This is a genomic window from Lentzea sp. NPDC102401, from assembly GCF_044765805.1.
Lineage (GTDB): Bacteria > Actinomycetota > Actinomycetes > Mycobacteriales > Pseudonocardiaceae > Lentzea > Lentzea sokolovensis.
Window position 1 is genome coordinate 55737 of sequence record NZ_JBIWKS010000001.1, and the last position, 56154, is coordinate 111890.

Genomic DNA, 56154 nt, shown 5'->3' on the forward strand with positions numbered 1-56154 from the left:
CACCGAACTGCTGGACCTGCGCAGCCGCCTGGCCGCCACCCGGTGGCCGGACCGCGAGACGGTTCCGGACGCGAGCCAGGGTCCGCAGTTGGACCGCGTCCGCGCTCTGTGCCACCACTGGGCCACCGGCTACGACTGGCGGCGCACCGAGAAGGTCATCAACGACCTCGGCTCGTCCCGCACCGTCATCGACGGGATCGACGTCCACTTCCTGCACGTCCGGTCGGCCGAGCCGGACGCCGTCCCGCTGCTGCTGTGCCACGGCTGGCCCGGCTCGGTCCTGGAGTTCCGGCACCTGGTGGGCCCGCTGACCGATCCGGTGGCACACGGCGGCGACGCGCGCGACGCGTTCCACGTGGTGATCCCCTCCATGCCGGGCTTCGGGTTCTCCGGCAAGCCCACGACGACCGGCTGGAACACCTCCCGCGTCGCCGACGCGTGGATCACCCTCATGCGGCGCCTGGGCCACGACACCTGGTTCGCCCAGGGCGGCGACTGGGGTTCGGCCGTCGTCGAGCAGATCGCCCGCAAGGCACCCGACAGGTGCCTGGGCGTGCACTTCAACCTGCCGCTGGTGTTCCCCACCGAGCAGGAGATGAGCGCCGCGACCGCGGAGGAACAACGGATGATCGCGCGCGCTCAGCGCTACCAGGACGAACTGAGCGCGTACGCGCGGGAACAGGCCACCCGGCCGCAGACGATCGGCTACTCGCTCTCGGACTCCCCCGCCGGACTCGCCGCCTGGATCTACACGCTCTTCCAGGACGTCACCGACAACGGCGGCAACCCCGAAGAGGTCATCGACCGCGACGAGATCCTCGACGACGTCATGCTCTACTGGCTCCCCAACGCCGCGGCGTCCTCCGCCCGCCTCTACTGGGAGGAAAACCGGGCCGGCACCGCGCCCAGGACCGCGGGGCGACCGAACCCCGTCCCCGCCGGGTTCAGCATCTTCCCCGGCGAGGCCGTGCAGGCCTCCCGGCGCTGGGTCGAGCGGCGCTACGAGACGGTGGTGCACTACGACCAGCTCGAGCGAGGCGGCCACTTCGCCGCCCTGGAGCAGCCGGACGTCCTCACCGACCAGATCCGGACGACCTTTCGGGGACTGCGGGCGTCGTGACCGCAGGAACCACGACACGGCGTTCGGGATCTCGGTGCGCCGGTCGGCCAGTGTGCCGTGACTGGTCAGCTTCGTTTTGTCGATCAACTGAGCGCGGCACGCCGACGTAGGCGCACCGGTGGTTTCAGGGGTGGTGCAGTGGTGAACGCCTGCCAGACCGCCTGTCCTCGGATCTCGATCGTGGCCGCTGGTCGCCGAAGTGACGAGATGGTGATCTCGTTGGCCGCCAAGGGATTGACCGCCGCGAGATCTCCGCGCATCTCGCCGGAGGTCTGTGGCGCCGAGGTCTCGCGGCAGACCATCTCCACCATCACCGACAAGGTGATCGCAGGGCATGGTCGCGCTCGCGGTCACCTGCGAGGGCCGTCTTCGCGATCCCATCGGGACACAGGCACATCCGCTTCCCCGCGTGGACTACAGCAGACCCTATGTACGCGCGTGACGACGTCGCTTCATGGTCAACAGTGACGTCACGTGGTTGCTTGTGTCGTTGGCATCGAGGCCCGCGCTGGGCTTGCTACACGACTCCGACCCGTCACTCAGTACGGTGCCGGGCACTCCGCACTCACCGCCGTCCTCCGCCTCGGTGAGGACGCCCAACTCAGCGGCCTTCCTCACCAGCACTGCCGGGTTTCGGAACGATGATCGACGTCGGCGGTGTTCTGTTGGTGGATGCAGTGATCGCCGGCATCACGAAGTGCCCTTTGCTCGGTTCGGGCTTTCGCGACACCGGCGGTCAAGGTCGGCTCCGAGTTGGATCACAGCTGCTGGTCGCTACGATCAACCAGGGGAGTCCGAGAACTGGCGGACGGGGACGAGATGAAGCGGAAGCCGCTGGTGGCAGCGCTGGTCATGGTATTCGTTCTCATCGCTGTGGTCGGTGCAGTGGTGTGGGTCAGGCAGGCGAGCCAGCCGACGGGTGACCCCACCACACCGGAAACCTTCCAACGGGTGAGCGTACGTCCGCTTGAAACCACGATCCAGCTGACCAGGTAGCCAGCCGAGCATCTCGACCCGGAACTCGTCTTCGTCGAGGATCCGGTCCCACTCGTACCAGTTCGTCAGCTGGACGGCGCCCTCCCCGTTCTGCTTGCCGTCCCAGCCGCGCGGACTGGCCGCTTTGCACTGCCGTGTGGGTTCGACGCGGTTGTCGGTGATCTTCTGGGCGTCCCGCAGGCTTGCGCCGTCGATCTGCCGCATCTACACAGTCTCACCAACGGTCTCGAGATCGACCGATCCGCAGTGGACGGTGCCGTCACCAAGAGGATCATGAGACAGACGCACGGACGCGCGGGACTCAACCTTCTCCGCCACCGCATCCTTCTGCCCTGACGGCCACTCCACGTCACCACCGACTACGAGCCAGAGCCGTTCGTTTGACAGATCCAGTTCTGGCACCTCACACGAACGCGGCGGCTACTGAAGAGCGGGCCCGATCCACCGGCGGACCAGAGCCCGCAGCTGGTCATCGGTGAGCGCCGGCATCGAGGGATGCTGCAGGAACGACAGGAAGAGCCGCATCAGGATCTCGGCGAGCCCCTGGAGCTCGTCGTCGGTCGCGATCCCGGCACCGGCCCAGTCCACCGGCACGTCGCGGAGGATGCGCGCGCCGAGCGCGAAGGACTCGGGAGAGGTCACCGCGACGGTGAAGAAGTCGGATTCGCCTGCCTGCAGGAGCAAGCCCAGGTACGGCTCCCGCGGAACCTCCAGGACGCCGAACACCACGGACTCCACGGCCACCTCGGCCGGGCTGCCGAACGAGGCGAGGTGCCGTGCCATCCGTGCGGCGAAGTCCTCGACGCCTGCCAGGGCGACGGCGCTGAGGATGTCCGCGAGGCGTGGGAAGTAGCGGTAGACGGTCTGCCGCGTCACGCCCGCCTCGGCGGCGACCACGGACATGCTGGTCTTGGCGAGCCCGACGCGGTCCACACAAGCCATCGCCGCCTTGACGATCCGGCGGCGTGCCTCGTCCTCGGTGCCGGGCGGGTTGCCCTGCCAGCCGTGGTATCCCATGCGCACCATCATCCCCGAGAGCGTTGGCTCAGACGGTGGAAGGTGCTTTCCGGTGCACTCGACGCAGCGCCGCGAGCAACAGACCGGCCCCGATGAAACAGGCGAGCGCGTAGAACGCGCCTGCGATCGGTGGGCCGTCAGGAAGTGCGCTGATCCAGAACACCGCCATCCCGCCCAGGTAGACGGCTGGGTAGATCCGGACGAAGGCGGACAGCGGTTCACCAGGCCCCCGCGACCTCAGCTGCGACAGGACGATCCAGCCACCGGCCAGCCACACCAGGGCCAGTTCGGCGCCGAGAACCCAGGCCTGGGCGGTGGTGTTGCCGCTGAAGAAGCTCGACGGAATGCCCGCGATCGCCATGGTCGGTGGTGTGAGGACGCCGGCGAGCAGAACGCGCGGCACCAACGACCGCCCGCGGTGCTCGCCGGTCAGGCGTACGACCAGATAGGTCATGGCCCCCAACGAAACGGACGCGAACAGCAGCATGCTCGTCATCGGCACCGCCGCCAGCGCGGGGTGGTTGACGATGCGGTTGTCCGGGTTCCAGGCCCACCACTTCAGCTGCGGTCCGATGTGGTCGAACACCTCGTAGAACACCTGGCAGGTGAAGGCGACGGCGACCGACCCCACGAGTGCGCCGCGGCGCCGGAAGATGCCCAGCGACCGCACCAGCTCGTAGGCGAGCTGACTGATCACCGGGTAGAACGCGATGATGTAGAGCGGCAGCCTGTCCCACATGAACTGCACGGTGAACTGGTTGTGGGCGAAGATGAAACCGTAGATCTCGTTGAGTCCGAACCACTCCGGGAAGTACAGCGGTGGTTCGATCACCGCGAGGTACACCAGCGACGTCCACCACAGCGCCAGGTTGATCGGATCGCCGTGGCGGTAGCGGCGCAACGCGTGCACCAGAGCGAAAACGGCGCCGCCGATGATGAGCAGTTCGAGCAGCGGCATCGTCCAGTGCGCGAGATCCCACGGAAACCGCACCGAGATCACGGGTGACACGTCGTGGCAGTCGAAGCCGAGGCCGCGGGTGACGGCTTCCGCCTCCGGCCCGCACACGGCGCTCATCGCGTGGCGACCGTTGCCGCGGCACCGTCCGGCGAGTAGTCCGTGGCCGGCGGCTCCGCCTGGGGATCGAACCCGAAGGGAATCCGCTGCCGTCCCAGCGCGGTCCGGATCCGGTAGCGCACGAGTGCCGCGATCACCCGCGGGTTCCGCATCATCTCGCCCAGCGACTCGTCCATGTTGAACACCTTCGCGAAGTGCTCGTCGACCACCTCGTACTCACGCGCCGCACCGACGATGAGACTGAAGGCTGGGCCGGACATGGCCGCGAGAACGCGACGCCACCACTCCGGCACCTTCTCGGTGCCCACCGCGCACTCGTAGCCCTGGTCTCTCGCCATGGCCAGCGACCAGGGCACGGTGAGCGATTTGCGTTGCGCCACGAGGAACCTGGTGTAGAACTCCGCGTCGAGGCGTTGCGTGCGAGACAGGTGCTCGCGCAGCAACAGTGCAGACATCGACGCAGAACTGATTCCCTGTGCGTAGAACGGGTTGAACGCGCAGATCGAGTCGCCGACGAACACCAGACCGGGTGTGCTCAAACGGTCGTAGCGCCGCCACTTGTTGCCGGTCGACCGGGTCAGGTGCACCTCCGAGGTGGGTGAACACCGGTCCATCGCGGCCGCGAACAACGGCGTCCGCACCCGGCGCGCCGACTCGACGAACGCCTCGGTGGTGCGGGGCATGTCGATGCCCCACGAGCCCATGCAGGCGATGACGCGGTTCCCCTCGATGGGAAAGAAGTTCACCAGGAACTCGTGCTCGGCGGGGTGCTCCCCCTTGTCCGGGGTGGGCATGATCACCAGGTGCTGCCACCACCACGACGCCGGTCGCTCGGCCGGTGAGGGCAGCTCGTACCAGCGCGAGGTGTAGGTGACCTTGGCGTCGAGCGTGCGCACCTCGGGCTCGGGCCATCCGGCGGCCACGAGCCAGCCGCTGACCGAGGACCCGCGCCCCATCGCGTCCACCACGAGGTCGGCGTCGAGGTGCTCCTCGCCGGCGGACGTGGACAGGCCGACCCCGGTGACCACCCCGTCCCGCGTGGTGAGGCCGTGCACCGAGACGCCCTCGCGAATGGTCGTGTTGGGCAGAACTCGAACCGCGTCGCGCAACACGCGTTCGATGAGGATCCGCGATCCGTAGATCATCGTCATCGCCCCGCGCTTGCGCGCCGACCAGCCCTCCCCGTCGAGGTAGGCGGCGTCCAGAGACGGCATCAGGTGCAACCCGCCGGCGGCGATGAGGTCGTCCTCGAATCCGGGGAACAGCGCCCCGATCGCGCGCCGTCCCGAGTTCAGCAGGAAGTGCGGGTGCTTGCTCTGCGGCACGCCGCGCCGGTGCTCCGCGGCGGCCGGGAGCTCGTCCCGTTCCAGCACCACCACCTGGTCGAAGTAGGGGGCGAGCGCCCCGGCGGCGCACAGCCCAGCGGTGCTGCCACCCAGTACGACGGCGGTTCTGCCCAGCGTCACGCGGACCACCTCTCGTCATTCATACAATCAGGACTCGAATGTATGAATGACGAGAGGTGGCGTCAATCCGGCTTACGGGCTACGGCCTGTCCGCGACATCGATCCGCTCGTCGAGATCCTTGCGGCGCCGCGGACACGCTGTCACCAGGGCACAGTTGTTCCGTCCCAGGAGAAGAACCCTCCGGTGGGACCGTCGTCGGGCAGCAGGGCGAGGCGAACGGCCCCCGCCGCGGCCTCGGCAGGGTCACCACCGGACGCGACGGCCCGGGGGTTGAGGTCGGTGGCCCGCAGGCCGGGGGCGAGCGCGTTGACCTTGAAGCCCTCGGCGGCCAGCGTCTGGGCGTAGAAGACCGTGAGGGCGTTGAGCGCGGCCTTGGACGCGCGGTAGGCCGCCGCGCCGCCGTTGCCGTGGGGGAACTGGGGGTTGGGGTTCGTGCTCCAGGTCAGCGACGAGGTGCCGCTGGAGACGTTGACGACCCGCGGGTGCCCGGAGCGGCGCAGGACGGGCAGGAAGGCGTTGGTCACCGCCACGACCCCGACCACGTTGGTCTCGAAGGTGCGCCGGAGGTCGTCGAGGCCGGTCTCGGCGGGTGTGGCGAGGGAGATGCCGATCCCGGCGTTGTTGACCAGCACGTCCAGGTGGTCCACCCGAGCCGCGGCCTGGGCGATGCTGCCGGGATCCGTCACGTCGAGGACGAGGAGGCGGGCCGCGGGTCCGAGTTCGCCGACGGTCTGCTGCCCGCGCTCCGGGTCGCGCGAGCCCACGTGGACGGTGAAGCCCTCGGCGACGAGCAGGCGGGCGATGTGCTTGCCGATACCCTTGTTGGCGCCGGTGACCAGTGCGGTGCGGTTGTCCATGCCGGTCAGTGCACCCCGGTGACGGGCGGCCTGCCAGGGATAACCTGTACCAGTCAGCGAGGTGCGGAGGTGTCATGGCGCGGCAGGAACTGGCCCGCTTCCTGAGGGACCGCCGGGCGGCGCTGCGCCCGCACGAGGTCGGGCTGCCCCTGGCGGGCACCGACCGCCGGACGCCGGGACTGCGGCGCGAGGAGGTCGCGGACCTCGCCCACATGTCCGCCGACTACTACACGCGGCTGGAACAGGCGCGAGGTCCACGCCCGTCGGCCAGGATCCTGGAGTCGCTGTCCCACGCCCTGTTGCTCACCGACGCCGAACGCAGCCATCTGTTCGGGCTCGCGGGGTCCAGCGCGCCGCCCGGACGGAGCGCCGTGCGCAGAGTCCGTCCGCACGTGGCCCGCATGCTGGAGCGGTTGCCGGGAACCGGCGCCATCGTCACCGACGCGTCGTACGGTGTCGTCGCCTGGAACCCGCTGACCGCGGCGCTGCTCGGCGACCTCCGCGGCGGCAGTGCGAACCTGGCCCGACGGCGGTTCCTCGGACAGCGACCAGCCCACGAGAGCTCCAGCGCCGAGGAGTTCGGGCACGTCGTCGTCGCCCGGCTCAGGCGGGCCGCCGACCGCTACCCCCACGACCCGCGACTGACGGCACTGCTGGCCGATCTGCACGCGGGCAGCGAGGAGTTCCGGCACATCTGGCAGAAACGTCCGGTGCACGCTCCCGGCCATCGCACGAAGACCATCCAGCACCCGGAGGCCGGCGCGCTGCGGTTGAACTGCGACGTTCTCCTCGTGCCGGAAGACGACCAGGAGGTCGTGCTGATCACGGCCGACGCCGGGTCGCCCTCCGCACGAGCCCTGGACCGGCTGGCGGCTCACTCGTAGCGGTGAACATTCCTCAACACCAGCGGCTTTCACGCTATTCACGTTGTTGCACAAAAGGTTTGCTCGCTTCTTCCACTGTGGACGTTGCGCAGTGAGCCCTGCCAACCGAAGGAAGTCCATTGTGGTGGGACGCCCTGGGATGAGCCACCCCGTCCGGTCGTAGAGGAACGAGCGGCGGATGACGGCACCGCCGGACGACAACGTCATGCCTCGGTGTGTCCCGGTTCCCGCGCGACTCGACGTTTCGGGGAGGGTCGAAACGTCTCAGCGAAGTTGACGCTGTTCGCACACCGCTGGCAGGGTCGATCCCCGAGGGCGTCTTCGCGCGGCTGGGGGTGAACGGCCGGAAACAGTCCACTGACGATTGCTGTCGATGAGCTGCTTCTCCTACGTGGCCCGGCAGGTGGATTCCGCACGAACGCCCTGGGTTGTTCGAACCACGGGGAATCCCACTCTGTCGTAGCAGAGATCGAGAGGAAGTATTTTGAGGTTGAGAATCAGAGTTTTCGCGCTCGTCACCTTCGCTCTGTCCGTGGTCTTGGTCGGTGCCACGCCGGCGTCCGCCGCCACTGCCCGGACCGTGGAACTCGCCGCGCCGGCCGGAAGCGGCCTCCCGCCCTACGTCGCCGTCATCAAGCAGGTCACCGCGAAGCGGCTCGCCTCCAGCTGGCGCGAAGGCTGCCCCGTCGGACCCGATCAGCTGCGGCTGATCAGCCTGAACTTCGTCGGCTTCGACGGCGCGGTGCACCGCGGCGAACTGGTCGTCAACGCCGATCTCGCCACCGAGGTCGCCCGCGTCTTCGCCGACCTGTACTTCGACCGGTTCCCCATCCAGCGGATGGAGACCATCGAGAAGTACGACTCCGACGACGACGCGTCGATGGCGGCCAACAACACCTCGGCGTTCAACTGCCGCCCGATCACCGGCGGCACCGCCTGGTCCAACCACTCCTACGGACGCGCCATCGACATCAACACCGTGCAGAACCCCTACATCTCCCGCAGCGGCACGGTCTACCCGCCCAACGGCGCACCCTACGTCGACCGCACCCAGAACGCGCCCGGCATGATCCACGCCGGCGACGCCACCGAGCAGGCCTTCACCACACGCGGCTGGACCTGGGGCGGCTTCTGGAACACCCCGATCGACTACCAGCACTTCGAAAAGCCCTGACACCAGCCCGAAAAGCCGTCAGCGCCGTCGCACCGAGCAACGCGAACAGCGCCCGGGACCGCCGCCGGATGCAGTGGCGGCGATCCCAGGCGCCACGACGGCGTCCAGGACCGGCCCTCGGCACGTTCGGGGTCGACGCGATAACCGGTGGACCGTCGCGTGTGCCCCATCTAGCCTTCCGTCGAACCGCATGCCTTCCGTCCGAAGAGGTGCATTCCATGAATGTCCGGGTAGCCCGGCCGTCGACGGCCGACACAGCGCTGACCACTGTGAACTACCCCTCGGACGTGAGGAATCCCCGAAGTGGATCTACCCCGTAGCTTCACCATTCGCGAGAGCAGCCACCGCATCCACAACCCGCTCACCAGCCAGAAACTGGCCGTCCTGGGCGAGGCGCTGAACCCAGCACCCGGCACTCGGATGCTGGACCTGGCCTGTGGCTCGGGCGAGCTGCTGTGCACCTGGGCGCGCGATCACCACATCACCGGAACCGGCGTCGACATCAGCACCGTGTTCCTGGCCAAGGCGCGGGCACGAGCGATCGAACTCGAGGTCGCCGAACAGGTCACTTTCACCCATGGTGACGCGTCGAACCACGTCGCCGACGACCCGGTCGACATCGGGTCGTGTGTCGGTGCGACCTGGATCGGAGGTGGCGTCGCCGGCACCGTGGACCTGCTCCGGCGCAGCCTGCGCCCCGGCGGCATGATGTTGATCGGCGAACCGTACTGGCGCAGGGAACCCCAGGACAAGGCCACCGTCGAAGGCTGTCACGCCACCAGCGAGGACGACTTCCGCGTTCTCCCAGAACTGCTGGAACAGTTCGGGGAGCTGGGTTGTGACGTCGTGGAGATGGTCCTGGCCGACCAGGACAGCTGGGACCGCTACGTCGCGGCTCAGTGGCTCAACACCCGCCGCTGGCTCGACGCACATCCCGACGACGAACTGGCCGAGCAGATGCGCGCGGAACTCACCACCGATCCGGCACACCACGCCCGCTACCAACGCGAATACCTCGGCTGGGGTGTCTTCGCTCTGATGAACCGCTGACACCAGCGGCCGAGTGAGTCCCGGTGACCCGCCACCGGGACTCACTCACATCGGCAGGTGCGTCTACCACGTCGAGCATCGGAAGATCGGCGCCGTCGTGAGGAGCCTGGACCGCGACGCCGAGCTGCCCGCGTTCATCCAAAGCCTTTACACGGCAAGGGAACTCGCCATGGAACGGATGCAGGCGGAGGCGACTGCGTTGGAGGATTCGACGTCCTCGCACTCCGTCCATCCTCCGATCGGAGGATGGACGGGTCCACCGCGCTCACGGTGATCCACACCCGCGCGGCCGATCCGGCACATTCTCGCGCGCGGCAGGCTTTCGGCATGGCCTTACCCGACGTCGTCCGCACTTCCCGTCCGGCACGCATCTCCTACCTCGACAACCTCCGCGTCTTCCTGACGCTCCTGGTGGTCGCGCACCACTGCGCGGCGCCCTACAGCAACCTCGACCTCTGGCCCAACCGGCAGGAGCCCGTCTCGGCGGTCGCGGCGGTGCCGTTGGACCTGCTGCTACTGGTCAACCAGACGTTCTTCATGGGGTTCTTCTTCCTGCTGTCCGGGTACTTCGCCCCCGGCGCGGTGGACAGGAGGGGGCAGCGCGCGTTCGCGGTCGAGCGGTTGAAACGCCTCGGGATCCCCTTCTTCGCGTTCATCCTGTTGCTGCGTCCGTTCTTCGTCCTCCCGGCCTACTTCGACCTGCCGCCCGCGACCAGACCGTCCTTTGTGGTCTACTACCTCACCACCTGGGAGGTCGGGCCCGCGTGGTTCCTCGAGATTCTGCTGATCTTCTCGCTCGTGTACGCGTTGGCACGGCACCTGCGCGGGATCGCGGAGCCGGTGCGGCTGGAACCCTTGCGGCGAAGGGATCTGCTCGGCTTCACGCTCGTGCTCGGCTTGGTCACCTACGGGTGGCGGATCTTCGTCCCGCTCGGGACCTATGAGCCGGTGCTCGGGCTGCCCAGCCCCGCGTACATGCCGCAGTACGTCCTGCTCTTCGTCGCCGGCGTCCTGGCGTACCGCCGCCGCTGGTTCGAGGCGCTTCCGCGGCGATCGGGCTGGTTCGGCCTGCTCCTCGTGGTGGGGTCGTTCGTGCCGATGACGCTGGGCGGTTACCGCGGCCTCACATCGCCCGACGACCTGGCCGGTCACGACCTCGCCCACCTGGCTCTCGCGTTGTGGGAGTCGCTGTTCGCGGTCGGCGTCGTCCTGGTCCTGCTCCGCGTGTTCCAACGCTTCGTCGCCGGGGCGTCGCGGTTCGGCGGCTTCCTCGCCGACAACGCCTTCGCCGTCTACCTCCTGCACGCGCCGGTCATTGTCGGAACCGTGGAACTGCTTCGACCGCTCGACGCCGCACCCGTCCTGAAGTTCCTGCTGGCTCTGGTGATCGCCGCGGCCGCGAGCTGGGTGATCTCGGGCGCTCTGCGCCTTGTGCCCGCCGTGCGGGCCGTGGTTTAGAGGCTTGCCATGCCGGGACACGGGCGTGCGACCATTGCCGGGGTGAGCGTCGAGGCCGAGTTGCGCGAGGAGTTCGACCGCTGGGAGCGCAAGGAGTCCGCGGTCCTGAAGGTACTCCCGTACCCGCTGCTGGCGGTCAGCGTCGTGTTCACCCTGCTGCAGCCGCTGTGGGACGCACCGGTGCACTTCCCGGCCGTGCTCGGGTTTTCGACCGTGCTCACCGCGTGGGTGGCGTGGTTCCACACGGCCCACCCCGAGTGGCACGACCACGACCGGCTGATGGGCCTGTACTACGCGGGTCTCCTGGCGATCACCGCCTGCCTGGCGCTGCTCACGCCCTGGTTCGGTTTCTTCGCCTTCATCGGCTACGTGCACGCCTTCCAGTACCTGAAGGGCCGGTGGCGGTACGTCGGCGTGGCCGTCACCTCCGCGGTCTCGGCGATCTCGTACGTGGGAGGGGCGGACAGCATCACGGCCGAGGAGTGGTGGAAGTGGCCCGCCGTCAGCGCGGTCACCGCGGTGATCGCCACGACGGCCTTCTACGCCGACGTGATGTCCGACCGCCGCAACCACCGGCAGAAGCGGGCGCTGATCGAGCTGCACCGGGCCAACACCGATCTCGAGACCGCGCTGGCGGAGAACGCGGCCCTGCACGTCCAGTTGCTGGCGCAGGCCCGCGAGGCCGGAGTGCTCGACGAGCGGCAGCGGATGGCACGGGAAATCCACGACACGCTGGCCCAGGGCCTGGCCGGCATCCTGACCCAGCTCCAGGCCGCGGAGCAGGCGGACGAACCGGCGGTGTCGCGGCGGCACGTGACGAACGCGATGACCCTGGCCAGGGAGAGCCTGACCGAGGCCCGCCGGACGGTGCACGCCGTGGGGCCGTCCGCGCTGGCGTCCGCCCGCCTGCCGGACGCGATCGGCGACGTGGCGAGACGCTGGTCCGAAGTGAACCGGGTCGAGGCGGTGCTGACCACGACCGGCGACGCCCGGCCGATGCACACCGACGTCGAGGTGGCGCTGCTGCGCACCGCGCAGGAGGCTCTCGCCAACGTCGCGAAGCACGCCCGAGCCGGTCGGGTCGCCCTGACCCTGTCGTACATGGAGGACCTGGTGACGCTTGACGTGCTGGACGACGGGGTCGGTTTCCGGCCCGACGCCCAACGCTCCGGCTCCGCGGACGGGGGCTTCGGGCTCGTCGGCATGCGGCAGCGGGTGCATCGTCTCGCGGGACGGCTCGACGTCGAGTCCGAACCGGACGGGGGCACCGCGATCACGGTGACGCTGCCGGCGATCCCCGCCGGGGGTGGGGTGTGATCACGCTGCTGATCGTCGACGACCACCCGGTGGTGCGGGACGGGCTGCGGGGCATGTTCGGTGCCGATCCTCGCTTCGAAGTGGTCGGCGAAGCCGCTGACGGCGCGGAAGCGGTCGCGACCGGCGAACGCCTGCGCCCCGACGTCATCCTCATGGACCTGCGGATGCCCGGGACCGACGGGGTCGCCGCCATCCGAGAGCTGGCGGAGCGCGGGGTGCCGTCACGGGTGCTGGTGCTCACCACCTACGACACCGACAGCCACGTGCTGCCGGCGATCGAAGCGGGTGCCACCGGTTACCTGCTCAAGGAGGCGCCGAGGGAGGAGCTCGTCCGCGCGGTGGAGGCAGCGGCACGGGGACAGGCGGTGCTCTCCCCCACCGTCGCGACCCGGCTCCTGAGCCAGGTGCGCAAACCGGCGCCGGCACCGTTGTCGCAACGCGAGCTGGAGGTGCTCGAGCTGATCGCCCAGGGCGCGACGAACCGCGAGGCGGGCAAGCGGCTCTTCATCAGCGAGACGACGGTCAAGACGCACCTGCTGCACGTGTACGCGAAGCTGGGCGTCAACGACAGGGCGGCTGCAGTGGCCGCCGCGTTCTCCCGTGGCTACCTGACACCGCGGGACTGACGGGTGATCGCCGATGCGAGCGCCTTCGCCGTGAGATGCCGTTGTGCCACAGGGGGTGGCGCCGCGGCCACCATGGTGCACCACCAGTTCTGGCACCACACGCGACCAGCGGGGCGAAACCACCGCCGAGGGTGAGGGCGAGGAGGAACCCTTCGACCGAACCTCGTTCCCGGTGCCTCGACGAGGACCTACCAGCCCCAGCGCGACGCCTGCTGGTCCTGGTGGCGCGGTTGTCGTGGTGCCAGGTCGAGGAAGTGGAACGCGGGCAACGGGCCGGTGCAGATCGCTGTGACGCCGTTCAACGCGGCGACACCGTCTCGCACCGCCTCGACCTCACCGAGCGGAACCAGGAACGCGCGATGTTCCTCGGTGTGCACGGGCGGGTCGAGCAGTGCCACCGCGAGAGCAACGGCTGACACCGGTGCGAGCATTCCGTCGGCCTGTTTCCGGCGCCAGGCCACGATCTGCCGCGCGATCCGTTCGCCCTGTGCGATGGTGGCGGCGAGATCGGCCCCGCCGCCGGTGAAGCCGCTCTCGTTGTGGATGGCGCGTAGTGCGGTGTCCTCGTCGAACACCAGGCGCACGTGCATCTCCGCCACACCGTCGAGCTGGTTCAGCCGGTCTCGTACCACCGGCACGGACAGCGCGTGCACGGCGGCACGGGCGGCGGTCTCGTCCACCGCGGTGGTGCCGATGCGCAGCGGCACCACCGGTCCGCCTGGTAGCAGCGCGCACAACCCGGCCAGGTCGTCGACGGCCTCCTGCTCGGTCAGCACGCGGCCATCGGGATGCTCGCTGACGACGACGGCGATGTCCTCCAGCTCGACGAGCCGGAACGACGAACCGTCCGGCAGCTGATGGTTCGCCCGTACGACGGCGTGCAGGTGCAGGCTCACGGGTGGGTTTGCTCCGCCGGTGCCGGGGTGGCCACGGCAGGGGTGACCACAGCGGGGACCGCGGCGGCCAGCAGGCCGTAGGTGCCGCCGATGCCCTGTGCGACGGGCGGCGGTGCGACCACTCCGCGCCGGACCGTCTCCAGGCGGTGCATCGCCTCCAGGTACCGGATGTAGGTGTCGACGCTGGCGATCACGACCTTGATCTCGATGGCCAGGATCTCGATGCCGATCAGCGAGACGCGCACCGACGCGTCGATCACGAGTCCCTTGTCCAGCAGTACGTTCAGCACGTCGGCCAAGCCGCCCGAGTTCTGCGTGGCGGGAGCGGTCACGATGATGTCCTCTCTTCGTGCAGCAGGCTCGCGATGTCGACGGGAAGCCGTACCGCGGAGGTGTCCGGTTCTCCGAGTGCTTCGCGCAGCGCCGCGAACTGGCGTTGCAGCGAGACCAGCGCCCGGCCCAGGTTCTCGACCTCCTCTTCGGTGAGGGTGCCGGCGTCCACCCGGCGCAGCGCTTGGCGTTCAAGCAGTTCACACACGATCTCCAGGACCGCCACGACGATCCGGCCGAGCCCTTTGCCCGCGTCCTGCGCGCTCATCGGGCGCCGCCAAGGCCGATCAGCAGCAGTCGCAGGTCGAGGCGGATCAGCTCGACACCCGCCAGCGTGATGACCACGTCGCCGCGCACGACCGCACCCCGGTGCACCACGCGGTCGAGCAGGTCGACCAGGGTCGTGGTGCTGTGCTCAGGCATCGGCGAACTCCACCTTCGTGAACGAGTACGGCGGCCACGGCCCGGTGATCTCCGCCGACAGCCCCAGTTCCCCGGTCAGCCGGTGGACCTCCGCCCGGAAGTCCTCCTCGCCTCCGGTGTCGACCAGGTACGCCGCTTCGAGGAGCAGATCGCCCGCGAGGTCGCGGAAGGTGCTCTCGGCGGCTCGCCGGGCCAGTTCCCGATGCACGGCAGCGGCGTCGTGACGGGCGTTCTCGGCGGCGGCCAGCTGTGCACGCCGCTGCAGCAGGTACGCCGTTCCCGACACCCCGTCCAGGTTCACCGGCTCCTGCCCGGCCGCGCGAACCCGCACGCCCCACTCCCGCCGTCCCTCCACCCGGTCCAGCCAGGCCAGCGCCTCCACGTGACGGGCGCTGAGCAGCCGTACGGCGGCGTCTGCGCCGTCGAGGACGGTGCCGAACCGCAACGGCAACACCGGTTCGTGCCGGAACACGGTGCGCACCACGGCGTCGTGCTCGCGGACCAGCACTGCCAACGGGCTGTCCTCGTCGGGTTCGTCGCACTCGAGCCCGGTGAACCGGTCGAGGTCGACCTCGGCCACGACCAGCGCCAGGCCCCGATGGCTGATCAGCCAGGGCCCGTCCAGGTCGAGCTGCCGGGACCTGGTGATCGCGTAGGCGTACAGGCCGCGTCTCACGCCCGTTCCTCCCCCAGCGCCCGTTCCAACGCCGCGACGCGGTCGCGCAGGTCGGCGTTCGCCTGGGCCAACTCGTTCTTCCCGATGTCCGGTTCCACCGCTTTCGGCGTGAAGAACGGATCGTTCGTCCACCAGTCCATTCCCATTTCACGCGCTGTCTGCGCGGACGCGATGAATAGCCGAACTCGAAGCGTGAGGAGCTCGATGTCCACCACGCACACCGCAATGTCGCCGACAATCACGACGCCTTTGTCGAGAACCCTTTCCAACGTGTCGGCGAGCGAACTGGATCTGTTGTTCACCTCTCGCAACCGTCCCGTCACATGTCCGTCGTTCCACGTGTGTAGCGCCTGAGCCGCTCACAGGCGCACAGCTCACCGGCCGGGTCGACGTCGACCCGATAGGTGGCGATGATGCTGGTGGTGGCGGGGATGCGTTCGAGTTCCACGACGTCGACCAGCACCGACCAGCCGCCGTCCGGCAGCGCGCGTATCCCCGAAACGGCTTCCGGCGCCCTGCCGATCAGAGCACCGAACTGCTCCGTCGCAGCGCGAATGGCGAATGCCGCACTCAATTTCTCAGGTTTGCCGGATGGATGAGTTTCGCTCGATTCTGCGCCCACTGGAAACATCTTAGGCATACGGGACCGAACGTTACCGGAGTACCCGGCGGGGAAGAATTAACACATTCACTCAGCGCTGTCGAACGAGTCGAACACTGGTCCGGCTGCTCCAATGCACAGTGCCGAAAGGCGTCTCACCCGCGTCCGTTGGAACGCGGCCGGGGCCGCCTTCGCGAGGAAGACGGCCCCGGCACTGTCGTCATGACGCCAGGGGTTTGTCCCCCTGCACGCCCCACGCGACGGTGAACTGGTCGCGCACGAACCACTGCCCGGTGGACGGGCGCCAGACCGCCAGGTCACCCACCCCGTCGCCGTTGTAGTCGCCGGGCACCGGGACGTCGCCCTGCTGCCCCCACTGCGTCGAGCTGATGCCGCGCACGTGCCACACACCGGTCGACGGACGCCACACCGTCAGGTCGAACCCGCCGTCACCGTCGTAGTCGCCCACCACGGGAACGTCACCGCTCTGTCCCCATTGGACGGAGACGACGACGCCGAACGCGCCGATGTAGTGCCAGGTCCCGGTGGACGGGCGCCACACGGCGGCCTGCACCGCGCCGTCGCCGTCGTAGTCGGCGGGCACCGGGATGTCACCCTGCTGGCCCCATTGCTGAGTGAACTGGTTGCGCACGAACCACTGGCCCGTCGACGGACGCCACACCGCGACGTCGGTGATCTCGTCGCCGTTGTAGTCACCCTGCACCGGGACGTCGCCCTGCTGACCCCACGCGACGGTGAACTGGCCGTTCACGAACCACTGACCCGTGGACGGACGCCACACCGCCACGTCGGACACGCCGTCGCCGTTGTAGTCGCCCGGCACTGGAACGTCGCCCAGCTGGCCCCACTGCTGAGTGAACTGGTTGCGCACGAACCACTGGCCCGTCGACGGACGCCACACAGTGGTGTCCGTGCGCTGGTCGTCGTTGTAGTCGCCGTCCGGCCCGCCGAAGGTGTAGCGGGAGTTGAGCAGCAGGTTCGGTGAGCCCGCACCCGCGTTCACGACGACGTCCTTGGTCGACTCGACGAACGCCATCTCGAACCAGACGGTGGTCGGCGAGGCGTTCGCGTTGCGCTGCAGGTACAGCGCGGCGACACCGGCGGCGTGCGGCGCGGCCATCGACGTTCCGCTGAGCGACCTGGTGGCGGTGTCGCTGGTGTTCGACAGCGAGGTGATGTCGTCACCGGGGGCGAAGACGTCCACACAGCTGCCGAAGTTGCTGCCACCGCTGGTCCAGTTCGTCGGTCTCACGTCGTTGCGGTCGGTCGCGCCGACCGTGATCGCGTTCGGCGTGCGGGCCGGCGAGGTCTGGCAGGCGTCGAGGTTCGAGTTGCCCGCGGCGACCGTGTACGTGATGCCCGCGGCGATCGAGGCTTCGACCGCCGCGTCCAGCGTCGCGCTGGCGCCGCCGCCGAGGCTCATGTTCGCCACGGCCGGGCGCACGGCGTTCTGGGTCACCCAGTCGACACCGCTGATGACACCCGTGGTGGTGCCCGAACCGAAGCAGTTGAGGACCTTCACCGCCACCAGCCGCACGGACTTCGCGACGCCGTGCGACGACCTGACCGCGTTCCTCGCTGTGGCACGTCCTTCGACGCCGTCGACCCCTTCGGTACCTGCCGGCACGGACGGCCTGGTCGGGCGGAACGACGAGCTGCGGTCGTTGCTGGACCTGGTGCTGCGGGCGCGGCATCGGCTCGTCTCGATCACCGGCCCGGCGGGCGCCGGAAAGTCGCGCCTCGCCGCCGAACTGGCCGCGTTGCTCGGCGGTCGCACCGATCTGGTGGTGTGCACGCTCGACATGTCCGCCGTCAGCGACGTGGCGCTGGTCGGTGATCTCGTGGGAGACGCGCTGGGCTGTGGTCCGTCCCGGCTGGCGCCGCCGGACCGGGTGGCCGCGCACCTGCGCGACCGGCGGGTGGTGCTGGTGGTAGACCGGTTCGAGCAACTGGTGGACGCCGCGGCGGAACTCGCCGCGCTGCCACGCCGCTGCCCCGGCCTGACCGTCGTGGTCACGAGCCAGCGGCCGCTGCGGGTGCGCGACGAACACGTGCTCGCGTTGAGCGGCTTGCCGCGTGAGGCGGCGGCAGCGCTGTTCGTGCGACGAGCCGGGCTGGAGTTCGCCGACGACGCGGTGCACGCCATCTGTCAGAAGGTCGAGCACCTGCCGCTGGCGATCGAACTGGCGGCGGGGTGGGTGCGGCTGATGAGCCCGGCGGACCTGGCCACGCGTCTCACGCACCGGTTGCGGTACCTCACCGACGGGCCGCGCGATCTGCCTGCCCGGCACCGTTCGCTGCGCGCGGCGATCGAGGCCACGCTGGACATGGTGACCGCCGAAGCGCGCACCACGTTCCGCTTCCTCGGCGGTTTCCACGGCGGCGTCCGCCTGGAAGACCTCGAAACGCTGCTAGGACAACCGTTGCCGGAGCTGACCGAGCTGGTCGACATCAACCTGGTCCGGCTCACCCCGGACGGCGACACGTCGCGTTACACGCTGCCGGACACCGTCGCCGAACTGGCCGCGGAACAGCTCGACTCCTCCGACGTCCGCGCCCGGATCGCCGCGCACTACCTCGACCGGTTGCGCGCCGGTTCGACGTTCGGTGCCCTCGACGCGGCCAACATCCGGGCCGCGGTGCGCTGGGCGGCGGCCGAGAACCCCGCGCGGCTCGACGCGGCCGCGGCAATGGCGCTGACCCGGTTCTACGAGGCCACCGGACGGCTCGGCGAAGGCGCGGAACTGCTCAGCCAGGTGGGCACGGGCGGGATCCCGCCGTTGCTGATCAGGTCGGGCCAGCTGGCGGCGTTGCGCGGCGATCTCGACGCGGCGAGCGAGTCGGCGGAGCGTGCGCTGGCCGTGGCGGCGGACGACGATCACAGCACGCGAACCGCCGGTCTGAGCCTGCTCGGCATGGTCGCGGTGGAACGGGGCAACCCCGGCGCCGCCCTGGCGCACCTGCGCCAGGCGCTGGCCGTCGCCCGTCTCTCCGGCGACGACGCGACGCTCGGGCGCGTGCTCAACAACCTCTCGTCGGCGCTGGCCGAGATCGGACGCCCGCAGCAGGCGATCCGTCAGCTGGAGGCGGCGCTGGCGGCGAAACGCCGAGCGGGCGCCGGACCGTTCGAACTGGGTCGCACGCTGTTCAACCTCGCGCTGCTGACTCTGGACCTCGGTGCCCTGGAGACCACCGTCAGCCGGGCAGCCGAGGCCGTCCGCCTGCTCACCGAAGGCGGCCACACCCTGCTCGCCGCTCTCGCCGAGACCACCGCCGCGCTGGCGCTGCTGGACCACGACCCGACGGCGGCCGCCGCCTGCGTGCACCGCGCCGACCGCCTGCTCGCGGACACCGTCGGGGAGAACGGGAGCGACCGCGTCGAGGCCACCGTCCACCTGCGGGCGAGCGTGGTGCGGCACGCGCTCCGCGACGCGACGGCGTGGCGGGAACTGGCGGAGGCCATGCGGATCTCGCTGAGCCACACGACCCGTGACCGCGACTCGGTCGCGGAGGCCCTGACCCTGCACGCCCGGTACCTCTGCACCCACGATCCCGAGTCGGCCGCCGTCCTGCTGGGATCGGCGGACCGCCTGCGGCGCAAGAAGATCACACCGTTCGTGGCCGCCGCACGGGATCATGCGCTGGCCGAGCTCGGGGACCGCTGGACCGAGCGTCTCGGCCTGGACGACACCGCGCTCGTGGCCTTCGCCGACGAACTTGGCGCGCACAGTCCTCGATGAACGGCCGGCGGCTTTCGCCACGGGCCGCGTCGTGAACTCGGCTGCCGGCACCCACGGCGTTCTCAGCGGCTCGCGCGCAGCATGTGGATCGCGTGCAGCGCCGGGGATGGCTCGCCCTCGAACGCCGCGGATCCGCCCAGATAACCGGCGATCAGGTCGGGAGCGGAGTGGTCCTCGACATCGGTGAACCCGAGGACGCGCAACTGTTCGGCGATGCCGTCGGGAGTGAAGTAGGTGAGCACGGGTTCGCCGACGGCGGCCAGCCGATCGGCACGTGCGCGCTGGTAGGCGCGTTCCGCGTCGGTGGTCGCGGATCGCAGGTAGTCGAAGACCACCTCGACCGGCTGGGCCTGACCGGCGATGTAGGTGAGGGTGGCGTGGGCGGCGTCGGGGGTCAGGTAGTAGACGACGCCCAGCCACACGAACACGGCCGGGTCCGTCCGGCTGAATCCGGCGGCTTCGAGTTCCGTTGCCAGCGCTTGGGTTTCGAAGTCGACCGGCACGAAGGTCAGCGTGTCGGGGCTGTCGATTCCGTTCGTGGCAAGGCGTTCTCGCTTCCACGCCTGGGTGGCGGGGTGGTCGACCTCGAAGACGCGCAGATCGCGGCGCGGATTGCGGTAGGCGAAGGTGTCCAGGCCCGCGCCCAGGATCACGACCTGCCGCACACCAGCGGTGACGGACGCGGCCACGGCGTCCTCGGCGAACCGAGCCCTGGAGGCGAAGAACAGGCGGCGAGGCCGGTCCGTCACGGCGCCGCCAAGGCGATCGGTTGCGACCGTGCCCAGTCTCGGCAGTTCTTCCGCGGCATGGCCGAGCAGCCGTGCCGCAAGCGGGTCGGTGAAGATCTGTGGCTGGTCGACGATCTGGTGGTAGGCACGGGCGTACGCGGTGACGAGCGCCGTCCGGCTGGGTCCGCCGTTCTCCATGTTCACGACGCTACTCACGAAGTCACTGCGTACAGGCGCGACGCGAATCACCCTGGAGAATTCTCCCCAGCGCCTCACAGACGATCACCGATGCCGCGGTCGACGCGCTGAACCGGGCGTTCTTGATCTCAGGAATCTCTCGGCACGTCGGTCAAGGGGTCACGCGGGCTTGACCGCTGCCACGTGCTCGGCCAGCCACGTGCGGAAGTTCTGCAGGCGAGGGTTCAGCGAGCGGACCAGATCCAGGTCGCGCGCACTGACGAAGTCGCGCTCCCCCTCGACGTAGAACTGGAACATGTTGCCCAGTTCGTCACCCGCGGGCAGTCCGAGCGAGCGGAGCTGGTCGTGCGTGAGCGGCCGGTAGTCGACCGGTTCGCCCAGCGCGTCGGCGAACGCGGCCGCGTACTGCTCGCCGGTCAGGTGCTCCCCCGCGATGCTGACGGTCTTGCCCACGTACTCGTCGCCGGCGGCGAACACCCCGTAGGCGGTCCGGCCGATGTCCTCCGCCGCGATGCCCGCCAGTTTGGCGTCACCCATCGGCAGCGTGAGCACGAGCCGCCCGTCCTCGCCCCGTCGCGGCCCGGAGCCCTGGGCGAACCCTTCCCAGTAGAAGGTGGTCCGCAGGTAGGTCGTCGGGACGCCCGAGTCGCGGAAGAAGGCGTCCGCCTCGGCCTTGGCGTCGAAGTGCGGCACCGTGTAGCGGTCCTGCAGCACCGGCACCCGCTCGTCGGACACCGGGATGACCTCGCGGGTGTCCTCCAGCGTCGACCAGACGACGTGGGCGACGCCGGCCGCCTTCGCGGCCCGCGCTGCCGTCGCGGCCTGCGCCAGTTCGACGTCGGCGGACATGGACTCCCAGAAGTTGGTCACCACGAAGACGCCGTGAGCACCCTCGAACGCGGCTTGTAGCGAGGCCTCGTCCTCCAGAGTCGCCTCCACCACCTCGGCGCCGAGCTCGGCCAGCGCACGAGCCTTCGCCGATCCGGCGTCGCGGGTGATGGCCCGTACGGTGAACGGGCCGTCGGAATCGTCCAGAACCGCCCTGACCAGGCCTCCGCCCTGGGCGCCCGTCGAGCCCAGCACCGCGATGATCTTCTTGTTCGTCATTGCCACTCCGCTCTGCGGTGTCGCCGCATCTGCGCGGCAACTTAACTAGTTAAACAGGTAAGTTCCCGAGGAATTCCGGTGCGGAGTGTGAACTGGACCACCGGAACGAGGGTTTGCCCGCGCTTTCACCACAGCGGACGGGGAGCATGTATCCGTGGCCCTAGAACGAGGTACGCGGAAGGTTCCGAGCGCGGCGGAGCGAGGACCCGTCAGCCACGCGCTGTTCCGGGTGGTCCGGCTCCACCGGATGCTGGCCGGTCAGCTCCTGCGCGACCTGGGCCTGCACCTCGGCCAGGAGCTGCTCCTCATGCACCTGTGGGACTCGGGCCCGGTACGCCAGACGGAGCTGATCGCGGTGCTGGACTCCGATTCGGCGACCGTCACGAGGATGGTGCAGCGCCTGGAGAAGACGGGCCTGGTCGAACGCACGCCCGATCCCCGCGACGGAAGAGCCACCCTGGTGTCCTCCACCTCCGCGGGCCACGCCATGCGGACGGAGATCGAGCGGATGTGGCACGACCTGGAGGTAGCCACAGTCGGCGACCTGCCCCCGGCCACTCTGGCACCGATGCTGGACGCGCTCGCCACGATCGAGACCAATCTGGCGACCGCGACCGCCAAGTCCGTTTGATCGACGGCTCAGTCCACTGAGGATGTCCCAGGACCCGCCATCCTCCCGGCCTCGCGGATCGACGCGGCCTGCTCACCGGTGAACCGTCGCGAGACGGCCCTGCGCGACACCGGCGAAGAACGTGCGGCCGCCCGGCGAGTCGGCGAAGCGCGGCTTCAGCTGGAACTCCGCGGCCACGGACCACCACGTCACCGGGACGATTCCGGCCATGGCCATCCGCTGGACGGCCGCCATGCCGACGCGCAGGCAGTCCATGTTGGACACAGGTGGGCACCGCAGGACATCGAGGCCGGACAGGCACTCCGCTTGAGGTCAAGAGCATGGCCGAAAACACCTCACGCTCTGCAGAGAGATACTTCGACGCGCTCAGGGATCACGACATCGACGCAGTCGCGGAGCTACTGCACGACGAAGTGCGGGAGATCATCCCTCTCGCACCCGACGACACGCCGGGCCTGTGGTTCTTTTTCCAGGGCAAGGAGGCGGTCATCGATCATGTCGGCACGACCTTCAACAATTTCTCCCAGGGTGAGATCGTTGACCGAGAGGTGAGCGTCACCGCAGACGGTCGCGTCGTGTTCGTCGAAGCCAAGGGCGATTTGATCGTCGCCAACAGCGGGCTCTATATCGAAATTTTTACATTTTCCGGTTCTCGTTCGACGACGAGAGCCTCATCACGAAAATTCGAGAGTACGTCAGAACAAGAGAACCTGGTCGCTGCAGCTCGGCGGGCGAGTGCGGGGTTCTGGCACCCCACGTCAGGAAGTGCTCAGGATGGCGTGCTCGTAGGCGTAGATCACCATGTGCACGCGAGTGCGCAGGCCGAGTTTGGCGAGCACACGCGCCACGTGGGTCTTGACCGTGCCTTCACCGACGGTCAGGGCACGGGCGATCTCGGCGTTGCTGAGCCCGCGCGCCACGTGCCTCAGCACCTCCAGCTCGCGTGGGGTGAGCAGGTTCAGTCCGGTCGGTGCGGGCCGGGGCGCGATCTGCGCGAACCGGCGGATGGCGCGGCGGGTGACCTGTGGGTCGATCAGCCCTTGTCCCCTCGACGCCGCACGGACCGCCTCGACGAGCAGCGCCGGTTCGCTGTCCTTGAGCACGAAGCCCGCCGCGCCCGCCTGGAGCGCGCCGAACAGGTACTCGTCGACGTCGAACGTGGTCAGCGCGACCACGGCGGGCGCGGGGTTGACCGATTCGGTGATCCGGCGGATGGCCGCCAGCCCGTCCATCCGCGGCATCCGCAGGTCGAGCACCACCACGTCCAGGCCCGGCCACCGGGCTTTCTCGGCGGCTTCGGCGCCGTCGACGGCCTCGTCGACCACCTCGATGTCCGGCTCGGCGTCGAGGACCAGGCGCAGTGCCCACCGCGCAGGCTCTTGGTCGTCGGCGACCAGTGTGCGGATCATCGCTGCTCCCCCAGCGGGAGGCGGGCTTCGACGAACCAGCCGCTGGGCCGGTTCGGCTCGATCCGCAGGGTTCCGCCGAGCAGTCGGGTCCGTTCCCGGATTCCGCGCAGTCCGGTGCCGTCGGCTGTCGGGCCGGGCGTGGTGGAACCGTTGTCCGCCACGGTGATCACGACGGCCTCCGGCGTGTGGTGGAGGTGCAGGTCCACCCTGGTCGCATCGGAGTGGCGCAGCGCGTTGGTGAGCGCCTCCTGGGCCAGCCGGTAACCGGCGTGATCGACCAGTGGCGGCAGGCCGCCCGGCGCCGGGCCGTCCCTGGTGAGGGTCACGGTGCGGTTCGGCCCGGTCGCGTGGTTCACGAGGGCGTCCAGGTCGGTCAGCGTGGTGCCGTGCGTGGGCAGTGCGGCCAGAACGTCGCGGACCTCGGTGAGCGCGGTGGCCGAGACCTCGGCGATCGTGACCAGCGCCCGGTCGGCGACCGGCGGCAGGGAGCGGGCGACGTGCCGGACGGCGTTGGCCTGCATCCGGATCACGGTGAGGTGGTGGCCGACCGCGTCGTGCACCTCGCGGGCGATGCGGGCGTGCTCCTCGGCGATCACGCTGCGGGTTTCTTCCCGGTAGAGGCGTTCAGCGTGGTCAGCGCGGTCGCGGTGCATGCGCAGGGCGTAGCCGACGGCGATCGGCGCGATGCCGAGGAGGAGCAGGTCCGTCCAGGTCGCGGCCGTCGGTGAGTGAACTCCGGCGATGGACAGGACGAGGAACCATCCGACGGCCACAACGAACACCGCCGGCCGCGGACGGTAATAAGCGGCGGAACCGAACGCCGCCATGGCGACCAGGCGCCCGGACCAGTCCGGCACGGCGATGACGATCACGATCGCGGCGGATGCGAACGCCGTGCTCAGAGGAAAACGACGTCGCAGCAACAAAGGAACCGCCACCGCGACCGACGCGGCGACCATGACGACCGGACTCGCGGAACGGTGTTCGACCAGTCCGAGCACCGAAACGACGACCACGGCCGCACCGGCGAACAGCGCGTCGCCTCCGATGGTGCCGCGAAGCCGCTCCGGGAACGCCCGCGTGTGCCGTGGAAACGACCACCACGAGCGCGGTCCCACCGGGCTGCCGGTGGAACCGGACACCCGGTGGTCATCCATTCCCCAGTTGTACACGGCCAGGTCAGGCCGGAGTGCCGCACCGCGCGCCCGGCGCGGGTAGCTCCCCGGCCAGGAAGTAGCGGTGCACGTGGTCGCGGACGCAGGCGTTGCCGTTGAGGTAGAGCCCGTGGTTGCCCTCCGCGGACAGGTAGGCGCCTCCCAGCTGAGCGGTGACCCGGCGGCCGTGCTCGGCGGGGGTCAACGGATCGTTTTCGCCGTTCGCCACCAGCACGTTCGGCATCGCGGACAACGCGGCCGGCGGGTTGAGCCCTTCCTCAGGCACACCCGAGCAGTGCCCGGAAACCCGCCACGGCGCCGCCGCCCACCCCAGCCGAGGCGCGACCGTCCGCAACCGGTCCTCCACCCGCTTCACGGTCGAGAAGTCGTCGGGGAAGGGGAAGTCCGCGCAGAACGCCGTCCGCGCGAGACTGACATCGGACGGACCAGGCCGCGGTGTGACCGCCGTCGTGTCGCCGGCCTCCAGCTGCGCGAGTCCGGTGGCCAACGCGGGCCAGCCCCTGTCGTTGCCGATCCGCACCGCGGCCCACCTGAGGACCGCGGACACATCCAGGCCGGGCGTGGACAGCACGCGGTCCCACACGGCGATCACGTCCTTGCCGTGCAGTGCGCAACCGGCGTCGGCCGCGCACCACCGCGCCAGCCGGTGGAGGTTGTTCTCCGCCACGACAGCACCGGCCCGAGCCCACTCGGCCGGGTCGCGCCGGGTGTGGTCCAGCACGCTGTCCAGGTACATCCGCCCGACCCGGTGGCCGAACAGCTCCGCGTACAACTGCCCGTACACCGTGCCGTACGAGTTGCCGAAGTAGTTGAGCCGGCGCTCACCCAGCGCACGCCGGACGGCATCCATGTCGTGCGCGACCTGGCGAGCGTTGAGGCGCCCCCGGTACGCGCCCATCGCCTCCGCGCAGTCCGCCGCGAACCGGCCGTTGGCGGCGGCGTACTCGCGATGGGCGGATTCGGTCACCGGTGAGGACAGCGGCGCAGGAGCGGGACTCGGACAGGCGACGCCCATGCCACGCGGGTCGAACACCACGACGTCGAACCGCGCCGCGAGGTCCGCGAACTGGTCGCGGTAGCCGGGAAACGCGAAGTTGGGGATGCTCGACCCCGGGCCACCGGGGTTGAGCAGAAGAACACCGGCCTTCTGCTCCCGAGCCGGGATCTTCAGCAGCGGCACGGCGATCCGGGTGCCGCCGACCGGACGGGTCCAGTCGGCGGGAACCAGGACTTCACCGCACAGCAGCCCGTCGTGGCACTCCCGCCACGTCAGGCCCTCGGCAGCGGTGGCGGGCCCTGCGCCTCCCGCGAGCACACCGACCGCGGCCAAGAGCGTCATCAGCGCTTTCATGCCCCGATTCGATCACCCGGATCACGCCGGCACGTCTGCCTTTCGACAGACATTCCGCTCACCGCGAGGCCAGGAGCCCGCCTCGCCGATCAAGGGTTCCGTGGACGGCTCAGCCGTGAACCGCACCCACCCGCGGGCCGACGGCCTGGTCGCCGCGGATGGTGATCCGGTGCATCACGCGGTGCCCGGCGCGGCGACGTCCACGCGCAACACCATCAGAGCTGCCAGTGGTGTGACTCGGAACGTTGCCGGGGGAATTCGCGCTCAGCCGCCGACGTTGCGAGACGCGCCACTAGCTCGGCTTGCGTTCCTCCTGGATCGACTTCACGGCGTCGTCCACCGACTGAGCCACCGGAAGTACCTGGGTCAGGGCGCTGGCCATCAAAGGACGCGCAGCCGCCACCGCCGTGGCCACGATGGCGAAACCCACGTCCTCGTGCTGCGCCCGCGCGTGCAGCGCCAGCAGCATCGACAACGCGGACGAGCCCATGAAGTCCACGGCCAACTCCACCACCAAGCCGTCCGGTTGCTTGGCCAGGTGCTCGAACAGGGCTGTTCCCACCCCATCCACGCTGATCATGTCGAGTTCGCCGCTGATGGCAACGACAAGCACGCCGTCATGGTCGCTGGTCTGCATGTTGGCCACTGACGCTGTCTCGCCCGAAGTCACTGAATTCCTCACTGAAGATCCCCCGACCGTTGTCTTTTCACCGATGCTACGAACTGCGGCGCCAGACGGCACGATCACCGCGATTCCCAGGCGTGCCGGCGCTGCGCACGTTCCCCTGAGGCGGTCGGCGGGCATGCCCGTACCCCGGCGCACGGCGGCGGCACCTCGACGCTCTGGCGCGGTCGTGGCGTGCACCACTCCTGAGGCCATCACATCGCGAACCATTTCGACAAGATCCTCGTCATGATTCGACCACTTGAGTCGAACGGTGCGACCCGTTCGAAGGGCCAATCAGCAAGTTAATGCTCAACAAACTCATATTCATATCCGTGAATCAGCCGGGTGGTCGCCGCGAAGTCGCGTCGTGCGCGTGCAAGCAACGCGTTCGGTGTTCATAACCGTGAATTTTATTGCCAGTCACGCAATGTTGCGCAATACTCACTGGGAGCGTTCCCAGTGATGCTGATTCCGGCCGCCACCGCGATCAGCGCCGACGGGAATCCGTCAGACAATCCTGCTCGCAAGGAGGCGACGCAAGAGTCTGCGTACGGACAAGCGCGCGACAAAGCGAATCACCGGTGTTTCCGCCGGTATTGCCGCCATCTCCATTTCGTGTGCGACCACACCCGTCCAACCTTCGAAGACGCGGGAGACGAAATGAAACGATCAGTCGCATGGCGGATCCCCGCGGTCGTGGCCGTGTTGGCCGTCGCGACCTCGACCAGCGCGGTGCTGGCGATGTCACCGGCATCGGCGGCGGCCGGCGTCGCGACCGGCTACGCGTCCCAGAACGGCGGCACCACCGGCGGCCAGGGTGGGGCGACGGTTCGGGCCACCACGGGAACCCAGATCCACCAGGCCCTGTGCGGCCGGGCGAGCACCAGCACGCCGATCGTCATCGAGGTCTCGGGCACGATCAACCACGGCAACACCGCCAAGGTCTCGGGCAACAGCTGCGACACCGCCGCCGGCCTGATCGAGCTCAAGCGGATCAGCAACGTCACCATCATCGGCGTCGGCGGCGGGGCCGTCTTCGACCAGCTGGGCATTCACATCCGCGAGTCCCGCAACATCATCATCCGGAACGTGACCGTCCGGAACGTCAAGAAGTCGGGCTCTCCCACGTCCAACGGCGGCGACGCCATCGGGATGGAGAGCAACGTCCGCAACGTCTGGGTCGACCACGTCAACCTTCTGGCGTCGGGTGGTGAGTCGGAAGGCTACGACGGCCTGTTCGACATGAAGAACAACACCCAGTACGTGACCCTGTCCTACAGCACCCTGCGCAACTCCGGTCGCGGCGGGCTGGTCGGGTCCAGTGAGAGCGACCGCTCGAACGGGTTCATCACATACCACCACAACCTGTACGAGAACATCGACTCCCGGGCGCCTTTGCTGCGGGGCGGCGTTGCCCACATGTACAACAACCACTACGTGAGCCTCAACGAGTCCGGCATCAACTCACGCGCCGGCGCCAAGGCCAAGGTGGACAACAACTACTTCAAGAACTCCCGCGACGTCCTCGGCACCTTCTACACCACCGAGGCCGGCTACTGGCAGGTCAGCGGCAACGTCTTCGACAACGTGACGTGGTCCGCCCCGAGCAGCGATCACAAGCCCGCCGGTCCCGACGTCAAGTCCACCACCACCGTCTCCGTGCCCTACGGCTTCATCCCCGACCAGGCCGGCTGCGTGCCGAACGTCGTGAACCGCACGGCGGGCGCCAACACGGGTCTGAGGGAGTCGGACGGCAGCTGCTAGGAAGGCCTCGACCGCGCGACCGCCGGCCCGTCCGGCGGCTTGGCGGCGGAGTGCGGTGCTGCTCACGCCGAAATCCTGCGGCCGCCGTTTCGCGAGGGTGCACAACGCTTCCCGCACAGGTTCCGGATCCGAGCCACCCTCTTCCAGGAGGTACCGCGTACCGGGCGGCACGGCGATCGTGAACCGGGAGCCGGCCGCGGCGGACGGTGCCGCCACGGCCGTCCCGGGGAGCGCTCTCATGACCGCGGACGGGACAGGGCAAGAAGGTTCGAAAGTCGGTGGTTCGACGTCAACCGTGCGACTTCGGCGCGGTGGAACGGGCGCGAACGTGGCGCCAACTCCAGACCAGCAACCCGAGCAGGAAGAGTCCGGACAGGATCAAGCTCGTACCGGTGCTCCATCCGGCCAGAGGCAACCACCGCACGAGGCCCCACACGACGCCCACCGCGACCAGCGCCAAGCCCACCGCCGCGGACACAGCGATGCGCAACGGCGATGCGACGCTGTCCTCCGCCGCTTTCAAGGCGCGGTCGCGAACCGGATCGACGTAGCGCTCCAGTTTCGGGAATTCCGAGGCGAGAGTGATCAGGCCGGCGAGCACGAGCAGCAGCCCTGGACCCGGCAGCACCAGCAAAGCGATCCCGACGAGGAGCAGCATCACGCCCAGCACGACCACGCCCAGCCGCTTCATCGCAACCTCCTTCGTCACCTCCAGTGTCTCGGGCGCGGCTCACCGCCACATCTCGGACTGCCGGCAACGCGTGAGGTCGTTCAGCCACTTCGGCATCGCGCCGCGGACGAGTCGGTTCCCGTACCGCAGGACGTGCCATCAGGTCGTCACACGAGCGGGCCGGCGCCGCGCAGGAACTGTGCGACAGCGGTCTCCACGAGTGAGTCGAGCAGTTCAGGTTTGACGATGTTGCCGTTGATGATCGAGGCGATGCCCTGAAGAGTCGCGAACAGGACGATTCCGATCCGCTCGGGGTCACCTGCCTGCAGGGCGCCCTCCGCCTGCCCCTGGAGGATCAGATCGTTCATGAGACCGAACGGCCCTTCGGCAGCCTTCATGATCCGCGTCGCGTCCGGCCGGTGTTTGCTGGTGTACATCAGCTCGATGAGCGCGGCGTTCTCAGTGGCGAAACGGGTGTAAGCGGTCATCGTTTCGCGGACGCGCGCGGGGAAGTCGCCGTCCGTGCCGGTCATCGCGGCGCGGAGGGCCGCGTCGAGACGGGCGAAGCCGGCCTCGGCCAGAGCGTCGAGCAGGGTCTGACGGTTCGGAAAGTGCCGGTGCGGCGCGGCGTGGCTGACGCCGAGCTCCCTGGCCAGATCGCGCAGCGCCAACTTGTCCGCCCCGGACTCGCGCAGACCACGCTCGGCCGCTTCGAGCAACGCGGTGCGGAGGTTGCCGTGGTGGTAGGGCCGCTCATCAGTCGCTCCAGACATGGACCGATCCTACCAGTCAAGTTTGCGTTGCCAACATTGTTGACACCGCCTACTATGTAGCCCATGCCAACATTTACCTCCTCGGCCGTTCCCCCGCAGACTGGGCGCACCGTCGTCATCACAGGTGCGAACAGCGGAATCGGCCGCGCCGCCGCCCGCACGCTCGCAGCCAAGGGCGCGCGCGTCGTGCTCGCCGTTCGCGATCTCACCAAGGGGCGAGCGGCCGCGGCCACGATGGCCGGCCACGTCGAGACCCGGCAGCTCGACCTCGCGGACCTGGCCTCGATCCACGCGTTCGCCGATGGCCTTGACGGTCCCGTCGACGTGCTGATCAACAACGCCGGCGTCATGGTCCCGCCGTTCGCCCGCACCGCCGACGGTTTCGAGTTGCAGTTCGGCACGAACCACCTGGGGCATTTCGCGCTGACGAACCTGCTGCTGCCGCGGATCAGGGATCGAGTCGTCACGGTGTCGTCCAACGGGCACAAGGTGGGTTCGATCGAGTTCGACGATCTCAACTGGGAGCACAGGCCCTACCGGGCGATGTCCGCGTACGCGCAGTCCAAGCTCGCCAACCTGCTGTTCACCTCAGAACTGCAGCGACGTCTTGCCGAGGCCGGCTCATCGGTGATCTCGACGGCCGCTCATCCCGGCATGGCGGCCACGAACCTGCTGAAGCCCGCTGGCCGGCAACGGGTACGTCACCTCCTGGAGAAAGCGGTGACGAGACTTTTCGCGCAGAGCGACGAGGACGGTGCCCTGCCAACGCTGTACGCGGCCGTGGCGGACGTCCCGGGCAACAGCTACGCGGGCCCGAGCGGGTTCATGGAGGGACGAGGCGCCCCGACGCTGGTCGGTCGCTCGCTCAAGGCGCAGGACACCGACGTGGCACGCCGTCTGTGGGAGATCTCCGAACAGCTGACGGCGGTCAGCTTTCCTCGCCGGTCCGTCCAGGTCGGAACGGACAGGTGAGCCGAGTCCGGACCAAGTACGGCATCGACCTCTGCTTCGTCCGCGACGACGTCGCACTCGTGGCGACAGCCGGTGAGGACGGCCGGCAACTGCTCGGCGCACACCAGCCGCACAACCTCGCGGCCGCGACGCACACCGCGTGGGTTCAGTTCGCCAAGTCCGGCGAGCCCGGCTGGCCCCGCTACGAAGCCCGCGAACGGGCAACGATGGTGTTCGACACCCGTTCGGCCCTCGTGTCGGATGCGGCGGGCGCGGAACGCCGCGCGTGGCAGAGCCGTGAGCTGCGCGGGATGTGACGCCGTCCTGAGAACATCATTCTCTGAACCTGCGAACGAAGGACAGCGGTGACGGGTACCTACCTGCGTTACGTGGCACTCGGGGACAGCCAGACCGAGGGCATGAACGACGGCGACGAAGTCCGCGGGTATCGGGGCTGGGCAGACCGCCTCGCCGAACAACTCACCGCAGCGCAACCGCGGCTGCGGTACGCGAACCTCGCGGTCAGGGGACGAGTCACGGGCGAAGTCCGCGCAGAGCAACTGCCCACAGCGCTGAGCCTGCGCCCTGACCTCGTCACCGTGCTGGCGGGGTTGAACGACCTGCTGCGGCCCCGGTTCGACGCCATCGCGGTGGCCGGACATCTGGAGAGCATGTTCGAGGCGCTGACCGGAGCCGGTGCGCGCGTCGTCGCCTTCACGCTGCCCGACCCGGGACTCCTGGTGCCTGCCGCACGCGGACTCACCCGGCGAGCACAGGACTTCAACGGCCGCGTGCGGGAGGCCGCCCGCCGACACGGTGTCACCGTGGTGGACCTTTCGGAGTACCCGATCTGCACAGACCCGCGGTTGTGGAGCGCGGACCGGCTACACCTCAACACGCTCGGCCACACCCGCCTCGCCTCAGCCGTCGCTCACGCGCTGGACCTGCCGGACAGCGACGATCTGTGGACCAATCCTCTTGATCCGCAACGGAAGCTTTCGACGTGGCAGCGCGCTGGAGTCGAACTGCGGTGGGCCGTGAGCTGCGTCGGTCCGTGGCTCCTGCGGCGTGCCCTCGGCAAGTCATCCGGAGACGGACGCACCGCGAAACGCCCCACCCTCGCCCCTGCGCGTCGATGGCCGGAGCCCGACTCGGTTCTCTGAAATGTGTGCATGCCGGCCGCCGTCTCGCACAGCCGCACGATCCTCCGCCGGACCAGGTGTCAGCTGATCGTCAGCTGCCGCACCGCGGCGGTTCCGGCGTACACGTTGAGTCCCACCCGTCCCGCGCCGTAGGTCGTGTCGACCGCGTCGATGACCGGTGAGGTGCCGCGGTCCAGCCAGACCTGGATCCGGGAGCCCGTCGCCTGCACCTTCAGGTGGTAGGTGCGGCCCTGGACGATCGGCGTGGAGAAGGTCGCGATGTCGCGGCCCGGGCGCCACAGCTTCACCGCGCCACTGGCGTCGATGTTCGCCGTGTAGCCCGCGCCATCGGCACCCGCGCGGAACGTCAGGCCGGCCGCCACCCCGTTCACGACGGACAGGTCGCCCTCGTAGACGAGGTCGGACGCGGTGCGGTCGCTGAGGTAGAAGGCGTCGCCGGAAGCGTTGGCGCGCAACGAGTCCGGTGTCGCCGTCCAGGTGCCGCCGACCGCCGTCCACGGTCCGGACGCGAACGCGGCGAACCCGGACGGGCCGGTGTTCAGGTTCTGCACGGTCGCCGTGCCGCGGTAGACGTTCGCGCCGAACCGGCCGCTGGAGTACGCGGTGTCGGTGGCGTCGATGATCGGCGATGTGCCGTGGTTGAGCCAGACCTGGATGCGCGATCCGGTCGTCCGCACCGTCAGGTGGTAGGTCTGACCCTGCGCGATCGGCGTGGAGTAGCTCGCGATGTCACGGCCGGGCCGCCACAACTTGACCACCCCGGCCGCGTCGATGTTCGCCGTGTACCCGGCACCCTCAGGCGTGGCACGGAAGGTGAGACCTGCTGCCTGCGCCGTGTCCAGGCGCAGATCTCCCTGATAGGTGGCGTCGCCGGCCGTGCTCGCGCTCAGGTAGAACGAGTCGCCGGGCGCCTGTGCCCGCTTGCCGCCCGCCACGTCGGTCCACGAGCCCGCGGTGGCGTGCCAGGGCCCCTGGAGGTTGCTCTCCAAAGTGGACTGAGCGGTGCCCCAGCTCGTGCTGAGCCGGGTGAACTTCGCGTCCTTCAAACGCACCTGGCCGCCGTTCGCGAACAGCCTGATGCCCTGGCTGACGGCGGCGGAGTCGAAGTTCACGTTGTCCGCCACCGAGAACAGCCCGTCGCCGCTGAAGACCTCCAGCTGGCCGCGGTCGACCAGCAGCCGCACGCTGACCTCGTCGCCGGTGGGCTGGAAAGGCCTGCCGTACAACGTGCCCGCCGCACGGTTGTAGGTGACGGTCCGGTCCGCCGTGCCGTCGGAACGGCTGTGCAGCGCGAAGCCGAACTCCTGGGCCGTCGCACCACGCAGGTCGAAGCGCGCGGTGATCTCGTAGGTGTCGGCGAGGATTCCGGCGAACGGGTTGTTGGTGGCGGTCACCGCGGTGTTGCGCCAGGTGCGGGTGTCGGCGCGCAGCGAGTCCAGTTCGGCCACCGGGGTTCTGGTGATCTTCGGCCCGTCCGGCGACCCGACCAGGCCCAGCGCCACCGGGAACGTCGCGTTGCCGGTCCAGGAGTCACCCCTGTTGCCGCCCTGCCAGGCCATCTGCACCACGCGGCCGTCCGGCGTGTTGTCGAACGACTCGGCGGCGTAGAAGGTCCCGCCGGGGTACGTGGTGCCCAGGTTCATCTTCTTGGGTTGCGGCCGGTCGGTGCGGAACGTCTTTCCGTCGAACGTGCCCACCACGTACTCGCTCGTCGCGGACGTGAGGACCCACTGCGGCCTGCCGTCGAGCGGCAGCACGAACAGGTCGGGGCACTCGAACAACCAGTCCGCGGCGTAACGGCTGGCGAACGTCCACTGCAGAAGGTCGGGCGAGGTGTAGATGTCCACGCCATTGCCGCCGCGGTTCGACCAGACGACCATCACCCACTGCCGGCGGTCGGCGTCCCACACCACGTTGGGGTCACGGCTCTCCTCCGGGATCTCGATCTGCTTGCGTCCGCCGTCGTACGCCTGGAAGCTGCGGCCGTTGTCGTTGCTGTAGAAGACGCTGACGCCGTTGGTGTTCGAGAAGACGACGATCGGGTCCAGCGCGCCGGTCTTGAGGCCCGAGGTGTTGAACCTGTCGACGATGCCGCCGCCGGAGAACAACGTGCCGGGGTGCACGCCGGGTTCCAGCGCGATCGGTTTCTGGGTCCAGTGCACGAGATCCGGGCTCGTGGCGTGACCCCAGTGCATGGTGTCCCACTCGAGACCGTGCGGGTTGTGCTGGTAGAAGAAGTGGTAGAGGCCGTTCGCGAACACCAGCCCGTTGGGGTCGTTCATCCACCCCGACTGCGAGCTGAAGTGGAACTGACCTCGGAACGGCTCCGAGTAGGTCGTCGGCGCGTACGGGAACTCCGCGTAGTCCGGCGCGGTGCCCGCCGAGGCGGGCCCGGCGGGAACGAGCAGGGCGAAGGCGGTTGCCAGCACGACCAGCAGCGCACGCATGACGAGACCTCCGGGACAACGTTGTCAGCCGTTGGTCACCGTGGCGCACCACCCGCAGGCGTCACAACCGCTCTCTGGGTGAGAGCGTTCCCATCCTTCTGGACCCGCGGGGTGCGGGCGAGCACCTGGTAGGCGGAGGCCGCGAGCAGGGCGAGCACGGCGATGGTGATCGCCATCGGCAGCGCCGAGTGGCCGTCGCCCACGCTGACCAGCGGGGAGACGAGCGCGGCGAGCGCGAACTGCGACGCTCCCAGCACGGCCGACCCGGTGCCCGCGGCGCCCCGCACCGCGTCGAGGGCGAGTCCCGTCGCGGGGCCCGCGATGAAACCCAGGGCCGGGACCAGGAAGAAGATCGGCACGACGAGCCAGGCCGCGCTGATCGGCAGGAGAGCCAGGAGCAGCAGCGTCACGGCGGCGGTGAGCAGCCAGGTGGTGCCGATGGCGAGGATCTGCCGCGGGGACCGGCTGCGCAGCAACCGGGAGGCGACCGTGCTGCTCGCGATCAGGCCGAGTGCGTTGAGCGCGAACAGCATGCCGTAGCCGACGGGGCTCAGCCCGATGACGACCTGGTAGAGGAAGGGCGAGGCCGAGATGTAGGCCATCAGCACGGCGAACGAGAGCACGAACGTCGCCGTCGCGGTCAGGTAGGCGCGCCGGCCGAGACTGCGGAAGCCACCGCCGTGCGCCGAGCCACGGCGTTCCCTGGGATGGGTCTCGCGGACGAGCGCCGCCGATCCGGCGAGCATCGCGACGGCCAGACCGGCCAGCACGAACAGCACGCCCCGCCACCCGATGCCGTCGACCATCAGGCTGCCCAGCAGGGGCGCGACCACCGGCGCCACGCCGGTCACGGTCATCATGAGGCTGAACGCCCGCGCCGCGGCACGTCCGGTCACGAGGTCGGCGATGACCGCGCGGCCGATGACCATGCCCGCCGCGGCGCTCACGCCCTGGACGAGCCGGGCCACCAGCAGGATCGCGATCGTGGGCGCGACGGCGGCGAGCAGGCTCGCGGCCACGAACAGCGCCGACCCGACCAGCAGAGGCCCGCGCCTGCCCCACCTGTCCGAGACCGGGCCGAAGACGAGCTGACCGGTCGCGAGCCCCAGCAGGAACATCGTGAGGGTGAGCTGGATGGCGGTGTCGCTGGTCTCCAGTTCGACGGCCATGCGCGGGAACGCCGGCAGGTAGAGGTCGATGCCGAACGGGGCGACGCTCGCCAGCAGGGCGAGCACGAGCAGCAACGGCACGGGAATGGCACTGCGTGACGGCGAGTTCACCACTTCTCCTGTCAGATGATAGCTATCAGATGACAGCAAAAGTAACATGGGTCGCGTGGATGAGGACGAGAAGGCCCGTTTGTTCGAGCTCGCCGACCTGATCGCCGCGGTCGGCCGCCAGATCCACGCCTCCAAGGAGTCGCTGAACCGGGAGTCGTGGACAGCGGGCGACATCGCCGTGATGCGCTACATCGACCGCAACCCCGGCACGTCCGCCCGCGCCGCCGCCGAGGCCACCCAGCAGATCTCCAGCAACTTCAGCCGATCCCTGCGCGGCCTGGAGAACAAGGGCCTGGTGCACCGCGAACCCGACCCGGAGGACGCCCGGCGCGTGCGCCTCTACCCCACCGAACGCGCGCAGGAGAACCTCCGGCGGCTCAGCGACCTCTGGAGCGACCTGCTCGATGGCGTCGTCACCGACCGGGCCGAGGTGGACGCGACGATCGCGACGCTGCGGCACATCGAGACCAAGCTCGCCGAGAAGGCCCTCGCCCGGCCCGACAGGTGATCAGGAGAGCACCGCGTTCAGGCCGCTCGCCTGCGTGCGCCAGTCCACCTGGTTGGGCGTGCCGCCGGCCCAGCGCTGGCCGATCCGGTTCAACGGGTCGCGGTCGTTCGCCCAGACCGAGTCCGACTGCTGACGCGCGAACCGTGGGTAGGTAGTGGAGTTCACGGCCCTGGCGAGGTCGTTCAGGTAGCGCAGGAAGATGCCCTTGAACTGCTTCTGGTTGTCGTCGCAGGAGTTCGAGCCGATGTCGCACGACTCGGTGAGCACGCCGCCGCGGGTGAGCACGGGGCTGGCGATCGCCGAGTCCGCCAGGCGTTTCGCGGTGTCGAGGTACCTGGTGTCGCCGGTCGCGCGCCACACCTCGACGAAACCGCCGATGCCCAGGCCCTGGTTGTAGGTCCACACCGTCTGGCCGTTGTTGCGGCAGTCGCCGGTCAGCCCGTCGTTGACCAGTCCGGACGAGCCGATCAGTCCGCTGTTCAGGTACCAGTCCGCAGCGGTGCGGGCGCGCTGGAGCCACACCGAATCGCCGGGTGTGCGGCGGTGGATCGACGCGGTCAGCCGCAGGTACTGGCCGTTCGTAACGGCGTTCTTGTAGGTGCGCTCGCGGTCCCACCAGACCCCACCGCCGCACGTGCGGATGTCCCAGTACTGGTGCACGTACGTCGCGATGGTGGTGGCCATGGCGAGGTAGCGCTGGTCGCCGGTGTGGTCGTAGGCGGCCACCCAGGCGAGGCCCCACCAGGCGCTGTCGTCGATGGAACGGCTGATGAAGTCGCCCTCGATCGGGTCGCTGCTGCGCTGTCCCGCCGCGAACCGGCCACGGTTCACGTCGAACGTCCGCGCGATCACCCAGTCGTAGTCCCGGATCCCGGAGTCCATCACCGCGGTCAGCGTCGTCGCCGAGTTCCACCAGCTCGTCGGCCACCACGCGGCGGACGGGTCGTAGGAGTACAGGAGTGCGTCCGCGGCGGCGCGCGCCCTCGTGGGAACGGGTCGTGCCCACGCCGTGCAGCTGCCTTCCTGGTGGGCTGCTTCCCTGCCGCACGCCCGCACGGCGCCGCCGTAGTGGCGGCCGCGCGGGTCCCGGGTCGCGACCATGCTCGTGCGCACCGAGTTCGCCCCGGTGGGTGTCGCGGTGCGGCCCAGCGACGAACCGCCTGGCCAGCTCGCGCCGCTGTCCCAGGAACGGTCGAGCCAGACCTCGTCGCCCGGCCCACCCGCCTCGATGCTCGCCCACGCCATCGCGTTCGCGTCGGTGTGCAGCCGGATGACTCGGCCGTACAACGTGGTCGGCGGCACCGGCTGCACGTCGCCGTTGGCCTGGCCCGCGCTCGTGCGGTCGCACAGCACGTCGCACACGGTCGGGTAGATCCAGTCGGTGCAGGTCACCGCGGCGGCGTCACCACACGCGCGGATCAGGCCGCGCCGATGACCGACGGGATCGGTCACGTTGTACATCAACGTTCTCGTGCCCGTCCACGAGCCGGGAATGCCCGCCCTGCCCAGCAGACCCTCCCAGCTCGCGCCGCCGTCCCACGACCTGTCCAGCCACACCGAGTCGCCGGCGACACCGTTGTCGATGCTCCCCCACGCCATGCCGTCGCGGTCCGACACGTGCAGCACCAGCCGCCGGCCGTTGATCTGCCTCTCCGGCACCGGAAAGATCTCCTGACCGGCCTTGGAGGGATCGAGGGTGTCGCACGAGAGCACGCACACCACGGCGGCCGCGACCACGGGCGGGGTGCTGGGCGGTGCGGAGGGAACCAGCGCCACCAGGAACGCCACCAAGAAGTTCAGCACACCGACCACACCCTCGCGTCCGTGGGAACGCTCTCATGGTCTTGGGTGCGGCACGACCCGGTCAACGGCGCGATCGATTGATGTCCTGGACAGGATTTCTAGCGGTCGACCGGCATCACTCCGTGGCCGAAGGGGAAGAGCGGGTCCTCGTAGCCGGCGACGTCCTCGGGGTGGCGGCGCACCTGTTCCATCGAGCGCGGCAGGTCGAACGGAAGCCTGCCCCGCGGCGGGCACACGCCCGTCAGCGCGTCGACCAGGGCCTCGTCGTTGGTGCCGTAGCTGACCACCAGCGTCGACGCGACCTCGAGCAGCGGGGTCAGAACGGCCGGGCGGTCCAGCGTCACGTCGACGACCAGCGGGCACGCCGCGGCGATCCGGGCCAGGCGTGAGGCCAGGCCCGGCTGGAAGTCCAGTGAGCCCTGGTGGAACCACGACTCCAGGAACAGGTCCGACCGCGGATCGAACGGGGCCATCAGCCGCACGAGCGCGACGTCGGCCTCTTCCGGTGTGGCGACGACGGTACCCAGGCGCGCGGCGGCCTCGGGCGAGACGTTCTCCACGTAGATCTTCAGGCCCTGCGCCAGCGGCAGACCTGCCGCGCCCGCGCCTACCTGCAGCACCGTCACCGACTTCGCCTGCGCTGCATGGCCCTCGTCGCGGAAGTCCTGCCGTCCCACGACCTCCGCCGCCAGGTCCTCGTCGACGAACGGGTCGTCGAAGAGGCCGAGGAGGAACTTGACCTCGAGCAGCCTGCGCGCCGACTCGTCGATCCGCTCCTCCGTGACACGGCCCTGCGCCACCAGTTCGAGCAGGACCTCGACGCATTCCTCGCCACCGAACTGGTCGGCTCCTGCAGCGAGGATGAGTTCCATGCGTCCGTGCGCGTCGAGGTGTTCGACGCCCCAGGCGCGCGCGGGGAGCACCTTGTCACCGACGTGGTTGTCCATGACGAGTTCCCAGTCGGTGAGCACCACGCCGTCGAACCCGAGTTGCTCGCGCAGCATGCCGGTGACGACCTGGCGGTTGTAGCCGAAGCCCACCTCCTCGATCGCCTCACCGTCCACCTCCAGGCCGACGGGCATGCCGTAGTACGGCATCACCGCCGCCGTGCCCGCCTCGATGACCGCGCGGAACGGCGCGACGTGGTCGTCGAACCGTCCGCCGGGATAGACCTGCTCACGGCCGTACGGGAAGTGCGCGTCCTCGCCGTCCTTCTGCGGGCCGCCGCCGGGGAAGTGCTTGCTGGTGCAGGCGACCGATTCCGGGCCCAGCGACGGGCCCTGGAACCCCCGCACGTACGCGACGGCGAGTTCGGCCGTCAGTGCGGTGTCCTGCCCGAACGTGCCGGCCTGCCGCGCCCACCGAGGTTCGGTTGCCAGGTCGATCGCGGGGTGCAGGGCGCAGCGGATGCCGGCCGCGAGGTATTCCTGGCGCGCGATGTCCGCGAACCGTTCCACCAGCGCCGGATCACGCAGCGCGGCGAGGCCCAGCGACTCGGGCCATTGCGAGAAGGCCTTGGCGCTGAACGAAACACCCGCGTTCTCGATGAACGCGTGCCGCGGGTCGGTGGAGATGGTCACCGGGATTCCGTGCGGCGTGCTCTCGGCGATGAGCTGGAGGTTGTTGTACCAACGCGCAGCCATGCGGGCGTCGTCGAGCGCGTGCACGTTGAAGTGCGACAGGTGTTTCTGCTTCACCACAACACTTGTCGGCGACTTGCTGATGTCGCCGGGCGCCTCCTTCACCGTGCCGTCCGCGCCCGCCTCGATGACGGTGTGGAACAGCAGGCCTGCCTTCTCCTCCAGCGTCAGGCGCCCCAGCAGGTCCGTCACGCGTTCCGCCACGGGCAGGCGTGGATCCTCGTAGGGGTCCATGACGCCGTTGCCGTTGAGGTCGCGGTACTCGACACCGTCCTCGGAGATCAGCCTTACGGGCCGCATGCCTTTACCTCCACACCTTTCAGACTCGGCTCGCACCGAACTCCTCGACACCGATCACCGGCCGCAAAGCACGTTCGACGGCTGGTGTCGCGAACGCCCGGCGGATCACGTCGCGGCACAGGACATTGCCGATCGCTCCCATGACCATCGCCTGGTCGAGCGAGAGATAGCGCCGCGCGATGGTGCCCGACCGCACGGCGACCGAGTCGAAGAACCCGCCCGTCCCGTAGGCGCGGAGGTCGTTCTGGATGCCGACGAGGTTCGTGTACGCCTCGTCGCGTTCGTGCATCATCGCCAGGAACGCCGCGTGCGGGGTGACCACGCCGTCGCCGTACGTCGGTGTGGGCGCGGTGGCGGGGCGGCACGAGCCGAAGCCGACGTCGTAGTTGGTCATCTCCTGGTCGGAGAAGTAGCCGCTGGCCGGGTTGCCCGGCTCGCCGCCGGGCCCGATGCCCAGCGCGTCGACGCCGTACTCGCGGTAACCGCCGGCGGGGTTGCTCGCCGGACTGAAGCCCCAGAAGCCGTACTTCGCTTCCAGCAGGCCGTGTTCGCGCTGCGCCCGGACGTGCAACGGGTGGTTGCGACCCCACGACCGCGGCGCCCACTTCGCCTCGGGCACGAACACGTCCGGCATCAGTTCCTCGAACATCGACCCGCCCCAGCCCGGCACGATCCGCATGCCGCGATAGGTGTAGGCACCTTCGAAAACCTCGATGCCGTAGTAGGTCCGGTTCTCCCCCACCGGCTGCATCTCGTGCCACGACCAGTCGCACGACGCCGGCAGCGTCCGCCACATCGCGAAGTACTGCTTCGGCGGGATCTGGCCGGTGATGATGCCGAGGTAGCTGGTGATGCGCGTTTCGGACACCGTGGTGTCGTAGTGGTGCGTGGTCAGCCAGACCGGGTCGCCACCGATGTGCGTGCCCTGGTAGACCCCGCCGGGCCGGTCGTGGTCGAACGGGAAGAACCCGCCGTGGATCAGGCCGCCCGGCCGCACGGGGTGCGCGGGATCGTCGCCGGGGTTGTAGAAGGCATCCCACCGCATGCGGCCGAAGATCCGCTTGGCCAGTCCGGACGCCGCACGGTCGGCCTCCGCGACGACGCGCAGTGCCGCGCCGAGCCAGCCGTTGTCCACGCTGGAGCAGAACGGGTGGACCACGGCACCCGTGCCGGGCCAGGCGCGTAACGCCTCCCCGGTCTCCTCGTCGTACCAGTTGTAGTACATGCCACTCGGGGTGTGGTGTTCCATCCGGTCCAAAGTGGACAGCGTGCGGACCAGTCGCGCCGACGCCTCACCCGAGGTGATGAGACCGAGCTCGCGGGCCACGATCGTCGACCACAGGTAGCCACCGATGTTCGTCGGCGACGTGTAGCCCGAGCGGTCGGACGCGGCGAGTGACTCCGGGATGTTGTCCGCGGGCAGGCCGGTGCGTGCCGGGGTCATGGCGACGAGGCTGCGCCACGTGTCACGCGCCCACCCGCGGATCCGGGTGGGGTCGGCGGTCAGCACCTTCTGCGCCGGGGCGGCGGAGGCGAAGGAGGGAACGGCGAGCGCGGCCGCGCTCGCGACGAGCAGTGTTCGGCGGGTGATCCTTGCTGGCGATGCCATGAGAGTCCCCTTTGGACGATCACTTGATGCCGGTGGTCGCGATGCCTTCGATGAAGCGCCGCTGGAAGACGAGGAACACGAGCAGGACCGGGACGACGACGATGGTGGCCCCGGCCAGGAGCAGGCCGTACTGGATGGAGTTCTGGCCGGTCGAGTAGAGGGCCAGCGCGACCGGGAGCGTGTACTCGCTCTCCTGCTGCGCCACGACCAGCGGCCAGAGGAAGTTGTTCCAGCTGCCCAGGAACGTGAGGATGCCGAGGGTGGCGAGCGCTGGCCCGCACAACGGCAGGACGATCCGGGCGAAGATGCGCACCTCGCCCGCACCGTCGACGCGGCCGGCGTCGATCAGCTCCGTCGGCAGGCCCGTCATGAACTGGCGCATCAGGAACACGCCGAACGGGGAGACGAGGAACGGCAGGATCAGCGCCGGCAGCGAGTTCGCCAGGCCCGCGTTGACGACGAGGACGTACAACGGCACGAACGTGACGACGCCCGGGATCATCAGCGTCGCCAGGACCACCGCGAAGAGCGTCCGCTTGCCCCGGAACTCCAGCTTGGCGAGCGCGTAGCCCACCATCGAGCAGAAGAGCAGGTTCCCGGCGGTCACCAGGACGGCGACGATCGCCGAGTTGAGGAAGTACGTCCCGAACCTCAGGCGGGAGAACAGCTGCGTGTAGTTGTCCAGGGACGCGGACGCCGGCAGCCACGTGGGCGGGTTGGCCAGGATCTCGCCCTCGCCCTTGAAGCTGCCCAGCACCATCCAGACGAACGGCGCGATCACGGCGATGAGCGCGACCGTGAGCGGAACGTAGATCCACCAGCGGTTCTGCGTACGTTGCCCGGTCATGTCATCCCCTCTCCCGCAGCAGGCGGAACTGCAGGGCGGTGACGATCGCGATGACCACGAAGATCAGGTAGCTCATCGCGGAGGCGTAGCCGTAGTTGCCGAACCCGAACTGCCGGTAGGTGTACATCGACGCGGAGATCGTCGAGTTGAGCGGGCCGCCGTTGGTCATGACGTACGGCTCCTCGAAGAACTGCAGGTAGCCGATCGCCGTCGTCACCGACACGAACAGCAGTGTGGGACGCAGCAACGGCAGCGTGATGTGCCGGAACCGCTGCACCGCACCGGCTCCGTCGATCGACGCGGCCTCGTGCAACGACGCCGGCACCGCCTGCAGTCCCGCCAGGAAGATGATCATCGCGGTGCCGAAGTTGCGCCATGCGGCCATCAGGATCAGCGCGGGCATCGACCAGTCAGGGTCGCCGAGCCAGTTCGGCCCGTCGATCCCGACCCAGCCGAGCACGGTGTTGATCAGCCCGAACTCGTCCTGGAGCAGGAACCTCCACACCACCGCGACCGCGACGATCGAGGTGATCACCGGCGTGTAGAAGCCCAGCCGGAAGAACGCCCGGAACCGCGAGATCCCCTTGTCCAGCACGACAGCGGCCAACAACGCGATCGCGAGCGTGAGCGGCACACCCACCAGCACGAAGTACGCGGTGTTCGCCGCAGCCGTGCGGAACAGCGGGTCGGCGAACGCCTGCACGTAGTTGCCCAGCCCGACGAACTCCACGGCGAACGGCGTGCGCAGGTCGCGGTTGCGGGTGTCGGTGAGGCTCATGAACAACGACTGGAGCACCGGCCACGCCGTGAAGACTCCGAACAGCAGGCAGAACGGCAGGATGAGCAGCCACGCCGCCCGCTCCGCGCCTCGGCGGCGGGCCGGGGCGGTCAAGCTCACCGGCCGGTGCCGATCGAGTCGGCTGCTGCCTGGGCGGCCTTCAACGCGGCGGCCGGGTCGGCGCCGGAACGGGCCACCTTCTCGACCTCAGTGTCGAGCGCGGTGATCGCCTGCTCCCAGGTGGCGAACGTCGGCGGCGACTGCGCGGTGTCGAGCTGCTTGCCGAACTTCGCGAGCAACGCGTCGGCGGCGAGCGCCGAGTCCTGCCAGGCGCTCTTCACCGACGGCAGGTCGGTCGAGGACTGGTACCACTTGACCTGCACCTGCGGGCTCGCCAGCCAGTTCACGAACTTCCAGGCGGAGTCGCGGTTCTTGGTCTCCTTGAACACGACGAAGTTGGACCCGCCGACGAAGCTCGACGACGTCTTCTTCACCGGCATCGGCATGACGTCGTACTTGTCCTTGAAGCCTTCCCCGCCGAGCTTCTCGACCGCGGACATCATCCAGGGACCGGAGATGAACATCGGCACGCGCCCGCTGACGAAGTCCGGTTCGGTCGTCGGCTGCGCGGGAGCCTCCTTGTCCGCGATGCCCTCGCTGAAGAACGAGCCGTAGTACTTCAGCGTCTCCTGCATCTCCGGGCTGTCGAAGTTGTAGGCGGCGTCGTTGTTCTTGGTCAGCGCCGCGCCGTTCGACCAGGCGAAGGGCAGCAGCGACTGCCACGAGCCGGTACCGCCGGCCTGCAGCCCGATGCCCCACTTGGCGCCCGACTTGGCCTGCAGGGCCTTGGCCATCTCCTTGAGCCCCGCCCAGTCGGTGGGAGGCGTCTCGTACCCGGCAGTCTTCGCGAGGTCCTTGCGGTAGTAGAGAAGCCTCGTCTCGACGTACCAGGGAATGCCGTAGGAGGTGCCGCCGACCTCGGTCGTGCGTCGCGCGCCGTCGAAGAACGCGTTCTTGTCGATCGACGACGGCGTCGGGTCGAGCGCGTCCATGCCCGCGAACTCGCCCATCCACGTCGATCCCACCATGGCCGCGTCGGGCGCCTGGCCCGCGGTGATCGCCGAGGTGAACTTGTTGTGCGCGGCGTCCCACGGGATGGCGGTCACCTGGACGTCGACGCCGGGGTTCGCGTCCTCGAACTCCTTCGCGAGCGCCGGGAGCTTCTCGCCCTCGGCACCCATGGCCCACACGGTGATGGTGCCCGTGGCAGGACCCTGCACGATGTCGGCGCTGCTCTGACCACCGGTCTGGTCGTCGCCGCGCCCGCAGGCGGCCAGCACCAGCACGAGGGCCGACACCCCCGCGATCGACCTGGAAGTTTTGCGCACCATTGCTTTTCGCTTCCCTTCGGCGTTCGTCTCGAGTAGACGGTGGTGGATCAGGTGACGGGCAGGCAGCCGCACGAGGTGCGCACCACCAGCCGCGTCGGCAGCATTTGGGCGTAGGTTCGCGGCGGCTCGCCGCCCACGAGTTCGTGCAGGCGATCCGCGGCCAGCGCGCCCAGTTCGTGCACGGGCTGGCGCACGGTGGTCAGCCCCGGCCGCACGTACCGCGCGGTCATGACGTCGTCCCAGCCCACGATGGCGATGTCGCCGGGCACGTCCCGACCGGCGTCCTGCAGCGTGGTCATGATCGACAAGGCCAGCTCGTCGTTGGCGCACATCAGGGCGTCCGCCTCGTGCTCACCGGCCAGCAGCCGGTGCGCGAACGCGGTGCCGTCGGCCTCGGACAGCCGGGCCAGGACCGGTTCGGCGGCCTTGAGACCCCGGTCCCGGTGTGCGGCGAGGTAGCCCGCGTACCGGTTGCGGATGTCGGGACCGCTGTCCGGGTCGCCGACGAACAACGCCCGCCGCCGGCCGTGGTCGAGCACGTGCCCGGCCAGTTCCCGCGCGCTCTCCCCGTTCTCCGCCGCGACCGCCTCGATGCCGTCCTGCGGTTCGCCCGCGATGACGACGACCGGCTTCTTCGCGCGCAGCACCCGCACGAGGTCGGCCGGAATCGCCGCCGACCCGAACACCGCGATGGCGTCCACCCTGGTCGCCAGCTGCCGCACCGCCGCGGCCATGTCGGTGCGGCTGTTGGTGAGCACGAGCACCACGGACTGCGCGAGCTCGGCGGCACGCGCCTCGAAGCCCATCAGCAGTTCGGCGTAGTAGGGACCGGACAGCTCCGGCAGCACGAGCCCGTGCGCCTCGTGGTGCCGCACGGCGAGACTGCGGGCCGCACCGGTCGGCACGTAACCGAGCTCCTCGACGGCGGTGAGCACCTTCTGGCGGGTGGCCTCGGCCACGACCGTCGCGCCCTGGAGCACTCGCGACACGGTGGCGATCGACACGCCGGCGTGGTCGGCGACCGAGTAGATCGTCGCTCCAGCGGACCGGGCCTCCGCAGAGGCTGGGTGCTGCTTCGCCATAGCGCTGCCTGCCGCCCTCGTCGTCGTTGATCGGGATGTAAGCGCTTACATGTCACGCTTTGTAATGTAAGCGCTTACATAGTCTTGTTTCGGCAAATATAGGCACGAGCGGACGCCCGGCACAAGGGCTGTCAGCGGCGGACACCCAACGACTGCATCATGAAAGCGCAGGTCAAGCCCGCGCGAAGCCGCCAAAAGAAGTTTGCACGGCTAAGGGCGTGCCGCGATGACGTCGAGGTCGCGGGTGGCGTAGCGCAGGTGCTCCCACTCCTCCACGAGGATCGTGCGCAGGCACGAACCCGTGGTCACCCGGTGCTCCGGACTCCAGGGGTTGCTGCGCGTCACGGCGAGGTCGTCCGCGGTCACCCCGGCCAGGAAGTCGCGCACCATCGCGATCCGGCCGGCCCGCGCCTCCAGCACCTCGGCGTACCGCGGGGTGCCCGAGACGAAGACGGACAGGTCGTACCCGTCGGTCTCGTACTCGGCGTTCGGCAGGCCCAGCGGGTGATAGGGCTTCTCGTGGCCCAGGATCGGCCCGCCCAGCCAGGTGTCCGTCGCCATGATCAGGTGGCGGACCGTCTGCGCGAACGACCACTCGCCGTCCACCGAGACGTCCTCCGTGCCCGGCGGCATTCCGGCGACTCGCTCCAGAGCCGCGTCCCACGCCGTTTCGGCCTTGGCCCACGCCGCGCGCAGCCCGTCCGGATCCTTCGCCCGCCGCTCCCCTCGTCCGGGAAAGCGCCGGTTGAGCTCGGCCTCCACGAACGGCGCGACGTCGACCCCGTTGACCAGCAGCGCGTTCTCACCGCCGAGCAGCCACGGCGCGTCGATGTCGGCACCGGCGATGTCGACCGCCCGCATGACCGCGCCGGACAGGTCCGACCGCGTGAAGCGCGCGCCCCGCAGGCTCACGTCGGTGAACGCGGCGCCGGTCAGGTCGTCGGGATGGCTGAAGCTCACCATCAGCCGACCCTACTGCCAGGCGCGGAGCTTCTCCGGGTTGCGGACGGCCCAGATGCGGGTGATCCGGTCGCCGGCGATGTCGAACGCGTAGACCGACGACGTCACGCCGTCGTTCTCGATCAGCAGACCGGGCCTGCCGTTGACGGTGCGCTCGGTGATCGTGAAGTCGCCGGGAACCCCGGTGGCGACGGCGACGACGAACTGGGCGATCAGGTCCCCGCCCTCGATCGGGTCGAGCACGGTGGTGACCAGGCCGCCACCGTCCGCCGTGAAGGTCGCGCCGGGGTCCAGCAACCCGACCAGGGCGGGGATGTCCTGGGCCTCCCAGGCGTGTTTGAAGTCGCGGACCACGCCGGCGTGGTGGACGGCCAGTGCGGCGGGCGGCGCGGACGTGCTGACTCGGCGGCGAGCAGCGGAGGCGAGTTCGCGGCACGCGGCCGGGGTGCGGCCGGTGATCTCGGCAACCTCGCTGAACGAGTAGCGGAACACGTCGTGCAGGACGAGCGCGACGCGTTGGGCAGGTGTCATCGATTCGAGCGCGACGAGGAACGCCATGCTGACCGACTCGTCCAGGGTGACGCGGTCGGCCGGGTCCGCGGTGGTCCCCTCCGCGGGGTCGGGCAGCGGCTCGGGAATCCATTCGCCGACATAGCGTTCGCGGCGGGCGCGGGCCGATCCCAGCAGGTCCAGGCAGATGCGGCTGGTGACGGTGGTGAGCCAGGCGCCGGGAGAGGCGATCTCGTCCTGCTTCGGCCCGGACAGCGCGTACCAGCGGGCGTAGGCCTCCTGCACGGCGTCCTCTGCCTCCGCGAGGGAGCCCAGCAGCCGGTAGCCGAGGTTGATCAGATGGCGGCGCTCGCTGAGGATCGCGTCGGTCACCGGTGCTCCTGTCCGTTCGTGGTTTCACCAGTCTGACGAGACAGCGCGCCGGAATGTCAGGCCTGACGTTTCCCGGAGTCGTGTCGTCGTAGTGCTCGGAAGCGACACACGAACGAAGGAGACCGATGATCAGGATCGGCATCGTCCTCGGCAGCACCCGGCCGGGTCGCCGGGGCGAGCAGGTGGCCCGATGGGTGGAGCAACGGGCACGGCTGCGCGCGGACGCGGAGTTCGAGGTGGTCGACCTGCTCGCGCATCCGCTGCCGCACCTGGACGAACTGCCCGGCGAGTACGAGCACCCGCACACCAGGGCGTGGGCGGAGACGATCGGCTCGTTCGACGGGTTCGTCGTGGTCACGCCCGAGTACAACCACTCGGCGCCGGGGGTGCTGATGAACGCGATCGACTTCCTGCGCGCGGAGTGGCGGGACAAGGCGGTCGGGTTCGTCTCGTACGGCGGGGTCGGTGGTGCCCGCGCGGTCGAGCAGCTGCGGTTGATGTGCGGGGCACTGGAGATGGCGGACGTGTCGTCGCAGGTGACGTTGTCTCTGGTGACCGAGTTCGAGAACTTCGCGGTGCTGGCGCCGGGCGAACGGCACGTCGCCGCCCTGGACCGGACGCTGGACCAGGTCGTCGCCTGGAGCACTTCCCTTCTCCCGCTGCGCGCCGGTTCCCCGGTGGCCGTGGCATGACCGTGCACAAAGGACAGATGATGGACGAGATCACGCGGCACATCAGCAGGATCGTCGAACGCATCGAGGCCAAGGACCTGGACGGGCTGCGGCGGCTGTACTCGGCCGACGTCGTGTCGTTCGACGTCGAGCCGCCGCTGCAGCACGCCGGCATCGACGCGAAGCTCGCGAACTGGACCAAGGCGTTCGCGTTCTTCCAGGACGTGCGGTACGAGGTTCGCGATCTGACGGTGACAGCGGACGAGAACGTCGCGTTCGCGCACGGCTTCGGACGGCTGCACGGCACGCTGAAGAACGGCGTGCCGGTGGACGGGATGTGGGTGCGGGCGACGTTCTGCTGCCGCAGGATCGACGGGCGCTGGCTCGTCACGCACGATCAGGTCTCGGTGCCGTTCGACATCACCGGTGGCACGGCGGTGACCGGCCTCGAACCCTGAACGACTAGGAGCAGATGCACCCTCTGGGCAGTGCGGACGCCGCCGTGGCGGTGCAGTACCGCACTCCCAGCGGGTCGTGCTCGTGCCGCGGGTGGGGGCACACGTCGCAGGCGAGGCCAGGGGCGGGATCGGTGGTGGTCAGGGGCTCAGACGTGGTCATGCGGGTACTCCGATGAACGGTGCTGGAACGTGAGGATGCCGGGGTTCTGGATGACGCCGTCGCGGATCTCGATGGCGCGCCGGATGGTCTCGCCGGCGTCCCAGGAGCCGGTGAGAACAGTGCGCAGGTGCGGGAGCAGCGCCTCGCTGATCTCCCAGGTCGCCGAGTTCCACAGGTACGACGGGCTGTGGTCGACCCCGTAGTGCACGACGTGGTCGCCCACCAGGAACGACGGCTCGGCGAACGAGGTGGGGCGGGCCCAGCTGAAGCCCATCCCCCGGTCGCACGACACGTCGATCACGAGGGTGCCGGGCGCGAGGGTGGGCAGGTCGTCCTCGATGAGGAACGTGAGTGGCTTGTCGGGGTCCTGGAGGACGCAGTTGACGATGATGTCGTGCTGCGCGAGGTAACCGGCGAGCGGGACCCGCCCCTCGTCGGTCAGCGCGTGGCTGCGCCGCGGGTCGGAGTCGTCGTGGTCGAAGTGGATCATCCGCGCCGAGTGGATCGGTGAGCCGACCGCGGTGACGCCGCGGTTGGTGAGGATGTTGACCTCGTGCACGCCGTGCGCCTTGAGCGCCGTGACGGCACCTCGTGCGGTGGCACCGAATCCGATGACGGCGGCGGTCAGCCTCCTGCCGTAGTCACCGGTCGAGCCGGCGATCTGCAGGGCGTGCAGCACCGAGCAGTACCCAGCCAGCTCGTTGTTCTTGTGGAACACGTGCAGACCGAACGAACCGTCGGTGGTCCAGTGGTTCATGGCCTCGAACGCGATCAGCGTCAGCCGCCGTTCGATGGCCAACTGGGTGAGCTTCGCGTCCTGCACGCAGTGGGGCCAGCCCCACAGCACCTGACCCTCGCGCAGTTCCGCGACGTCCTCGGCGAGAGGCTTGGGCAGCAGAATGACGTCGCACTCCGCGATCAGCTGTTCGCGGGTGCGCAATCCCCCCACGGACAACGAAAGTTGTTCGTCGGACACGCCGAAACGTTCGCCGTAGCCGCGTTCGAGGAAGACTCGCTCACGCAGATCCGCGTCGATCCGGTCGAGGTGCAGCGGATGGATCGCCAGCCGGTGCTCGTTCTCCTTGCGCGACAACGCGATGGCGCCGAGGCTGAGGTGTGCGGTACGGGTCAGCATCGACCGCTTTCCGCGAGAAGTTCTTTGGTGCAGAGCAGATCCGAGTTCAACTCGGCGCTCCCGCCTCCAGCCGGACGGCCGGGCTTCCTGGTGCGCCCAAGGCGGCACCAGCTTGACCACTGCTGCACGACATGCCCTCGGTGGGTCCAGCTTACGCTAAAATCGGTGACGACCTTGCCGCTCCGGACCCCGGCGGTGCCGCTCGCCACCGAATCCGGTGTGAGGTGCTCCCCCGTCATGATCGGTCTGTCCGAGGTCACGCGTCTGGAAGAAGACACCCGCGCGTTGCGCGAACTCGACTACCGCAGCGGGGGCGAGACCTGTCTCGACGGCGTCCGCCTGTGCCTGCGCGAGAGCCTCCCACTGCTCGTCGCGCCCACGTCGGAGCACGTCCGGCAACGGCTGTACGTCGCCATGGCGGACCTGCGGAACCTGGCGGGCTGGGTGTGCTTCGACGCCGGCCTGGTCGACAACGCGCAGAACCACTTCTGCCACGCTCTGGCGCTGGCCGGGCTCGCCCGCGCGGACGAGCTCACCGCCAACGTGTGCTACCGGCTCGGCCGCGTCTTCCTGCACCACGGGCACTTCGACGAGGCGTCGCGGTACTTCGACCTCGGTCAGCTCGCGGCCTCCCGCTCCGGCGACGGCCTTGCCGCCAGTCTGCTGTCGGGCAACGCGGCGTGGGCGTGTGCGAAGAAGGGTGCCGAGCACAGCGCCCGCACGCTCCTCGACCGCGGCCGGGAGCAGTTCGGCGCCGCGAGCCGAACGGGCGTGGCCGGTTGGGCGGCGTTCTTCACCCCGGCCGACCTGTCCGGGCTCGCCGGGGCCGTGCACACCGACCTGGCGGTCACCGTGAGCCGGCATTACGCGCGGACAGCCGTCACGCTGCTCACCACCGCGATCGACGGCTACGACGAGGGCATGGCCCGCAGCCGCACGCTCGGCCTGATCTCCCTGTCCACCAGTCATCTGATCGAGGGCGACGTCGAGACGGGCGTGAACACCGGGCTGCGCGCGCTGGCGTCGTCGGGGCCGATCGGCTCCGCCCGCGTGCGCGACCGCTTCCGGCCCCTCGCCTCGCATGCGCGCCGTCACCGCGGCCACGGCGGGGCGCGGGAACTCGCCGACCGCATCGACGCCGTCTCGGCGGCGTGAGCGGGCGTGGCCCCTTCCGCGATGCGCGTCCCCGCGTGGGATGCTTCCGCGCGACGGAAGGCGGAGTCGGTGACCGGTGAGCGACTGGCCAAGGTGCTGGCGCACCTCGCCGCCGACACGGCGGCGAGAGGCATCGCGACGTCCAGCGAGGCCGCCTGTGAGGCGTGCGTGACGCTGATCGGGGTGACCGGCGCGCAGCTGACCCTGATGAGCGGCACCGGCCGGGGCGAGTCCCGCTACGCGACGAACGACATCGGTGCCCAGCTCGAGAACCTGCGCTTCACCCTCGGCGAAGGACCGTGCGAGGACTCGATCCGCTCCGGGATGCCCGTGCTCGCCGGTGACCTGGACTCGTGGGACAACGACCAGCGCTGGCCGTTGTACGTGCGGGCCGCCGTCGCCATCGGTGTCAGAGCGGTCTTCGTGTTCCCGCTGCGCAGCGGCGCCATCCGGATCGGCGCGCTGGTGCTGCACCGGACGAACCCCGGCCCGCTGACCCAGGAGCAGATCCTCGACGCGCACGTCGTGGCCGACGTCATCATGTCGTTGCTCCTGGACGAACTGACCATGGCGCACCTCGACACCGAGTTCGTCGCACTGGACGGCATGCCGCTCAGCCGCGCCGAGGTGCACCAGGCCACCGGGATACTGTCCGTCCAGATGGGGGTGAGCATGGACGAGGCCCTGGTGCGGCTTCGCGCTCACGCGTTCGCCCATGACCAGTCGGTCGTCGACGTGGCCCGCGACATCGTCGGCCGGCGCCTGCGACTGAGTCCGGAGAGCAGGCCCGATCCCCGATGATCAGGCCCGCTTCCCGGCGAGAAGACCTACAGAGGTGACGCGCATGTTCCTGGAGAATCTGGCGGAGACGTTCGTCGATCTGGCCGACACCCTGGTCGCCGGCTTCGACTCCGTCGAGTTCATGCATCTGCTGGCCAACAGCTGCGTGGCCACGCTGGAGGTGGACGCGGCCGGCATCCTGCTCGTCGACCACCACGGCGAACTGCAGGTGGTCGGCGCCTCCAGCGACCGCGCCCGGCTGATCGAGCTCTTCGAACTCCAGCACCGGCAGGGTCCCTGCATGGAGTGCTACGTCACCAGCGCGCCGGTCACGGTCGCCAGCTTCACCGCCGCACCGCAGCGGTGGCCCGAGTTCTCCGCTGTGGCGAGGGACGCCGGGTTCGGCGCGCTGCACGCCCTGCCGATGCGGCTGCGCGAGCAGACCGTCGGGGCGCTGAACCTGTTCAGCGTCAAGGAGGGCGCGCTGAACGAGCCGACGCTGCGGGTCGCGCAGGCCATGGCGGACGTCGCCACCATCGGCCTGCTCCAGGCCCAGATCATCAGCCACCGCGAACTGCTCGCCGGGCAGTTGCAGCACGCGTTGCAGAGCAGGGTCCTGATCGAACAGGCCAAGGGCGTGCTGGCCGAGCGGCTGCAGATCGACATGAGCACGGCGTTCGAGACGCTGCGCCAGTACGCGCGAAGCCACAACGACTACCTCAGCACCGTGGCGGCGGACGTCATCGCCGGCACGATCGACATGGCCGCGCTGACGGCCGTCGCCGAGGCGAGGCACCCGCGGCCGTAGCCAGGGCGAGCGTCACCCGCGCACGGGACTGAGCTCCTCCTCCGCGTGCACGACCATGGACTCCAGCACCGGACCGCCGAACGTGGTGACCATGGCGACGTCCGCGGCGTCCCTGCCGCGGCCGATCACCACGCGTCCCTTGCGCGGCATGTTGTTGCGCGGGTCGAAGGTCCACCAGCCATCCCCCAGCCAGACCTCCATCCACGCCGCGAAGTCCATCGGCGCGCCGTCGGGCGGCACGTCCAGATCCGGCAGGTAGCCGAAGACGTACCGGGCGGGAATGTTGAGGGCACGGCAGAACGAGATCGCCAGGTGCGTGAAGTCGCGGCAGACCCCGAACCCCGCGGCGTTGACGTCGGCCGCCGTGGACAGCGCGGTGGAGGCGCCGTAACGGAAGCTGAGCGCCTCGTGGACGTACCGGCAGATCTCCAGGACCCGGCCGTAGCCGGGCGGGTGGGCGCCGAACCTCGACCAGGCCTCGTCCCCGAGCACGTCGGACACGCAGTAGCGGCTGGGCAGCGTGTACAGCAGCACGTCGTCGGGAAGATCGTCGGGCAAGACCTCCGGCACGGTCTCGTCGACGGCCTCGGTGTCGTCGGGGACCTCGGCCCACGCGCTGTAGTTCACAGTGGACAGTCCGGACGGCAGTACCAGACGCGTGAGCCGGTTTCCGTAGAGGTCGAGGTAGTGCCGCACCGGGGTGTCCGGTTCCACGGACATGCGCTCACAGCTGACCGTCACGTCACCCTGGCGGTCCGGGCGCACCAGGAACACCGCCGGCGTGGGCACTTCGGCGCGGTAGGTGAACGCGCAACCGACGCGGAGCATTCGGGGTGCCCGCGCCGGTTGCGCCTCCTCGCGGCCGTTGTCGCGGTGCGAGGTCAACGAATGTGCTCCGAACGGTGGTCCGGATCACGTGGCGATGTGGTCATCAGAATCCTCGCGTCTCCTGCCTGATGACGTCCACAGTGGACTTACGGGCGCGCAGCAGGGTCTCGACGGTGTCGGTGTTCTCGCGGCGAGCGGCGCGCATCATGGCCTGATGGGCCTCGAACGGGTCGGCGTCGGGCGGCACGAGCAGCAGCGTGGTCCGGCTCCGGTCGGCCGCGATGACGTCCACGGTGTGCTCGGGCCTGGACCAGAACCCGCCGAGGCGGACCCGGACCCCGCCGACCGCGATCTGGCGAGGCGCGATGTCCCATTCGGTCAGGTTGTAGCTCACCCGCGGGATGTCGCCCAGCCGAACCGCCAGCACCGCGAGCAGTGCCGGCAACTCGGCGGCGAGGTTCCGGGAACGCGGCCACCAGGCGCCGTCGACGTACCCCGTGGTGGGCGCCTTCGGCCGCAACCGCAATCGCAGCGGACACCGAGGCAGCTCGCTGGCCTTCATGGCCGGTGGGGCGTGGGAGAGGTCCGGAGCCGACATCATGCCGGGACTCCCGTCTCCGACCGGAAAACGGCCGGTTCTGGTTTTGCCGAGCACGACTTGAGCTTGACCGCTCAGGTGCGAGAAGTTCTCGACGAATTCGACACTACACTCCCGTTCGCCTGATCGACCGAAATAGTTCGAAGTATTTCCAAACGACTCCGTGCGCACGTCAGAGCCACTCAACCATTCGGACGCACAATTCTCAGTCAGCTTCCCAGCACACGGCTGACAGCGGCGAAAAAGTCCTTCAGAAGGTTTGACACCTGCTGACCTGGCGTTACCGTGAAAAAACCGCCCAGGCCCTGCGGTCGCCCGATTACCACCAGTGAGAAATGGCGAGGTGACGCAGTGTCGGAACGCAGCGTGGCACAGACGTTCCTCGAGCTGGCCGACACGCTCGTTGAGCGGTTCGACGGCATCGAGTTCCTGCACGACCTGGTGGAGCGGTGCGTCGAACTGCTCGGCGTGGCCGCGGCGGGGATCCTGGTGGCCGACGACCAGGGCGTGCTCAGGCTGATGGCCACGGCCGGCGAGGGGGTGAGCTCCGCGGAGGAGTTCCAGAACGGCGAGGACTCGCGCTGGGCCGGGATCGACGCGTTCCCCATGCGGATGCGCACGGACGTCATCGGCTCGCTGACCCTGTTCCGGACCTCTCCCGGCGCGCTCCCGCCGGAGACGGCGGCGCTGGCGCAGTCGCTCGCGAACGTCGCGACGATCAGCCTGCTGCAGGTACGGGCGGTCCGGCAGGACAGCGTCATCGCCGAACAGCTGCGGACCGCGCTCGCCGGCCGCGTCGCGATCGAGCAGGCGAAGGGCGTGCTGACCGAACGGCTGGAGATCGGCGTCGCGGACGCCTTCTCCCTCATGCGGACCTACGCCCGCAACACCGGCCAGTTGCTCTCGGACATCGCCGGGCAGGTGAACGCCCGATCACCGGAGATCGCCGGCCTGACGAGAGTGAGCAAGCCGCGCCCCCGCTGGTGAGTGAAGTGCGCGAGGACAGGGTACAAAGGAGATGGCCCGTGCGTTCGAAGCTCCGCACGGGAGGTTCGCCGCCGGACCCTCCGCGAACATCACCGCTGTGCGTTCATTCCCGCCTTCGGCATGTCCGAGCCTCCCCGCAGCACCTCGACCCGGAGCAGGTACATGACCACGACGCAGAACGCCCCGACCTCGACGGCGGAACGACAGCCCGGCAGTGACTTCGCGAGGCTCACCAGGGAGCTCAAGGCCGCCGGCCTGCTGGACCGCCGGCGCGGCTACTACCTGCTGCGGATGTCTTTCAACGCCCTGCTGCTCGCCGTGATCGCCGTGGCGTTCGTGTGGCTGGGCGACTCCTGGTGGCAGGTGATCACGGCGGTCGCGCTGGCCGTGGCCTCGACCCAACTCGCCTTCATCGGGCACGACGCGGGACACCGGCAGATCTTCCGCAGCCACCGCAACAACAACGTGGTCGGGCACCTGCACGGCAGTCTCACCGGGATCAGCTACCAGTGGTGGGTCGCCAAGCACAACCGCCACCACGCGAACCCCAACCACGAGGACCAGGATCCGGACATCGAGATCCACGCCCTCGCCTTCAGTCGCGCGCAGGCCGAGACCAAACGCGGTGTGTACCGCTGGATCACCCGCAACCAGGCGTTCCTGTTCTTCCCGCTGCTGCTCGCCGAGGCGGCCGTGCTGCGGATCTCCGGGCTGGTGGCCCTGTGCCGCAAC

General features: G+C 69.2%; 59 protein-coding genes and 1 pseudogene (2 of these 60 running past the window's edge). 22 read left to right on the forward strand and 38 right to left on the reverse strand.

Annotation, left to right across the window (positions count from 1 at the left end; all coding sequences use genetic code 11):
- Positions 1-1120, forward strand: partial view of an epoxide hydrolase family protein gene (locus ACIRG5_RS00295; protein WP_402897850.1) — the 3' portion only. The gene continues 56 nt to the left of window position 1, outside the view; the window shows 1120 of its 1176 coding nt (coding positions 57-1176); its start codon lies beyond the left edge, outside the window; it ends in the stop codon at positions 1118-1120.
- Positions 1121-1203: 83 nt separating this feature from the next.
- On the opposite strand, the gene ACIRG5_RS00300 is transcribed toward ACIRG5_RS00295, so the two are convergent.
- The 6 genes from ACIRG5_RS00300 to ACIRG5_RS00325 form a co-directional block, all read right to left on the reverse strand.
- Positions 1204-1431 carry a hypothetical protein gene (locus tag ACIRG5_RS00300; RefSeq protein WP_402897852.1) on the reverse strand — a complete coding sequence of 76 codons (228 nt, stop codon included), beginning with the start codon at positions 1429-1431 and terminating at the stop codon, positions 1204-1206.
- 469 nt (positions 1432-1900) lie between these two features.
- Complete coding sequence (locus ACIRG5_RS00305; RefSeq protein WP_402897854.1) at positions 1901-2320, reverse strand: hypothetical protein; 420 nt, start codon at positions 2318-2320, stop codon at positions 1901-1903.
- 216 nt (positions 2321-2536) lie between these two features.
- Entirely contained in the window at positions 2537-3133 is a 597-nt protein-coding gene (locus tag ACIRG5_RS00310; RefSeq protein ID WP_402897857.1) for a TetR/AcrR family transcriptional regulator, read from the reverse strand.
- Between the two features lie 28 nt (positions 3134-3161).
- Positions 3162-4208: a hypothetical protein gene (locus tag ACIRG5_RS00315; protein ID WP_402897860.1), complete on the reverse strand. Its 1047-nt coding sequence runs from the start codon at positions 4206-4208 to the stop codon at positions 3162-3164.
- Entirely contained in the window at positions 4205-5674 is a 1470-nt protein-coding gene (locus ACIRG5_RS00320) for an FAD-dependent oxidoreductase (protein ID WP_402897863.1), read from the reverse strand. The genes ACIRG5_RS00315 and ACIRG5_RS00320 overlap by 4 nt, the downstream gene beginning before the upstream one ends.
- A 141-nt stretch (positions 5675-5815) precedes the next feature.
- Positions 5816-6532 (reverse strand): SDR family NAD(P)-dependent oxidoreductase, encoded by a 717-nt coding sequence (locus tag ACIRG5_RS00325; protein WP_402897866.1) that lies wholly within the window; start codon positions 6530-6532, stop codon positions 5816-5818.
- Between the two features lie 74 nt (positions 6533-6606).
- On the opposite strand from ACIRG5_RS00325, the gene ACIRG5_RS00330 reads away from it, so the two are divergent.
- From ACIRG5_RS00330 to ACIRG5_RS00355, 6 genes are all read left to right on the forward strand, one after another.
- A complete protein-coding gene (locus ACIRG5_RS00330) occupies positions 6607-7416 on the forward strand; it encodes a helix-turn-helix transcriptional regulator (protein ID WP_402897869.1) in 810 nt (269 codons plus the stop codon).
- 490 nt (positions 7417-7906) lie between these two features.
- Positions 7907-8590, forward strand: a complete 684-nt coding sequence (locus ACIRG5_RS00335) for a M15 family metallopeptidase (RefSeq protein ID WP_402897872.1) — start codon at positions 7907-7909, stop codon at positions 8588-8590.
- A 303-nt stretch (positions 8591-8893) separates the two neighbouring features.
- Positions 8894-9640, forward strand: coding sequence for an SAM-dependent methyltransferase (locus tag ACIRG5_RS00340; protein ID WP_402897875.1), 747 nt, complete (start codon positions 8894-8896; stop codon positions 9638-9640).
- Positions 9641-9886: 246 nt separating this feature from the next.
- Positions 9887-11098, forward strand: coding sequence for an acyltransferase (locus ACIRG5_RS00345; protein ID WP_402897878.1), 1212 nt, complete (start codon positions 9887-9889; stop codon positions 11096-11098).
- Positions 11099-11140: 42 nt separating this feature from the next.
- The gene (locus ACIRG5_RS00350; protein ID WP_402897881.1) at positions 11141-12415 is read left to right on the forward strand and encodes a sensor histidine kinase; all 1275 of its coding nucleotides are present in this window, start codon (positions 11141-11143) and stop codon (positions 12413-12415) included.
- Positions 12412-13041, forward strand: a complete 630-nt coding sequence (locus ACIRG5_RS00355; RefSeq protein WP_402897883.1) for a response regulator — start codon at positions 12412-12414, stop codon at positions 13039-13041. Before ACIRG5_RS00350 ends, ACIRG5_RS00355 begins: the two co-directional genes overlap by 4 nt.
- 188 nt (positions 13042-13229) lie before the next feature.
- Here the strand turns inward: ACIRG5_RS00355 and ACIRG5_RS00360 are convergent, their stop codons facing one another.
- The 8 genes from ACIRG5_RS00360 to ACIRG5_RS00395 all read right to left on the reverse strand — a co-directional run bounded on the left by ACIRG5_RS00360 (position 13230) and on the right by ACIRG5_RS00395 (position 17516).
- A complete protein-coding gene (locus tag ACIRG5_RS00360) occupies positions 13230-13937 on the reverse strand; it encodes a GvpL/GvpF family gas vesicle protein (protein WP_402897885.1) in 708 nt (235 codons plus the stop codon).
- Entirely contained in the window at positions 13934-14269 is a 336-nt protein-coding gene (gene gvpJ, locus ACIRG5_RS00365) for a gas vesicle protein GvpJ (protein WP_402897888.1), read from the reverse strand. Before gvpJ (ACIRG5_RS00365) ends, ACIRG5_RS00360 begins: the two co-directional genes overlap by 4 nt.
- Positions 14266-14535 carry a gas vesicle protein K gene (locus tag ACIRG5_RS00370; RefSeq protein ID WP_402897891.1) on the reverse strand — a complete coding sequence of 90 codons (270 nt, stop codon included), beginning with the start codon at positions 14533-14535 and terminating at the stop codon, positions 14266-14268. Before ACIRG5_RS00370 ends, gvpJ (ACIRG5_RS00365) begins: the two co-directional genes overlap by 4 nt.
- On the reverse strand, positions 14532-14690 hold the full coding sequence (gvpJ, locus tag ACIRG5_RS00375; RefSeq protein ID WP_319980723.1) for a gas vesicle protein GvpJ: 159 nt from the start codon (positions 14688-14690) through the stop codon (positions 14532-14534). Before gvpJ (ACIRG5_RS00375) ends, ACIRG5_RS00370 begins: the two co-directional genes overlap by 4 nt.
- On the reverse strand, positions 14683-15366 hold the full coding sequence (locus ACIRG5_RS00380; protein WP_402897894.1) for a GvpL/GvpF family gas vesicle protein: 684 nt from the start codon (positions 15364-15366) through the stop codon (positions 14683-14685). Before ACIRG5_RS00380 ends, gvpJ (ACIRG5_RS00375) begins: the two co-directional genes overlap by 8 nt.
- A complete protein-coding gene (locus ACIRG5_RS00385; protein ID WP_402897897.1) occupies positions 15363-15668 on the reverse strand; it encodes a gas vesicle protein in 306 nt (101 codons plus the stop codon). Before ACIRG5_RS00385 ends, ACIRG5_RS00380 begins: the two co-directional genes overlap by 4 nt.
- Positions 15669-15685: 17 nt before the next feature.
- The gene (locus ACIRG5_RS00390) at positions 15686-15997 is read right to left on the reverse strand and encodes a gas vesicle protein (RefSeq protein WP_402900814.1); all 312 of its coding nucleotides are present in this window, start codon (positions 15995-15997) and stop codon (positions 15686-15688) included.
- A 190-nt stretch (positions 15998-16187) separates the two neighbouring features.
- Entirely contained in the window at positions 16188-17516 is a 1329-nt protein-coding gene (locus ACIRG5_RS00395; RefSeq protein WP_402897900.1) for a S8 family serine peptidase, read from the reverse strand.
- Here ACIRG5_RS00395 and ACIRG5_RS00400 point away from each other — a divergent pair.
- Complete coding sequence (locus tag ACIRG5_RS00400) at positions 17464-19728, forward strand: ATP-binding protein (protein ID WP_402897903.1); 2265 nt, start codon at positions 17464-17466, stop codon at positions 19726-19728. The genes ACIRG5_RS00395 and ACIRG5_RS00400 overlap by 53 nt on opposite strands.
- 62 nt (positions 19729-19790) lie before the next feature.
- Here ACIRG5_RS00400 and ACIRG5_RS00405 read toward each other — a convergent pair whose 3' ends face one another.
- Entirely contained in the window at positions 19791-20654 is an 864-nt protein-coding gene (locus tag ACIRG5_RS00405) for a class I SAM-dependent methyltransferase (protein WP_402897906.1), read from the reverse strand.
- Positions 20655-20813: 159 nt separating this feature from the next.
- Positions 20814-21761, reverse strand: coding sequence for an NmrA/HSCARG family protein (locus ACIRG5_RS00410; RefSeq protein WP_402897909.1), 948 nt, complete (start codon positions 21759-21761; stop codon positions 20814-20816).
- A gap of 154 nt (positions 21762-21915) precedes the next feature.
- Here ACIRG5_RS00410 and ACIRG5_RS00415 point away from each other — a divergent pair, with 154 nt between their 5' ends.
- Positions 21916-22392: a MarR family winged helix-turn-helix transcriptional regulator gene (locus ACIRG5_RS00415; RefSeq protein ID WP_402897912.1), complete on the forward strand. Its 477-nt coding sequence runs from the start codon at positions 21916-21918 to the stop codon at positions 22390-22392.
- A gap of 72 nt (positions 22393-22464) precedes the next feature.
- Here the strand turns inward: ACIRG5_RS00415 and ACIRG5_RS00420 are convergent, their stop codons facing one another.
- Positions 22465-22656: a hypothetical protein gene (locus tag ACIRG5_RS00420; RefSeq protein WP_402897915.1), complete on the reverse strand. Its 192-nt coding sequence runs from the start codon at positions 22654-22656 to the stop codon at positions 22465-22467.
- A 56-nt stretch (positions 22657-22712) separates the two neighbouring features.
- Here ACIRG5_RS00420 and ACIRG5_RS00425 point away from each other — a divergent pair.
- Positions 22713-22991, forward strand: a pseudogene (locus tag ACIRG5_RS00425) (nuclear transport factor 2 family protein); the annotation flags it as partial.
- A 159-nt stretch (positions 22992-23150) separates the two neighbouring features.
- Here ACIRG5_RS00425 and ACIRG5_RS00430 read toward each other — a convergent pair.
- The 4 genes from ACIRG5_RS00430 to ACIRG5_RS00445 all read right to left on the reverse strand — a co-directional run bounded on the left by ACIRG5_RS00430 (position 23151) and on the right by ACIRG5_RS00445 (position 26964).
- Positions 23151-23801, reverse strand: coding sequence for a response regulator (locus ACIRG5_RS00430; RefSeq protein WP_402897918.1), 651 nt, complete (start codon positions 23799-23801; stop codon positions 23151-23153).
- A complete protein-coding gene (locus ACIRG5_RS00435) occupies positions 23798-24958 on the reverse strand; it encodes a sensor histidine kinase (protein WP_402897921.1) in 1161 nt (386 codons plus the stop codon). The genes ACIRG5_RS00430 and ACIRG5_RS00435 overlap by 4 nt, the downstream gene beginning before the upstream one ends.
- A 22-nt stretch (positions 24959-24980) precedes the next feature.
- Complete coding sequence (locus tag ACIRG5_RS00440) at positions 24981-26327, reverse strand: alpha/beta fold hydrolase (protein ID WP_402897924.1); 1347 nt, start codon at positions 26325-26327, stop codon at positions 24981-24983.
- A gap of 292 nt (positions 26328-26619) precedes the next feature.
- Positions 26620-26964 (reverse strand): STAS domain-containing protein, encoded by a 345-nt coding sequence (locus ACIRG5_RS00445; protein ID WP_402900817.1) that lies wholly within the window; start codon positions 26962-26964, stop codon positions 26620-26622.
- Positions 26965-27654: 690 nt separating this feature from the next.
- On the opposite strand from ACIRG5_RS00445, the gene ACIRG5_RS00450 reads away from it, so the two are divergent.
- Positions 27655-28758 (forward strand): polysaccharide lyase family 1 protein, encoded by a 1104-nt coding sequence (locus ACIRG5_RS00450; RefSeq protein WP_402897927.1) that lies wholly within the window; start codon positions 27655-27657, stop codon positions 28756-28758.
- Between the two features lie 289 nt (positions 28759-29047).
- On the opposite strand, the gene ACIRG5_RS00455 is transcribed toward ACIRG5_RS00450, so the two are convergent.
- Positions 29048-29449, reverse strand: coding sequence for a PGPGW domain-containing protein (locus tag ACIRG5_RS00455; RefSeq protein WP_402897930.1), 402 nt, complete (start codon positions 29447-29449; stop codon positions 29048-29050).
- Between the two features lie 146 nt (positions 29450-29595).
- Positions 29596-30147, reverse strand: a complete 552-nt coding sequence (locus ACIRG5_RS00460; protein ID WP_402897933.1) for a TetR/AcrR family transcriptional regulator — start codon at positions 30145-30147, stop codon at positions 29596-29598.
- A gap of 117 nt (positions 30148-30264) precedes the next feature.
- On the opposite strand from ACIRG5_RS00460, the gene ACIRG5_RS00465 reads away from it, so the two are divergent.
- The 3 genes from ACIRG5_RS00465 to ACIRG5_RS00475 are packed head-to-tail and all read left to right on the forward strand — an operon-like array spanning position 30265 to position 32315.
- On the forward strand, positions 30265-31173 hold the full coding sequence (locus tag ACIRG5_RS00465) for an oxidoreductase (protein ID WP_402897936.1): 909 nt from the start codon (positions 30265-30267) through the stop codon (positions 31171-31173).
- The gene (locus ACIRG5_RS00470; protein ID WP_402897939.1) at positions 31170-31469 is read left to right on the forward strand and encodes a hypothetical protein; all 300 of its coding nucleotides are present in this window, start codon (positions 31170-31172) and stop codon (positions 31467-31469) included. Before ACIRG5_RS00465 ends, ACIRG5_RS00470 begins: the two co-directional genes overlap by 4 nt.
- A 48-nt stretch (positions 31470-31517) precedes the next feature.
- Complete coding sequence (locus ACIRG5_RS00475) at positions 31518-32315, forward strand: SGNH/GDSL hydrolase family protein (RefSeq protein ID WP_402897942.1); 798 nt, start codon at positions 31518-31520, stop codon at positions 32313-32315.
- 59 nt (positions 32316-32374) lie between these two features.
- Here ACIRG5_RS00475 and ACIRG5_RS00480 read toward each other — a convergent pair whose 3' ends face one another.
- Together ACIRG5_RS00480 and ACIRG5_RS00485 are read right to left on the reverse strand one after the other, a co-directional pair.
- A complete protein-coding gene (locus tag ACIRG5_RS00480; RefSeq protein WP_402897945.1) occupies positions 32375-34762 on the reverse strand; it encodes a glycoside hydrolase family 32 protein in 2388 nt (795 codons plus the stop codon).
- A gap of 35 nt (positions 34763-34797) precedes the next feature.
- Positions 34798-36042 carry a multidrug effflux MFS transporter gene (locus ACIRG5_RS00485; protein WP_402897948.1) on the reverse strand — a complete coding sequence of 415 codons (1245 nt, stop codon included), beginning with the start codon at positions 36040-36042 and terminating at the stop codon, positions 34798-34800.
- A gap of 55 nt (positions 36043-36097) precedes the next feature.
- Between ACIRG5_RS00485 and ACIRG5_RS00490 the strand changes: the two genes are divergently transcribed.
- Positions 36098-36550: a MarR family winged helix-turn-helix transcriptional regulator gene (locus tag ACIRG5_RS00490; RefSeq protein ID WP_402897951.1), complete on the forward strand. Its 453-nt coding sequence runs from the start codon at positions 36098-36100 to the stop codon at positions 36548-36550.
- Here ACIRG5_RS00490 and ACIRG5_RS00495 read toward each other — a convergent pair whose 3' ends face one another.
- The 9 genes from ACIRG5_RS00495 to sigJ all read right to left on the reverse strand — a co-directional run bounded on the left by ACIRG5_RS00495 (position 36551) and on the right by sigJ (position 47842).
- Complete coding sequence (locus ACIRG5_RS00495) at positions 36551-38353, reverse strand: glycoside hydrolase family 76 protein (protein ID WP_402897954.1); 1803 nt, start codon at positions 38351-38353, stop codon at positions 36551-36553. It lies immediately after the preceding gene.
- Between the two features lie 98 nt (positions 38354-38451).
- The gene (locus tag ACIRG5_RS00500; protein ID WP_402897957.1) at positions 38452-40293 is read right to left on the reverse strand and encodes a glycoside hydrolase family 3 protein; all 1842 of its coding nucleotides are present in this window, start codon (positions 40291-40293) and stop codon (positions 38452-38454) included.
- 19 nt (positions 40294-40312) lie between these two features.
- Positions 40313-41902, reverse strand: coding sequence for a glucoamylase family protein (locus ACIRG5_RS00505; RefSeq protein ID WP_402897960.1), 1590 nt, complete (start codon positions 41900-41902; stop codon positions 40313-40315).
- A 19-nt stretch (positions 41903-41921) separates the two neighbouring features.
- Positions 41922-42749 carry a carbohydrate ABC transporter permease gene (locus ACIRG5_RS00510; RefSeq protein ID WP_402897963.1) on the reverse strand — a complete coding sequence of 276 codons (828 nt, stop codon included), beginning with the start codon at positions 42747-42749 and terminating at the stop codon, positions 41922-41924.
- 1 nt (position 42750) lies between these two features.
- Positions 42751-43647: a carbohydrate ABC transporter permease gene (locus tag ACIRG5_RS00515; protein WP_402897966.1), complete on the reverse strand. Its 897-nt coding sequence runs from the start codon at positions 43645-43647 to the stop codon at positions 42751-42753.
- The gene (locus ACIRG5_RS00520; RefSeq protein WP_402897969.1) at positions 43644-44918 is read right to left on the reverse strand and encodes a sugar ABC transporter substrate-binding protein; all 1275 of its coding nucleotides are present in this window, start codon (positions 44916-44918) and stop codon (positions 43644-43646) included. The genes ACIRG5_RS00515 and ACIRG5_RS00520 overlap by 4 nt, the downstream gene beginning before the upstream one ends.
- Positions 44919-44965: 47 nt before the next feature.
- The gene (locus tag ACIRG5_RS00525; RefSeq protein ID WP_402897972.1) at positions 44966-46000 is read right to left on the reverse strand and encodes a LacI family DNA-binding transcriptional regulator; all 1035 of its coding nucleotides are present in this window, start codon (positions 45998-46000) and stop codon (positions 44966-44968) included.
- A 210-nt stretch (positions 46001-46210) separates the two neighbouring features.
- A complete protein-coding gene (locus ACIRG5_RS00530) occupies positions 46211-46963 on the reverse strand; it encodes a DinB family protein (protein ID WP_402897975.1) in 753 nt (250 codons plus the stop codon).
- A gap of 9 nt (positions 46964-46972) precedes the next feature.
- The gene (gene sigJ / locus ACIRG5_RS00535; RefSeq protein ID WP_402897978.1) at positions 46973-47842 is read right to left on the reverse strand and encodes an RNA polymerase sigma factor SigJ; all 870 of its coding nucleotides are present in this window, start codon (positions 47840-47842) and stop codon (positions 46973-46975) included.
- A 125-nt stretch (positions 47843-47967) separates the two neighbouring features.
- Here sigJ and ACIRG5_RS00540 point away from each other — a divergent pair, with 125 nt between their 5' ends.
- Positions 47968-48534, forward strand: coding sequence for an NADPH-dependent FMN reductase (locus tag ACIRG5_RS00540; protein WP_402897980.1), 567 nt, complete (start codon positions 47968-47970; stop codon positions 48532-48534).
- Entirely contained in the window at positions 48531-48971 is a 441-nt protein-coding gene (locus ACIRG5_RS00545; protein ID WP_402897982.1) for a YybH family protein, read from the forward strand. The genes ACIRG5_RS00540 and ACIRG5_RS00545 overlap by 4 nt, the downstream gene beginning before the upstream one ends.
- Positions 48972-48975: 4 nt before the next feature.
- Here the strand turns inward: ACIRG5_RS00545 and ACIRG5_RS00550 are convergent, their stop codons facing one another.
- A complete protein-coding gene (locus ACIRG5_RS00550) occupies positions 48976-49131 on the reverse strand; it encodes an RGCVC family protein (protein ID WP_402897985.1) in 156 nt (51 codons plus the stop codon).
- Positions 49118-50266 (reverse strand): N(5)-(carboxyethyl)ornithine synthase, encoded by a 1149-nt coding sequence (locus ACIRG5_RS00555; protein ID WP_402897988.1) that lies wholly within the window; start codon positions 50264-50266, stop codon positions 49118-49120. Before ACIRG5_RS00555 ends, ACIRG5_RS00550 begins: the two co-directional genes overlap by 14 nt.
- Before the next feature lie 165 nt (positions 50267-50431).
- On the opposite strand from ACIRG5_RS00555, the gene ACIRG5_RS00560 reads away from it, so the two are divergent.
- The 3 genes from ACIRG5_RS00560 (at position 50432) to ACIRG5_RS00570 (ending at position 53009) form a co-directional block, all read left to right on the forward strand.
- A complete protein-coding gene (locus ACIRG5_RS00560; RefSeq protein WP_402897991.1) occupies positions 50432-51421 on the forward strand; it encodes a transcriptional regulator in 990 nt (329 codons plus the stop codon).
- 69 nt (positions 51422-51490) lie between these two features.
- Positions 51491-52222 carry a GAF and ANTAR domain-containing protein gene (locus ACIRG5_RS00565; RefSeq protein ID WP_402897992.1) on the forward strand — a complete coding sequence of 244 codons (732 nt, stop codon included), beginning with the start codon at positions 51491-51493 and terminating at the stop codon, positions 52220-52222.
- Between the two features lie 43 nt (positions 52223-52265).
- Entirely contained in the window at positions 52266-53009 is a 744-nt protein-coding gene (locus tag ACIRG5_RS00570) for a GAF and ANTAR domain-containing protein (RefSeq protein ID WP_402897994.1), read from the forward strand.
- Positions 53010-53021: 12 nt separating this feature from the next.
- Here the strand turns inward: ACIRG5_RS00570 and ACIRG5_RS00575 are convergent, their stop codons facing one another.
- Complete coding sequence (locus ACIRG5_RS00575) at positions 53022-53894, reverse strand: transglutaminase family protein (protein WP_402897995.1); 873 nt, start codon at positions 53892-53894, stop codon at positions 53022-53024.
- A gap of 46 nt (positions 53895-53940) precedes the next feature.
- A complete protein-coding gene (locus ACIRG5_RS00580; RefSeq protein ID WP_402897997.1) occupies positions 53941-54438 on the reverse strand; it encodes a DUF5994 family protein in 498 nt (165 codons plus the stop codon).
- Positions 54439-54786: 348 nt separating this feature from the next.
- On the opposite strand from ACIRG5_RS00580, the gene ACIRG5_RS00585 reads away from it, so the two are divergent.
- A complete protein-coding gene (locus ACIRG5_RS00585; protein ID WP_402898000.1) occupies positions 54787-55422 on the forward strand; it encodes an ANTAR domain-containing protein in 636 nt (211 codons plus the stop codon).
- Between the two features lie 162 nt (positions 55423-55584).
- Positions 55585-56154, forward strand: partial view of a fatty acid desaturase family protein gene (locus ACIRG5_RS00590; RefSeq protein ID WP_402898003.1) — the 5' portion only. 468 nt of this gene lie beyond the right edge of the window; 570 of the gene's 1038 nt are visible here — the first part of the coding sequence; it begins with the start codon at positions 55585-55587; its stop codon lies beyond the right edge, outside the window.

Coding starts and splice junctions, on each gene's coding strand:
- ACIRG5_RS00400 (WP_402897903.1), top strand. CDS start 17,464: ATGACACCCGTGGTGGTGCCCGAACCGAAGCAGTTGAGGACCTTCACC.
- ACIRG5_RS00545 (WP_402897982.1), top strand. CDS start 48,531: ATGACCGTGCACAAAGGACAGATGATGGACGAGATCACGCGGCACATC.
- ACIRG5_RS00555 (WP_402897988.1), bottom strand. CDS start 50,266: ATGCTGACCCGTACCGCACACCTCAGCCTCGGCGCCATCGCGTTGTCG.
- ACIRG5_RS00505 (WP_402897960.1), bottom strand. CDS start 41,902: ATGGCATCGCCAGCAAGGATCACCCGCCGAACACTGCTCGTCGCGAGC.
- ACIRG5_RS00440 (WP_402897924.1), bottom strand. CDS start 26,327: ATGAAAGCGCTGATGACGCTCTTGGCCGCGGTCGGTGTGCTCGCGGGA.
- ACIRG5_RS00500 (WP_402897957.1), bottom strand. CDS start 40,293: ATGCGGCCCGTAAGGCTGATCTCCGAGGACGGTGTCGAGTACCGCGAC.
- ACIRG5_RS00455 (WP_402897930.1), bottom strand. CDS start 29,449: ATGAAGCGGCTGGGCGTGGTCGTGCTGGGCGTGATGCTGCTCCTCGTC.
- ACIRG5_RS00370 (WP_402897891.1), bottom strand. CDS start 14,535: ATGAGCGCGCAGGACGCGGGCAAAGGGCTCGGCCGGATCGTCGTGGCG.
- ACIRG5_RS00405 (WP_402897906.1), bottom strand. CDS start 20,654: ATGGAGAACGGCGGACCCAGCCGGACGGCGCTCGTCACCGCGTACGCC.
- ACIRG5_RS00345 (WP_402897878.1), top strand. CDS start 9,887: ATGGACGGGTCCACCGCGCTCACGGTGATCCACACCCGCGCGGCCGAT.
- ACIRG5_RS00570 (WP_402897994.1), top strand. CDS start 52,266: ATGTTCCTGGAGAATCTGGCGGAGACGTTCGTCGATCTGGCCGACACC.
- ACIRG5_RS00480 (WP_402897945.1), bottom strand. CDS start 34,762: ATGCGTGCGCTGCTGGTCGTGCTGGCAACCGCCTTCGCCCTGCTCGTT.
- ACIRG5_RS00510 (WP_402897963.1), bottom strand. CDS start 42,749: ATGACCGGGCAACGTACGCAGAACCGCTGGTGGATCTACGTTCCGCTC.
- ACIRG5_RS00580 (WP_402897997.1), bottom strand. CDS start 54,438: ATGATGTCGGCTCCGGACCTCTCCCACGCCCCACCGGCCATGAAGGCC.
- ACIRG5_RS00445 (WP_402900817.1), bottom strand. CDS start 26,964: ATGCAGACCAGCGACCATGACGGCGTGCTTGTCGTTGCCATCAGCGGC.
- ACIRG5_RS00550 (WP_402897985.1), bottom strand. CDS start 49,131: ATGACCACGTCTGAGCCCCTGACCACCACCGATCCCGCCCCTGGCCTC.
- ACIRG5_RS00465 (WP_402897936.1), top strand. CDS start 30,265: ATGCCAACATTTACCTCCTCGGCCGTTCCCCCGCAGACTGGGCGCACC.
- ACIRG5_RS00300 (WP_402897852.1), bottom strand. CDS start 1,431: ATGGTGGAGATGGTCTGCCGCGAGACCTCGGCGCCACAGACCTCCGGC.
- ACIRG5_RS00330 (WP_402897869.1), top strand. CDS start 6,607: ATGGCGCGGCAGGAACTGGCCCGCTTCCTGAGGGACCGCCGGGCGGCG.
- ACIRG5_RS00430 (WP_402897918.1), bottom strand. CDS start 23,801: ATGATCCGCACACTGGTCGCCGACGACCAAGAGCCTGCGCGGTGGGCA.
- ACIRG5_RS00325 (WP_402897866.1), bottom strand. CDS start 6,532: ATGGACAACCGCACCGCACTGGTCACCGGCGCCAACAAGGGTATCGGC.
- ACIRG5_RS00530 (WP_402897975.1), bottom strand. CDS start 46,963: ATGGTGAGCTTCAGCCATCCCGACGACCTGACCGGCGCCGCGTTCACC.
- ACIRG5_RS00520 (WP_402897969.1), bottom strand. CDS start 44,918: ATGGTGCGCAAAACTTCCAGGTCGATCGCGGGGGTGTCGGCCCTCGTG.
- ACIRG5_RS00390 (WP_402900814.1), bottom strand. CDS start 15,997: ATGTTTCCAGTGGGCGCAGAATCGAGCGAAACTCATCCATCCGGCAAA.
- ACIRG5_RS00305 (WP_402897854.1), bottom strand. CDS start 2,320: ATGCGGCAGATCGACGGCGCAAGCCTGCGGGACGCCCAGAAGATCACC.
- gvpJ (WP_319980723.1), bottom strand. CDS start 14,690: ATGCCTGAGCACAGCACCACGACCCTGGTCGACCTGCTCGACCGCGTG.
- ACIRG5_RS00450 (WP_402897927.1), top strand. CDS start 27,655: ATGAAACGATCAGTCGCATGGCGGATCCCCGCGGTCGTGGCCGTGTTG.
- ACIRG5_RS00525 (WP_402897972.1), bottom strand. CDS start 46,000: ATGGCGAAGCAGCACCCAGCCTCTGCGGAGGCCCGGTCCGCTGGAGCG.
- ACIRG5_RS00410 (WP_402897909.1), bottom strand. CDS start 21,761: ATGACGAACAAGAAGATCATCGCGGTGCTGGGCTCGACGGGCGCCCAG.
- ACIRG5_RS00540 (WP_402897980.1), top strand. CDS start 47,968: ATGATCAGGATCGGCATCGTCCTCGGCAGCACCCGGCCGGGTCGCCGG.
- ACIRG5_RS00315 (WP_402897860.1), bottom strand. CDS start 4,208: ATGAGCGCCGTGTGCGGGCCGGAGGCGGAAGCCGTCACCCGCGGCCTC.
- ACIRG5_RS00435 (WP_402897921.1), bottom strand. CDS start 24,958: ATGGATGACCACCGGGTGTCCGGTTCCACCGGCAGCCCGGTGGGACCG.
- ACIRG5_RS00310 (WP_402897857.1), bottom strand. CDS start 3,133: ATGGGATACCACGGCTGGCAGGGCAACCCGCCCGGCACCGAGGACGAG.